The following is a 57,194-nucleotide window of genomic DNA, read 5'->3' on the forward strand; positions in this document are numbered from 1 at the left end:
GTTGGCTCAACCGGTTCCGGCGACTGGCTCGCGACTACGAGCGCCTGCCCGAAACCTTGGCAGGTCTGCACTTCGTCGTCTTCGCTATGTTGATGCTCGTTCATGCTGCGCCGATTATCCAAAGTTCCTAACACGCTCTAAGCGTTGCTGCCCATCAGGCCGTTCGAAGGCAAGGTTTCGTCGAGCAGTTTCTTCGCGCTTTCGATGCCGGCCACCGGCAGGCCCGCCGGATTCAGCAGGCCGATCTGCACGAGTACCGACGCCTGGTCCCAGTAGATGTGCTCGTTATAGAGCTTGTCGCCGCGAAAGCATACGACGGCCAGCATCGGCACCTCGAAGTATTTGCCTGTGGGTGCGACGCCTGGCAGTATCCAGTCGATCTCGCGCGAATGTGTGCAGCTAAAGATGAATTCGTCGACGATGCGATCGGCGCCGATGGTCCGCGATATCGGGATCAGCTTTGTGTCGTCCGGGTTCGAGTTGACGAAGTGGTTCGTATAGAAGCGCTTCAGGTTGTCATGGCCGACGCCGCCCGTCATCGTTGGAACGTGGTTGACGTACGGATCGGCGACCATCGTCGGCATGACGGCGTCGACGTCGCGTGTGGCGAACTCGAAGTAGCAGTGCTGTTCCCACAACGCGTTCAGGTCGTACACCGGCCCAAGCACCTTGCGCAGCAGCGCGAGCGTGCGCGAATACGCCATCATGGTTGCGGGCTTGTCGTAGTGCGCGCGCCCCGGTGTCGCGAACGCGTGATCGCAGCCGGCATAGACATACTGCTCGATATGCGGCTGTTTGCTCAACGCAGCGCTGACGCGGGCACGTATATCCGGCGGGCACATTGCGTCGAGTTCGGGGAAGTGGAACACCATCGGACAGCGGATGGCCGCCACTTCGTCGAGATACTGCTCAAGTCCGACGCCGTAATAGCTCACCGCGCAATCCACATCTGTACGCGTGGCGGCCAGCAGCGCCAGCCTGCCGCCAAGGCAGTAGCCGATCGTGCCCACCTTGCCCGCCTGCTCGGGCAGGCCGCGCAACGCAGTGACAGTCGCCGCGATGTCCTTGCAGGCAAGATCGATATCGAAACGCGCCAGATACTGCATCGCTTCCTTGACGTCGGCCTCGCCATAACCGAGTACGACGCCTGGTTTCATGCGCCAGAAAAGATCCGGCACCATCACGACGTAGCCTTCCTCGGCGTAACGGTCAGCCATCGACTTCAGATAGCTGTTGATGCCGAAAATTTCCTGCAGCAATACAAGACCAGGACCCGATCCCTGCGCGGGACGGGCGATATACGCGCTAAAACGGCCGCCATCGTGGGCGGTGATTTCGATGAATGAACCTGCCATGTCGGAGCACTCCAGCAGAAACGATCGTGTCGGGATGAATTACATCGCGCGCAATGCGAACCGTTTGAGCTTGCCCGTTTCAGTGCGCGGCAAGGCGTCGATGAACGTGATCACGCGCGGGTATTTGTATGGCGCAATCGTATTTTTCACGAAATCCTGCAGTTGCGCGACCAGTTTGTCGCTGGGCGCATAGTTCGGGCGCAGCACGACAAATGCCTTCACGATCTGGCCGCGAGTTTCGTCGGCTGCGCCCACGACGCCGCATTCGGCTACCGCTTCATGCTGCATCAGCGCGCTTTCGACCTCCGGACCGGAGATGTTGTAGCCCGCGGATACGATCATGTCGTCGGCGCGCGCCTGGTAAAAAATGTAGCCGTCATCGTCCTGATACACCGAATCGCCGGGCAGATTCCAGCCGTCGCGCACGAATTTCAGCTGACGCTCGTCCGCAAGATAGCGGCAGCCGGTCGGGCCGCGCACCGCGAGCTTGCCGATCGTGCCGCGCGGCACGGGCTGCATCGCGTCGTCGACAACCTGCACGACGTAGCCCGGCACCGCACGGCCGATCGCATTCGGGCGTGCATCGTCCTCCGAAGCGGAGACGAAAATATGGATTAGCTCCGTGCCGCCGATGCCATCGATCATCTCAATGCCGCTTGCACCGCGCCATAGCGCGCGCGTCGAATCGGGCAGCGCCTCGCCAGCGGACACGCTTTTGTGCAGGCTCGATGTATCGAAGCGCGGCAATAGCGGCGCCATCTGGCGATAGAACGTGGGCGCGGTGAACATGATCGTCGCGCGAAAGCGTTCGACGGTTTGCAGCAACGTTTCCGGCGTGAGCCGTTCGATCAGCACCGTCGATGCGCCCGCGCGCAGCGGAAAGCACAGCATGCCGCCAAGGCCGAACGTGAACGCGAGCGGCGGCGTGCCGCAAAACACGTCGACCGGCGAAGGCTTGAGTATGTGGCGCGGAAACAGATCGCACATCGCGAGCACGTCGCGATGAAAATGCATGCAACCTTTTGGCGCACCTGTCGTGCCGCTCGTGAACGCGATCAGGCACACGTCGTCGCCGGCCGTATCGCACGCGGTGAACGTTTCAGGTTTGCCGGCGGCGAGCGTTTCGAGCGAATCCGCCGAATCGTCGTGAAAGACCCGGGTTTGCGTGAGGTCCTGACAATGGTATTCATCGCTACTGTCGGCGCAGCGCTTCAGTTCGTCGAAAAGACGCGTGTCGCACAACGCGGCGCCGATCTTCGCCTTGTCAATGATCTGCTTGAGTTCCTTGGCGCGCAGCAGCGGCATGGTCGGTACCACGACGAGACCAGCCTTGAGCGCGGCGAGAAACGCGACCGCCATCTGCAACGTATTCGGGCCGCGCAGCAGCAGACGATTGCCCGGCCGCAGGCCCATGTCTTCGACGAGCACGCGGGCGCTGCGATTCACGAGCGCAAGCAGTTCGCCGTAGGTGGTGGCTTGAGGGCGGCCGTCCACTTCCGACCAGATCGCGGGACGTTCCCGATATCCGGCCTCCACGCCGCGATCCAGCAGTTCGGTCGCACAGTTAAAGCGCGCGGGATACGCCACGTCCGGGTTGTCCAGCAGAAACACCGGCCATTGATCCTGCGGCGGCAGATTGTCCCGCGCAAAGGTATCGACGTGTGCTGACGGTTCCATCAGGGTCTCCCGGAACGAGTGAGATGTTTAGCGAACTTCGTGAGGAATCACGGCGGTCGCTTCGATTTCGACCTTTGCTTCGTCTTCGATGAGCGCAACCACCTGAACCGCGCTCATCGCGATGTCGTAATCGCCGATCAGTTCACGAAACGCGCCACCGATTTCCTTGAGCGAAGCGAGGTACTCGTGTTTGTCGGTGACGTACCACGTCAGACGCACCAGATGCTCCGGCTTGCCGTTTGCTTCGCGCAGCACCGCGACCACGTTGCGCAGCGCCTGGATCGCCTGCGCGGCGAATTCGGTGCTCTGGAATTTCGCGGATTCATCCCAGCCGATCTGTCCGGCGATGAAAACCTGCGTGCCGCTCGCGGCGACGCCATTTGCGTAACCGCGCGGCTTGACCCAACCGGCGGGCAGCAGAGATTTTTTCATGAGCGAAGCTCCTGCGTGGATGGGCAATGCGGGGCGAACGCGGCCAGGGCGGCGGCGATGTCGCCAGGAATATCGATTGACGCGCCCGATTCGAGCGACGTCGTGACCAGCACCTGGTGCGCGCGAAAGCGCACCTCGTCGCCGCACCGGCCGACGATATCGATCCGGATGGAACGCCGGCCTCTAGCTGCCAGCGAAAGCGACAGCGTGACGGTTTCGCCCATCCGGCTTGGACGCGAAAACTCGCAGTCCAGCTTGACAATGGGCAGACCTACGCGCCGCGTTTCGATCATGTGCGCGTAGTCGACGGCAAGGCGCTCGGTGAACCAGTCCTCGACCAGCGCGTTGGTCATCACCAGATACTGCGGAAAATAGACGATGCCAGCCGGGTCGCAATGCGCGAAGCGGATGCGCACAGGCAATTCGAACGTCGCGCTCATGGCTTCGGTTTCCTGCTTGCGCTTTCCAGAGCGTGCGCCTTGAGCACATCGCGCCCGACAATCAGTTGCTGCACTTCGGTCGCACCTTCGTAGATACGTAGCGCACGAATCTCGCGATACAGCATTTCGACGGCCGTGCCGCTTTGCACGCCCATACCGCCCCACAACTGGACGGCCGCATCGATCACCTGCTGCGCGCCTTCGCTGGCATGCCACTTCGCCATCGCGGCTTCGCGCGTGACGCTTTCACCCTGATCGCGCAGCCACGCGGCGCGATAGACAAGCAGGGCGCTGCTGTCGATGGTCAAGGCCATCTGCGCGAGCTTCGCCTGTGTCAGCTGGAAGTCGCCAAGCGTCTGGCCGAACATCTTGCGCGATGCCGCGCGTTCAAGACCCGCTTCCATCGCGTGACGCGCGAAGCCAAGCGATGCCGCCGCAACCGACGTACGAAAGATATCGAGCGTGCGCATTGCGATCTTGAAGCCTTCGCCGGGTGCGCCGAGCATCTGGCCGCGCGGCACGCGCGCGCCTGTAAAGCGAAGACGTGCAAGAGGATGCGGCGCGATCACGTCGATGCGTTCCGCGATTTCCAGGCCCGGCGTATCCGCATCGACGACAAACGCGCTGATGCCGCGCGCGCCGGGCGCTTCGCCGGTTCGCGCGAAGACAACGTAGAAGTCAGCGATACCGCCGTTGGAAATCCACGTCTTTTCGCCGTCGAGCACATAGGCATCGCCGTCGATGCGCGCCGGGAGCGCCATTGCGGCGACGTCCGACCCGGCCTCGGGTTCGGAGAGCGCGAATGCGGCAATCGCTGTACCGTTAGCCACGCGAAGCAGATAGCGCTGCTTCTGCTCATGCGTACCCGCCAGCGAAATCGCGCCGGAGCCGAGACCCTGCATGGCAAGCGCGAAATCGGCGAGGCCGGAATGTTTAGCGAGCGTTTCGCGCAGCAGGCACACGGCACGCGTATCGATCGTGTCGCCATGACCGCCGTAAGCGACGCCGCCGACGCCGTATTTCAGCCAGCCCGCTTCGCCCAGCGCGCGGACGAGATGGCGACAGGTCGCGTCGACGTCATCGTACTTTTGGTCACGAAGATGCGCGCTGGCCCACGCCTCGATGCCCACTGAGAGCTCGCGATGACGGTCTTCAAAGAACGGCCACGCGAGCGCGCCGTGCATGTCTGGTTTAGCGAAGGCGTTCAACTCAGTCTCCCTCGAACACGGGGCGCGACTTCGCCGCAAACGCGCGATACGCGCGGTCGAAATCGCGTGTGCTCATGCAGATCGCCTGCGCCTGCGCTTCGGATTCAATGGCTTCGTCGATGCTCATGCTCCATTCCTGATGCAGCATCTTCTTCGTGATGCCATGCGCGAACGTTGGACCGGCGACGAGTTCGGCCGCGAGTTTCGCGGCTTCGTCGAGGAGCGCAGCCGGCTCGCACAGGCGGTTGTAGAAGCCCCACGCGAAGCCTTCCTCGCCGCTGGCGGAGCGGCCCGTGAGCAGCAGTTCGGTTGCGCGCCCCTGACCGATGATGCGCGGCAGGATCGAACACGCACCCATATCGCAGCCCGCAAGACCGACGCGCGAAAACAGGAACGCGAGTTTGCTGCGCGCCGTGCCCAGCCTGAGATCGGATGCCATCGCGAGAATCGCGCCTGCGCCGGCGCACACGCCGTCGACAGCCGCGACGACCGGTTGCGGACAATGCCGGATCGCCTTGACGAGGTCGCCCGTCATGCGCGTGAACATCAGCAGTTCCGGCATGGGCAGGTCGATCAGCGGACCGATGATTTCGTGCACGTCGCCGCCCGAGCAGAAGTTTTCGCCCGCACCGTGAATCACGACGGCCTTCACGTCCGTTGCATACACCAGTTGACGAAAAAGGTCGCGCAGTTCCGCGTACGATTCGAACGTCAGCGGATTCTTGCGCTCGGGACGGTTCAACGTGACCGTCGCGACGCCCGCGTTGACCGACCATCCGAAATACCGTGCTTCGTAGTTCGCGAGCGTCACGCGATTACCCGCGAGAAGCGCATCGGCGTTGTGTTGTGTCATGAACGTCTCCCTTCAATCCTGTTCGTATCAGTTGCCGAGGGTATCGAGGTTGTCGAGCAGATGCTTCTTGAGCTTGCCGAGCCGGCCATGTACCCGCGATTTCTCTTCGAGATCCAGGCCGCCGAACATTTCGACGACCCACTGTTCGTGCGCGATCGCCATCCTGTCGAACGATTTGCGGCCACTAGCCGTGAGCTTCACGCTGATCGAACGGCGGTCGTTCGGATCGACGCCGCGCACGACGAGGCCTTCTTTTTCGAGCTGATCTGTGATGCCCGTTACGTTGCCGCCCGTCACCATCATGCGGCGCGACAGCTCGGTCATCTTCAGTCCATCGGGATGACGTTCGAGTTGGGCCATCAGATCGAAACGCGGCAACGTCGTGTCGAATTCGACGCGCAGGCGCTTGCGCAATTCCGCCTGCACGAGATTGGTCGTGGTCAGCATGCGCAGCCACAGGCGTAGACCCATGTGACTGTCCGCGCCTGTACTCATCTCGAGATCGACCACGTTATCGGCCGGTTTGGCGACGCCTTTACGCGTCGTCCTTGCTTCAGAGGTGGGGTTTTTCTTTATTTTCGCGGTGGGGCTCATTCTATTTCTCCGCCTGAAACCGAGATCGACTGGCCGGTGATCGCGTCCGAGCCGGCGCCGCACAGCCAGAGCACGCTGTTCGCGACTTCCTCCGGCGCGACGAATCGGCGTTGGGGGTTCTGACGCAGCAGCGCTTCGCGCGCCTGCTGCTCGCTGCGCGATGTCGTCGCGGTGATCTGGTTTAGCGACGCGCGCAGCAGTTCTGTTTCGGTGTAACCGGGACATACCGCGTTCACGGTGATGCCTTGAGTCGCCACCTCGCGCGCGAGCGAGCGGGTCAGTCCGATCACGCCGTGTTTCGCGGCGCAATAGGCCGCGACGTACGCGTAGCCCGTTTGCCCCGCCGTGCTCGCCACGTTGACGATGCGGCCCGCGTTGCGTTCGAGCATCGCGGGCAACACCGCGCGCGTGCACAGAAAAACGCCGGTGAGATTCACGTCGAGCATGCGTTGCCAGAGGGCCATGTCGGTTCGCGCGAACGGTGCTGCCTGCGCCTGACCCGCGTTGTTGATGAGCACGTCGACCGCACCCATGCACGTGGTCGCTTCAGCAAATGCTGTGATGACCGCAGCTTCCTGCGTGACGTCGACGCTAACGACGCTCACTTCGCCGGCACCGCTCAACGCTTCGCGTTGTGCTTCGAGCTTTGCCGTATCGCGGCCCATCAGCGTGACGCGTGCGCCCGCGCGCACGAGCGCCGCGGCGGTTGCCGCGCCAATGCCGCTGCCGCCGCCCGTGACGACGGCGTGCCGTCCTTCAACTCCCCGCCATGCGTGGCTCACGATGTGCCCTCCGCGCGCTGCGCGCGTTCCTGCGGCGAGAGCCGCGCGTTCTCCGCGGCCTTAGCGCGTTCGCGCTCAAGATTGCGTTCAAGCTGCGATTTCGCGGCGGTGTACTGCTTCGGCCATGCGATGTCGAAATAGCCGATCCGTGCAGCCTCGTTGAGCGTCCACGAAGGATTCGCCAGATGCGGACGGGCGACCGCACACAGATCGGCACGCCCCGCCGCGATGATGCTGTTGACGTGATCCGCTTCCGAAATCGCACCGACAGCGATCGTGGCGATGCCCGCTTCGTTGCGGATGCGATCGGCGAACGGCGTCTGAAACATGCGGCCGTATACGGGTTTTTCTTCCTTGCTGACCTGTCCCGACGACACGTCGATCATGTCCACGCCCGCCGCCTTGAACGCGCGGGCGATGGCGACGGCGTCATCCGGTGTCGTGCCGCCGTCTACCCAGTCGTGCGCGGAAATGCGGACCGAAACCGGTTTGTCGGCAGGCCAGACCTTGCGGATCGCGGCGAACACCTGCAACGGATAACGCAGACGGTCTTCGAGCGAACCCCCGTATTCATCGGTTCGATGGTTGGTGAGCGGCGAAAGGAAGCTCGACAGGAAATAGCCATGCGCGCAATGCAGTTCGAGCCAGTCGAAGGAAGCTTCAGCGGCCATTTCCGTCGCGCGCACGAACTGCGCTTCGATCGTGCGCAGATCGTCGTGCGTCGCTTCACGCGACCACTGGCTCACCCCGTGCAGATACTGTTGCGGCGACGCGGAAACCAGCGGCCAGTTGTGATCGGGCAAAGGTTGATCGATGCCTTCCCATGCGACGCGCGTCGATGCCTTGGCGCCCGCGTGCCCCAGCTGCAAACCGATTTTTGCATCCGACTGTGCGTGCACGAAGTCGACAATCCGCCGCCAGGCATGGAGATGTTCAGATGCGTACATGCCGGGACATCCGGGCGTGATGCGCGCTTCCGCGGAGACACATGTCATCTCCGTCATGACGAGCGCGGCGCCGCCCATCGCGCGTGCGCCGAGATGCATCAGGTGATAGTCGCCCGCGATGCCATCGACCGCCGAATACTGTGCCATCGGCGAAACGACGACGCGATTTTTCAACGTCACGCCACGCAACGTGAAAGGCGTGAACATCGGCGGGACCGGACGGTTGCTTTCAGCGCGCGTCATGCCGGCTTCGCTTGCGAGCCAGTCTTCGAACTGCGAGACGTAACGTGCATCGCGCGCGCGAAGATTTTCGTGAGAGATACGCTGCGAGCGTGTGAGCAGCGAATAGGCGAACTGCTCCGGATCGAACGACGTATAGCGGTCGACGTTCTCGAACCATTCTGTCGAATTACGCGCGGCGTTCTGGATGCGCAGAACGTCGACGCTGCGGACTTCGGTGTAGTGCCTGAGCGCATCGCTGAGGCTCTCGGGATGGGCGCTGATGCTGGTGGCCAGTTCGATCGCGTCTTCCAGTGCGAGCTTCGTGCCGGAGCCGATTGAGAAGTGCGCGGTGTGCGCTGCATCGCCCATGAGGACGACCGGCGTTGTGCCGCCGTTGGCGCGCGGCTTCCAGTGCACCCATTCCCTGTTGATGACGCGCGGAAAGCGGATCCATTGCGACGAGCCGCGCAGATGGCTCGCGTTCGAAAGCAGCGGATTGCCGTCGAGGTATTGCGCAAAGAGGCGCTCGCAGAAGGCAATGCCTTCTTCCTTGCTCATTTCATCGAGACCCGCGGCGCGCCACACATGCTCAGGCGTTTCGACGATGAACGTCGACGTGTTGTCGTCGAAACGGTATGCGTGTGCCTGGAACCAGCCCCATTCGGTTTCTTCGAAGGCGAACGTGAACGCGTCGAAGAGTTTCTTCGTGCCGAGCCAGACGAAGCGGCAGTTGCGCATGTCGATGTCGGGCTGAAACGTGGAGACGTATTTCTGGCGGATCGCGCTGTTGGCGCCGTCGCACGCGATGATCAGGTCGGCTTCATAGACGTCGTCATCGGTGACCTGGGTTTCGAAGACGAGCTTGACGCCCAGTTCCTCGCAGCGCGCCTGCAGGATATTGAGCAGACGTTTGCGACCGATGCCGCAAAAGCCGTGGCCCGACGAGCGGACCTGTTTGCCGCGAAAGTTGATTTCGATGTCGTCCCAGTGGTTGAACGCATCGAGGATGCTGTCGGCACTGGGCGCGTCGGCCGCGCGCAGGTTGCCGAGTGTCTGGTCGGAAAACACGACGCCCCAGCCGAAGGTGTCATACGGCCGGTTGCGTTCGACAACCGTTACCTCGTGCTGCGGGTTCCGGCCCTTCATCAACAGCCCGAAATACAGGCCAGCCGGGCCTCCCCCAATACAGACGATACGCATGCCGTGCTCCAGACGTGGATTTCTGGATTTAATTTAGTCCTTGATAGTTTAGATGTCAAGTAAATAGCAATGCGGATGATGTGCCTTGCCACGCACCCGATCTGGTCGCGTCGGGTAAGCCCGGACGGGTCCGCACCCGTATTCCGCGCTAGACTGATCCTGGTTAGTTTTTCGTGATATGGCAGTTGCCTGGGAGACATCGCCATGAACCGGCCACTGGTTCGGTTTTCGCTTCGTACGCTGGATGCTGCGCGGGTCTGGAAATGGCTCAAGTGGTCTCTGGTTGCAGTCTTTCTGCTCGCACTGGTAGTCGTCGCAAGGTTTTGCCAGATCGAAATCGAAACCTCCCGGTTGCAGGCGCGCTATTTGTCAGAACTGACGCGCGACGTCGGTTTCACGCCAGGCGACGGCGTGAGCCCCAGTATCCGCTTTCCCACTCACGGTCCCTACGATGAGCGTCTCGGTTACGCGCTGTTGCCGTCGTTCCAGCAGCGTCTGACTGAGCGCGACTTTGCCGTTGCATCACAGGCGCGCGATTCCGCGCAGATGCTCTCGCTCGCGGACGATGGCCTGTTCCTGCCCTACCACGAGAAAGACCAGGCGGGCCTGCAATTGTTTGACGGCACCGGCGCGCTGCTGTTTGACAGACGTTATCCGGGCCGCGTCTACGACAGCTTCGAGGCGATTCCGCCGCTCGTCGTCAACGCGCTGCTGTTCATCGAAGACCGTTACCTGCTCGACGCGGATCAGCCGGACCGCAACCCCGCGATCGACTGGGGGCGCTTCAGCCGCGCGCTGGTTGACCAGGGCATACGCGTGTTCAACCGGCAGCAATCGACGCCGGGCGGCAGCACACTCGCCACGCAGATCGAGAAGTTCCGCCACTCGCCTGGCGGGCGCACGACGACGCCGCCAGAGAAGCTGCGGCAGATCGCATCGGCTTCGGTGCGTGCCTATCTGGACGGGCCGCAGACCATGCCCGCGCGGCGTCAGATCGTCAAGGTCTATCTGAATTCGGTGCCACTTGCGGCGCAGCCTGGTCTCGGCGAGATCAACGGCATTGGCGACGGCCTTGCCGCGTGGTACGGGCGTGACTTCGACGAAGTCAACCGCATCCTCGATGCGCCCACATCCGATGACAACCTCGCCGCCCAGGCGGTGGCGTTCAGGCAGGTTCTGTCACTGATGATCGCGCAACGCGCGCCGTCATACTTTCTGCATCATGGCTATGGCGATCTCGAACGCCGGACCGACAGCTATCTGCGACTGCTGGCGACAGGTGGCGTCATTTCGCCTTCGCTGCGCGATGCGGCGCTCGCCGCGCATCTCGAACTGAGCTCACCGCCACGCAGACATTCGACCGAATCGTTCGTCAGCCGCAAGGCGGTCACCTCGATGCGCGCCCATCTGCTGGCGGCGCTCGGCATACCTGGGTTCTATGAACTCGACAGGCTCGATCTGCAGGTGACCGGTACGCTCAACAACGCGGTTCAGCAGGCGGTGAGCGACCGGCTCGCAAGCGCGGCAACCCACGACGGCGCGCGGGCCGCGGGACTGTACGGCTTCGAAATGCTGCGCCCTCAGGACGATCCATCGAAGATCGCCTACAGTTTCACGCTGTTCGAACGGCGCAACGGCGCGAACCTCCTGAGGGTGCAAACCGACAGCGTCAATGAACCGTTCGACATCAACCAGGGCGCGCGCCTGAATCTCGGGTCGACGGCCAAGCTGCGTGCGCTCATCACGTACCTGCAGATCGTCTCCGACCTGCACACGCGTTATGCGTCGCTGAGCACGGCGGAGCTTAAACGCGTCAAACCCGATCCGATGGATGCGCTGACACGCTGGGCACTCGACTACCTCACACATACGTCGGACCGCTCCCTGCAGAATATGCTCAATGCCGCGGTGGAAAGAAAATACTCAGCCAGCCCGGGCGAGACGTTCTATACGGGCGGCGGCGCGCAGGCGTTCAGTAATTTCGAATCGGGCGATAACGGCCGCATTCTGACCGTGCACGCAGCATTCCAGCACTCGGTGAATCTCGTGTTCGTGCGTCTGATGCGTGACATCGTGCACTACGAGATGATCCAGACCTCGGGGTCGTCTTCCCACTGGCTCGCCGATCCCGCGACACGCAAGCTGTATCTCACACGTTTTGCCGATCAGGAAAGCCGCGTGTACATGAAGCGCTTCTACACGAAGTACCATGGCAAGACGCCCGACGAAGCGCTGGCGATTCTGCTGCAAGGCGTGCGCAAGTCGCCGCCGAAGATCGCGACGGTGCTGCGCAGCGTCGCGCCCGACAGCTCGCAGGCATGGTTCGACGCGCGGATGCGCGCGGCCTTGAAAGGCACGTCCGCGGCGTCGCTTGCGGAGGACGATCTTGCGAAGCTCTACATGAAGTACGCGATTGACCGCTTCAATCTGAATGATCGCGGTTATATCGCGAGCGTGCATCCGCTGGAGTTGTGGACCGTCAACTATCTGCGTGAACATCCGGACGCAACGCTCGACCAGTTGCAGAACGCGAGCCGCGACGTGCGTCCTGGCACCTATTCCTGGCTCTTCAAGACGCGCTACCACGCGACGCAGGACCGCCGGATCAAACGCATGGTGGAACTGCGTGCGTACGACGCGATCGGCAAATCGTGGCAGGCGCTAGGGTATCCGTTCGCGAACCTGACACCGTCGTATGCGGCGGCCATCGGTGCATCGGGTGACCGGCCGGCCGCACTCGCGCAACTGATCGGCGTGATCGCCAACGGCGGCGACAAGGTGCCGACCGAAAGCATCGCGCAACTCGACTTCGCGAAGGATACGCCGTATGAGACGCATTTCACGCGAGCGTCAGTGGCCCCGCAGGCCATGGTGTCGCCGCAGATTGTCAACGTGGTGCGTGAGTTGTTGAATGACGTGGTGCAGGGCGGCACCGCAAAGCGCCTTGCCCAGGGCATGACGTTCCCTGATGGCAGGACGCTCGCGGTGTACGGCAAAACCGGGACAGGCGACCAGCGCTTCGATGTGTTTGCGCCCGGTGCCCGGCTGATCGAGTCGCGCAAGGTCAACCGGACCGCAATTTTTGTATTCGCGTTCGGCAACCGTTTCTTTGGTGCGTTGACCGCTTACGTTCACGAGCCGTATGCGGCCCGCTACGATTTTACGAGCGCGATGGCGGTGCAGTTTCTGAAGTCGCTCGCACCGGCGTTGCAGCCGTTGCTCGATAGCAATAGCCGCTGAGCGATCGCATCTTGAGCGGCATGCTGGAAATAACCGCGGCGTAGCCGATATTCACCGCAGCCGGCTCACAGGCCGCAATGTCTCTGCCACGTAGCCGTCATCAGGTAGTTGCCCACCTGCATCACGCCGCGTCTTCGAGAAAGTCCGTGATCGCATCACGACTCGGCGTGAGACCTCTCAACTGAAGAACGGCACCGGCATTGCCGCGATGATACGTTCCATGCAAACACACGTGCAGGATGATCTCACCTCGCCGCATGCGCGCCGGCTTTCCGCTGGTGAAGACAAAATCGACAGGCTGCTCGAAATCGCTCTCCGCCAGACTATCCACGTAATGCGCGTACCAGTCGCCGACCTCGCGCGCACTGCACGCAAGCGCCTGGAGCTCCGGCATTCTCTCCGATCGCGGCGCCTGAAACGTGTGCGGCAGTCCCCGCAGGTGATGCTGAAAGATTGTGTCGACCACATGTATGTGGTCGAGGATGCGGAGCATGATCGACACATCCTCACTGGTCAGCCGGTTGAAATTCTGGCTGACTACATCGTGGAGGCCGCGATCGGCCCATCGTTTGATGGCAACAAGTTTCGAGTAAGGCTGACAGATCATGAGACATCTCCTTTCATCGTCGAGGTTGCGATACGTGTTCGATCCAGGTTGGCTGCTTCGTTGCGATTCGATTTACCAGATGCATAATACGAGTAACAACTCATATTTATCTACTCGCATCTGGAGCGCGGAAAATGGCGCGAAAACCGCTCACGAAACCCAGGAAACACGCCTCTCAAGGGAGATCGCGTGCGACGGTCGATGCGCTGATTCAAGCGACCGCTCGCATTCTGGTCAGGGACGGCTTCGATAAAGCCAGCACCAACCGTATCGCGGAAAAAGCGGGGGTGAGCGTCGGCTCGCTCTATCAGTATTTCCCCAGCAAAGAGGCGCTCGTTGCCGCCGTCATGAAGCGCCATGGTGAGGAACTCATGCAGGTCGTCCGTGATGCGCTGGCAGAGGCTGCGGCACTGCCGATGGAGCAGGCGGTGCGCGCGCTTGTCGTCGCGGCGATGGAGGCGCATCGCATCGATCCCAGGCTACATCGCGTGCTTGCGGAGCAGATTCCGCGTATGGGAAGACTTGAAAACACGGAAGTCCTGAACGGAGAAATTCATGCCCTGTTCAGGGCCTGGCTCGATGCCCATTGCGATGAATTCCGCCCGCTCGACCTGGGGCTTGCGGCGTTTGTGTGCGTGACATCGATAGAAGCACTGACGCATACAGCGGTCGTGCACCATTCCGAAAGCCTCTCTGAAGAAGCGTTTGGAGCGCTCGTCGACGAGGCTACCCGGCTCGTAGTCCGGTATCTGCAGTAGTCGCCGCGGTTGACGAGTGAGCACGCCATTCGCGCGACCGCTACCTCAAGGTCCTGGGGCCTTGCCGGTGCGGTCGTTGTCGTCTTCACGCCCCTCTGCGTGCGTGGCTTGTGTTCCGGTTTGTTCATCGACGCGGAGCAATGCGGGAGCAAAGAAGCAGCCCATGACCGCGGACAGGATAATGAAAATCGAGGCCGCATCGACCAGCAGGCCGAGATGGATGAAAATAAAGAAGCAGAATAAAACATTCAGCAGATGCAGGGAGACGCCGAGAAGGGCGGAACCCTTGGGCACGGCTCTCAGGAATAGCGCAAGCCGCGAATGGGTGCGGGGCACATACCAGATGATCAGCAATCCGAACGCCATGATGAAGGCGCTTTCCGCCCATTTCAGCCAGGTGGGGCGGCGCAGAAAACGTCCGTCGACAATCGTCTCGATGACCTGCGCCTGAATTTCGATGCCTGGCACCAGTTCCCCCAGCGCGGTCGTGCGCATGTCTGTCAGGCCGCTGCCGGTCAGTCCGACCAGCACCAGTTTGTTCCGGATCCGTTGCGGATCGACGGTTCCTTTCAGGATGTCGCGTGCCGACACGTAGCGGTTCAGCGTCGACCGGATGGACGCGAAATGCAACCAGATGTCACCTCCGGGCTGCGTGGGCACCTGCACATCCGCGACACCCACCGCCTGCACGCCCGATCCGTCGGCAAAGACGTCGATCGCCGATGAATCCGTGGCGAGGCGGAGCATTTCCATCGGCAGACTGGGGACCAGTTTCTCGCCCAGACCCATGATGAGAGGGATATGCCGGACCACACCCTGTTCGAGTGTCACGCTTAGCAGCGCCTGCCCGTGGGCCGCCGCCTGCAATTCTGGCAGGCTGGCGAGCACGTAGTCGTACCGTTGCACGCGGTCCAGCGGGTCGGCGCCATGCACGAGAATCGGAGCGCTTCGCAGATCGGTGCTGGTGGTGAAGGCGGCATGATCGAGCGCCGCGGCACCCAGTATGGTCGGCGCCGCGCGCAACGATCTGGCGAGAATGGCTTCGTGACTGGGAAGGGCCCGCAGGCCGGCGGCGAGCGCCGCAGCCGTTTTCGGCAGATTGCCGGCGACCTTGTCGGGAGACGTCTGATCCGGCTCCGGCATGTAAATGTCGAGACCGATAGCCAGCGGTTTCAAGGCCGCAATGGCATCGACCAGGTCGGCCAGCCGATTGCGCGGCCAGGGCCATTGACCGACGGTTGCCAGGGTTTCCTCATCGATCTCGACAATGGTCACGGGCTGGGTAGCCGGAATCCGCGGGAAGTGACGTTGATACTGGTCGAACAGAAGTTGCCGGGCCGTTCTAAAGGAGTCAGGGACCGCCTCGTCAAGCGCGCCCACGAAAGCCGGACGTGCTATGTCACTGGGCCACTCGCTGGACAGGTTGAGCAGGCTCAGGCTGAACAACACCACCAGTGCCACCGGACGCCCCTGGGCCGCCTTCAGCAGACTCCTGATCCGGACAAGCCAAGGGTCGTAATAACGTTTCATCGAAGGAAAGGCCATTCAGCCTCGATGACTCGTACAGGTCACTGGATTGTGATGACTGCGCGTCGGTTCATGCGATTGGGAACGCCATCTGCCGTGGGGACCAGTGGCTCGCGTTTGCCCCGGCCAGCAGTCTCTATCTGTCGGGCAGGAATGCCCTGCTTGATCAGGAAGGTTGCAACAGTCTCCGCCCGTCGCATGGACAGTCTGTCGTCGAACTCCTGAGAGCCCGCCAGATCGGTGTGACCGACCACCACGACCTGGGGCGCAGGCCAGTTAGTCAGGATGGCTTTTAACTTTTTGACGGTGGCGGATGACTCAGGCGCCAGTTCAGTGGCGGAGTCAAAGAGAAAAAAAATCGTAAATGTCGTGGGGCGAGGCGGTCGGGCCGCGAGCAGTTCGCCATATCGTGCCTGCACGCTGGATTGACTATCCATCGTTTTTTCGATGGCGCCGCCGCTGGTGACGTCGACCTCGGCGTAGGCCCTGTCTATCGTTTGCTCTCCGGTGGCGCTATGGACAATGACCTTTCCGACTTTGCCCTGCGGATCAGGCAACAGGATAATTCTGTCCGGGGGCGTGCTACAGCCGGCGAGAAAAGCCAGCATGACGCATGCCGCGCCACATGCCAGCCCGTGGCTTCGGATCGCGGCCCTCAACGTGCACGCTCCCCGTTACCGCCGACTTCGATGATAAATTCAGTGCCCCGCACGCCCAGCGTGCTGGTCGGCGTGCTGAAACGCACGGCATCGGGGTTGGCCTTCGCCAGCTTGCCGGAAATCACTGCGAGGGAGCCGCGTTTGACGGTGGCGTCGAGCACCCCGTCATGAGTTGTGGTATCGAACGCGAACTTGTTGAGATCGAGGGTGGTATTGGCGCCGGCCGAGAGTTGGGTGCTGTCACGCAGCGTGATGCCGACGGAGGATGCCGGGCCGGTCACGATGCGATCGCTGCCGTAGATCTCGCCGCCGATGGCCGCGCCCGAACTGCTCCCAGCCCGCTCGATCTGCACCGTGCCCTTGAGGGTCTTGACGACGCCGGCAGCGTCGGCGGCAAGTGCATTGGCGACAGCCATGCACCCACAGGCAAGAATCAAGGCATATTTGATGGCTTGAAGACGCATCGGTGGCACCTGATTGCGTAAGCGCTGCTTGCCGCGGGGCGGCCCGACTGCCCAATGTCGACCTGGTGTGGTGACCGGTCACGCCCCGACTGCTCGTAGAGCCGGAGCTTGTGAAGGACGTGCGGAATTACCGCTCCTGGAAGTCAGGTGGAGACGTTTTCGCTCGATCAAACAGACTACGACCCCGACCCGAATGACTCTGTGCGCTCCCGCGCATATCGCTGACTGATTCTGTTTGCCTAAACACGCTGCGGGAGGGCCGCGGCAAAAAAGTCAGTCGCGCGACGCACGCGTGCCGGTACAAACCGACGTTTAGGCCAGATGAGGCTGACGTCTCTGACGTCGCTTATAAATTCGTCGAGAATCGTGATCACGTCCGGATGTCGGAGCTCATCGGCAAGAGAGACCCCGGCAAACAGGCCGATTCCGACGCCGGCCAGAACACCGGCCCGGATCGTTTCGACACTGTTGGACGAAAGATTGCCGCGAACGGACACGCTGAATCGGCCTTCCGGTCCGACAAACGGCCAGTCCGCTGACTCCGTCAGGCCGCCATATAAAAGGCAATTGTGATCGACGAGCTCGGCGGGGGTCTTTGGAATTCCGTGTTGCTCGAAGTAGCGACGGGATCCGACGCATACGAGGGGGGTGCCGGCCACGCGCCTGACGACCGCGTCAGGATCGTTGACCGCGCCTACCCGGATCGCCAGATCAATCCGGTCTTCCACCATATCCCGCACGAAGTCCGAAAGAACCAGATCTACCTGAAGGCCGGGATTGAGTGACAACAGCTCGGGTACGAGCGGAAGAATATGAAGGCGGCCGAAAGTAGAGGCTGCGGCGATCCTGATCAGACCGGAGGCATCAAGCGTGCTGCTTGTCAGTTCGCTGTCGGCTTCATCCATCTCGTCGACAAGCGGTTTTGTCCGGTCGTAGTATCGCTGCCCCTGATCCGTCAGGGTCACGCTGCGCGTGCTTCGGTTGAATAGCATCACGCCGAGGCGCCTCTCCAGCGCGCCGACGGCCTTGCTGATGGCGGACTGCGAGTCGCCGGTTCGACGCGCCGCGGCGGAAAAACCGCCCGCTTCAACGACGGCGATGAAGGCGTTCAGTTCGTGAAACCGGTCCATTGCATTCCTCTCGTTCGACCCATTCTTTTGAAGCATGGATCTTATGAAAATTCCGCTGATTATCATTCGTGGAAGCGGCAATTATGATCCTTCTGTCATTCACGAACAGACAGAAGGTTTCAATGTCCACTCTCGCAGGAAAGATTGCCGTCATTAGCGGCGGAACGACCGGTATCGGTCTGGCGATCGCCCAGCGGTTTGTCGCCGAAGGCGCTCACGTTTTTATCTTCGGCCGTCGGCAGGCACAACTCGACGAGGCCGCCAGACTGATCGGACGCAACGTCACCGCTATCCAGGCCGACGCCGCGAACCTCGATGACCTCGATCGCGTCGCCGCGGCAGTAAGGGACGAAAAGGGTGTCGTCGACATCATCGTGTCGAACGCGGGTTTTACGGAGCAGGCTTCTGTCGACACCCTCACGCCCGCGCATTTCGACAAGGCGTTCAACCTCATGGCCCGCGGCCCCGTCTTCCTGGTGCAGAAGCTGCTGCCAGTGATGACAGGTGGCGGGTCGATCATTCTGGTCTCGTCGGCGATGCATCAGATGGGTATTCCTGGCCACACCGCTTACGCGGCGACGAAGGCGGCATTGCGTTCCTATGCCCGCACCTGGGCTGCGGAATTCAAGGATCGCGGCATTCGCGTCAACATACTCAGCCCCGGCGTTACCGATACCCCCATTCTCGATTCGCAGTCGGAGACACGCGAGGATCTCGTGAAGATGTACCAGGGCATGGTCCCGATCGGACGACTCGCCCAAGCTGGGGAGATTGCCAGCGCGGCGCTGTTCCTCGCGTCCGATCAGAGTTCTTACGTGACGGGTTCGGATCTGATGGCCGATGGTGGCATCGGCCAGGTCTGAGACGAGACACGCGCCGTCAGGGCGTTTCGATACACAAAGGAGAGCTCAATGAGCTACGCAATCATCGGGGCTGGCAAGATCGGGACGGCCATCGCCAGGGCGTTCGCCCGTCAGGGGATCGAAGTCGCCGTGGCAGGCAGGCGACCGCTGGATGCGCTCGTGGCGCAGATCGGCCCGTCGCTCGTCCCCCGGCCGATTGAGGACGCGATCAAGGCCGACGTCGTCATCCTGGCTGTCCCCTTCGCCGCCCACCGGGACATCGGGCGGGCCGCCGAAAGCTGGCAGGGGAAGATCGTGATCGACGCAACCAACGCGTTTGGCGTTCCCCCGGAAGAACTGGGCGGGCTGCCCTCGACCGCCGTTGTTGCGAAGGCGCTGCCTGGGGCGAAGCTGGTGAAGGCCTTTAACCACCTGCCAGCGGACGTCCTGGCCCAGGGGGCGGGGACGCCACAGGGAGGCCGCCGCGTCGTATTCATTTCCAGCGACGACGACGCGGCTAGCGCCTCGGTGGCGGCTCTCGTCGACCGGCTCGGCTTCGCCCCGATCGAGCTGGGGAAGCTCGGCGAGGGCGGCCTGCTCGTCCAGGCAAGGGGCCGCACGTGGGGCCAGCTTGTTTTCCAGGATCTGGCCAGGTTCGGCTGATCAAAGTGGCCGGGGACGCATTCGACCGGACCGTCACGACCAGCCTGAAGGGCACGTTCTTCACGTCGTGCTCTTCGGGGCCTCGATCATCTTCCAGCCGTTGCCGGCGGGGTCGCGGAAACCGGCATCGACGCTGCCGAAGCGGTCTACCGGCTCCTGCGTGAATTCCACGCCACGGGCTTTCAGCTGCGCGTAGCTGGCGCGGCAGTCGGCCACCGAGAGGACCAGGGGCGGCATGGCGCCTTTGGCGACCATGGCGCGCAGGGTTTGCGCGGTGGCGTCGTCGTGGATGGGCGGACCGGGTGTGAACAGGCCAAGCTGGAACGAAGGCTGTTCCGGATGCTGGACCGTGAGCCAGCGGTAGGAACCGTTGCGCACGTCCGTATGGATGCGGAATCCGAGTTTGTCGACGTAGAACGTGAGCGCTTCGTCCTGGCTGTCGACGTACAGGCCCACCACATTGATACCCTGGTTCATGACACCTCCTTGATTGATTTACGGAATGTATCTTTAGCCACGCGGCGGCGCTTCTCCAAAACTGCGATGGTGAGATCGGGGCGCTGTGCGGCCTTCAGGACGCAGGCGGGCACACGGTCGAGCTGAGGCATGTTGGCCTGGGCCTCGAGGCGCATGGCGCTGGGGCTTCGCCCGGTGATGTCGTGGAATATGCGGCCGAAGGTGCCCAGGCTCTCCCAGCCGGTGGCGAAGGCAATTTCCGTGATGCTGAACCCGGTGTCGCGCAGCAGGGTGGTGGCCTGCTCGATGCGCCGTGTGAGCAGATACCGGTGCGGTGGGACGCCGAAGGCTCGCTTGAAGGAGCGCGCGAAATGGGCTTCGGAAACGCCACTGACCTCGGCCAGGCGCTTGACGGGCCAGGCTTCGTGCGAGGCGGCGTCCATGCGGTCCCTGGCGCGTAGCAGTCGGCGCAGCAGGGCCGGGTCTTGCAATGCGTCGGCGTCGACCGGTCGAGAGGAAGAGGCAGGGGGCAGGGTGTTGTGGTCTTCACGAAGGAGCATGAGTTTCGGGGAGGCTGTGGGAATTCGCAGTGGGCTTTTTAGATCACTGCACGAATGCCGCAAGTCTACTTGCCGCCTGACTGGAGCGCGATGTCGCCCGTTTCCGGCAGACGCCCGATCCGCTACATATCCTCAACGTAAAACTGGCCGTCACCAGATTTATTCCCAGTGACTACAAGTTTGCTACCGGACGGCTTTCACGAGTATCGTGCCCGCTGTAAAACGCAAAGGGCAAGGACTTATGCTGACCAGAATCGCATCGACCTTAAGCGACAGCTTCGCCCGCTGGATACGAGAGCCGATGTTCTCCGCGCCTTGTCCGGCAGCGGCCTCGATTGTTCCGCATACGCCATGCGCATTGGCTAATAAAAGCATCCGTGCCCTGCTCGCCGCCGTCGTGCTGATCGCGGCAACTGCACCGGAATGTCAGGCGCAGTACACCACTGACTGGCTGGCGAACACGTTTGGGACGAATACGACTTACGTCGGTAACGGTGCGCGTTCCATGTGGGTAGCGCCCGAGGGCGTGATCTATACAGCATCGATGTGGGATGAAAACGAGGGCGGCGTTGCTATCTACCGGAACGGCCAGAGCGCAGGTTCCATCGGGCTGCACAATGATTTCCAGGGCAGCGCCATCACGGGCAATGCAACGTCGATCTTCGCCGCCTTGCAGTTCAGCAGAACGGACGGCGGCGGACGGGTGGGGCGGTACAACCGGACCACGCAAACACGCGACCTCGTCATTCCCGTTAGCGCAACCACGACCGAGGCGCGTGCCGATGTCATCACGGGACTCGCGACATCGGGCTCGCTCCTTTACGCGAGCGACTTTCCTGGCAATCGCGTCCGGGTCTTTAGCACGGATGGCGTCTGGCAGCGGGATATCAATGTTTCAGGTCCCGGTGCGCTCGCGGTGGACGGCGCAGGCAACATCTGGGTTGCGCAGGAAAGTACGGGCAGGATCGTCGAATTCAGTCTCGCGGGCGCACCTTTGAATACGATCCAGATGTCCGCTGCGTCCCGGCCGTCCGCGCTGTATTTCGACCCGACGACCCGGCAGCTCATGGCGGGCGACGAGGGGCCCGACATGAACATCAAGATATTCAGTATCGTCGGCAGGCCCGTTCAGGTCGGCACATTCGGCATTCAGGGCGGGTATCTCGACACCACGGCTGGCATCAAAGGTCAGGTCGGCGACAAGCGGTTCACCCGCGTTACCGGCATCGGCAAAGACGCCGCTGGCAACCTGTATGTCCTCAACAACCCATGGGGTGGAACCTGGGACCTCGGCCGCAATGGCACCACCGACATTCACGCCTACGACAGCTCGGGTAACCTGCGATGGAAGCTTCAGGCGCTGAACTTCGAAGGCAACGGCGCGCCCGACCCTGCTACAGACGGCGCGTACTTCTATGGCGGTTTCAACGTCTACACCGGCACCGCCGGCGGAACATTCGTAGCGAACACCGTCGATCCGGTCGACTATCCGTCGGATCCACGCATCGCCCTCAACGACGGTCAGCGCGGCCAGCATTTCGGGCAAATCGCCACCGTCGGTGCAAACCGGATTCTTGTAGCATCCGGCCAGAATCCCGGGATTTTCTACTTCTTTCATTTCAACGCGGCCAATGGCTACATCGCAATACCGGACGCCTCGCTACCGGGTACGGCGTTCAATACGACTGCGCCCGTCACGGGCGGATTTTCGCTCGACAGCAATGGAAACATCTGGGCCGGCCTCGACAGGACGAACCATATCTACTACTACCCGCTGACTGGATTCGATGCCGACGGCAAGCCGGCCTGGGGTGCGGCAGTGACGTACTCCACGCCGATGTCCATCAGACCGATGACGCGAATCATCTACCTCGCGGATAGCGACACGATGATCCTGGCGCAAGGCATTGTCGGGAGCACGGACTGGACGTCGATCGGCACGAGGATCGAGGTGTATCACGGCTGGCGCGCGGGAAACCAGAGATCGCCGAACCCGGTGATCAACATCGCCAACCCCAATCCCAAGTCGATCACGGCGGCCGGCAACTATCTGTTTGTCGGATACGTACACACCGTACCCAACATCGACGCGTTCAATCTCAACACAGGCAACCTGGACATGACATTGACCAACACCAGCCCCACCAGCGTGGATGTCGGCAATGACGTGGATTCGATGTATGGCCTCAGGTCATACCTGCGATCGACCGGCGAGTACGTCCTCACGAAGGATAACTACAACGAGTCCAGCATTATTGTTTATCGCTGGACGCCTGGCTGAGCCGGAGCGACAGATTGCTCTGTCGCTCACCCTCACTTCACCGCGCCCAGCGCCAGGCCCTTGACCAGATACCGCTGCAACCACGCAAACACTACCGAAACGGGCAACGTAGCGCACAACGTCGCGGCCATCACAAGATGCCATTCGACGACATACTTGCCCGCCACCATATCCGTCACCTGCACGGTCAACGTCTTGTTCTCCGGCGAACGAATGAGCGTATAGACCACGGCAAACTCATTCCACGCGTTGATGAACGTGAAGATCGCGGTCACGACGATCGCGGGCACCGCCAGCGGCAGGAACACCTTGAAAACCGCCTTCGTCCGGCTGCAGCCCTCGAGCCACGCCGACTCTTCGAGATCGCGCGGCACGGTCTGGAAATACGACGACAGCATCCACACCGCAAACGCGATGTTGAACGCCGCGTAGGAAACGATCACGCCGATCTTCGAATCGACCAGATTGCCGTCGCCATAAGGAATCATCGCGGCAAGCCGGAACAGACCCACTACCAGCAGAATCGGCGAAAGCATCTGCGTGACGAGCAGGAACTGACGATACACGCCGCGTCCCTTGAACGGAAAGCGCGCTAGCGCGTAGGCCGCCGGCAGGCTGACAGCCAGCGCCAGCGCCGTCGAAAGCAGGCTGATCACCGTGCTGTTGCGCAGCGCAACGCCGAAGTTCGCCGCCGTCCACATATCGACGAAGTTTTGCCACTGCCAGTGCACCGGCAGCCAGCGCGCCGGATAAACGAACACTTCGTTAGCAGGCTTGAGCGCGGTGAACAGCATCACCGCGAACGGAAACAGGATCACGATAACCAGCGGCGCAAGCGCGAGCCAGCACCAGAGGGTGCGTTTCATCTTGAGGCTCATGCGAGGTCTCCTGACGATTTCGGCTGAAGGCGCAGATACACCATCGAGAAAATCAGTAGCATGACCAGCATGATGAGCGACACGGCGGCCGCCTGGCCGGGCCGGCCAAGCCTGAAACCAAGTTCATACAGATAGGTCACGAGAATGTGCGTGCCGTTGTCGGGGCCGCCCTGCGTCATCACCCAGATGATCGGGAACGAGTTGAACACGTAAATCACGTTCAGCAGGATCGCCATGTTCACGAACGGACGCAGCAGCGGCAGCGTCAGCTTGCGGAACATCTGCCACGCGCTCGCGCCATCCATGCGCGCGGCTTCGTAAATATCGCCCGGTACCGAAGACAGACCGCCAAGCAGAATCGTCACGGTGAAGGGAATGGATACGAGAATCCCGACCCCGATTTCCACGGCGAACGCGAGCCCCGGCGTGGCGAGCCAGTGAATCGGGCCTGAAATCAGGCCTAAACGCTGCAGCGTCACGTTGACCATGCCGTAGTCGTCGTTGAACGACCAGCGCCAGACAACGGCCGTCATCGTCAGCGAAACGGACCACGGCAACATCACGATCGTGCGCGCAATGCCACGACCGTGGAAATCCTGGTTGAGCACCAGCGCAACCGGCACCGATGCGAGGATCGTGCCGCCTACAACGCACACGGTCCACACAAGCGTGCGGCGCACTACACCGAGAAACACGGGATCGGTAAAGATCGCGTTGAAATTTTCAAGTCCGATGAAGTCGCGGATCGCACCAAAGCGCGATACCTCATGCACGGACTGCCACACGATGCTGAAAACTGGATAGCTGATGATGAAGAGCGCGAGGATCAGACTCGGCGCAATCAGCAACCAGGGCGCCGGAAGGCGGGAAGAAGCGGGACGGCTCATGCGTGCTCGATCAAAAGAGGCGCCGGCCATGATGCAATATCACGCCGGCGCGCCAGAATGGGCCGATCAAGGCGGGGCTCGAACTGCTTCGACTGCTATACGCTACGTTCGCTCAAGCCCGGAAAACAGCAAACGGGCCGCATTCAAAACATGAATCGCTTCGATGCGGCCCGCCGGATCAATGACCCAGCGCCTTGTTCGCCTGCGTGGCCGCGTTGTTCAACGCGTCCGCCGGCTTGGCCTTGCCGAGGTAAATTGCCTGCATCGCGTCGGTCACGGCCTTCGCGGTGTCTTCCCAGCCCGTTACCGTCGGTGCGAACTTCGCGGTCGGCAGCAGCGCGACGAATGCCTTCGTGTCCGGATCGTTGAACACCGGATCGGTCGCTTCAGCCTTCGTCGTCGGCAGGAAACCTTCGGTGCTCGTGAACTCGACACGCGGTTGCTTCGTGAACAGGAAGTCGAGGAACTTCCACGCGTCCTTCTTCACCTTCGAGTTCTTGAACATCACGATCGAATCGGTGACGGCGTACGTGGCAGCCTTCGTGCCCATCGGAATCGGATCGATACCGTACTTGAGCGTCGGCGCTTCCTTCTTGATCTGCTTGGCGAGGAACGGTGCGGAAATCACCATCGCGACGCGGCCCTGCTTGAACAGGTTCTGCACGTCCTCGCGGCTGTAGCCCGTCACGCCCGGTTGCGTCAGGCCTTCGTCGATCATCTGCTTGTACATCGTCGCGGCCTTCACGCCAGCGGGCGAATTGAACGCTGCCTTGCCGTCCTTGCCCAGCACGTCGCCGCCTTCGGTCCACAACGCGTAGTAGAAGTACACGTCCGTTTCGATTTCCTTGCCTTGCAGACCGAAGCCGGCCACGCCCCTGGCCTTCAGCTTCTTCGACGCATCGATGACGTCGTTCCACGTCTTCGGGCCGTTCGGATAGCCGACCGAGGCAAGCAGATCCTTGTTGTAGTACAGCGCGCGGGCGGATGCGGCGATCGGCAGGCCGTAGGTCTTGCCGCCGATCTCGCTCGGTGCGAGGAACGGGCCGATGAAGCGCGACTTGAACGACGCGTCCATGTAGCCGTCGAGCGGCTCAGCCACGTCGTCCTTCACGAAATCCAGCAGCCAGCGCGTGCCGACGATGGCCAGATCGGCGTTGGCGTTGCCCGAGATGTCCGTCTGCAGCTTTTGTTGCAACGTGTCCCAGTTCACGTCTTCGATCTTGATCGTGGTGCCGGGATTGGCCTTTTCGAACTCCTTGGCCATTTTCTCGAAGTACGGCGCGGTCGAATCGCTGTAGTGGGCAACGGTCACCCGGACCGTATCGGCCTGTGCCGACATTGCGATACCGGCGAGGGTAAGCGCAACGGCCAGCTTGCCGAGCGTAAGTGAAGCACGTGCATGCAACGACATTTTCGTCTCTCCTGGGGTGGTCTGCCGCCGTAGCCGGCTGCTGGGTTTGGATTGTTTGAAAAAATCCTACAGGACGAAAAAATAGTTGTCACGTAGGGTTCGCCATATTTTTTATCCAGGCACTTTGTGCTTAATATGCTGTAAAGAAGGCATATTTGTGCGGTGCAGGAATGCGCCGGGCAAAAGCCGGATGCGCAGGAAAGCCCGCCAGGCGCCGTGTTTGTAGGAAATTTACAGCCGTCGTAAGGTAAAAACAACGAGTGGCCGCGGCCTTCGCAAAAGATGCGGCAGGCACGAATCAGGGAGCAGTTTTACGGGCAGTCAAGGCGTCGCCGGATGAGAAACGGCGCGCAAAGGCAACATCGGCGAGGACGGACATGAAGCGCGTGGTCTTGGTGACGGGTGCCTGCGGCGGAATCGGCAGGGTGTTGTGCAAACGCTTCGTGGAACAGGGCGATACGGTGCTGGCGCTCGATATCGACGCGACCGCGCTTGCCGCGCTGGCCGCTGAGCTCGGTGCCGCGCATGTCACGCCAGTGGCGGTCGACATCGGCGACGCCGCGGCGGTGAACGACGCGGTGGCGAAGGCCGTGGCGGAGCGCGGGCCGGTCGACGTGGTGGTCGCCAACGCGGGCGCGGCCGAAGGCCTGACGCTCGCGAAAACCGACGCCGCCAGCTGGCAGCGCGACGTCCATCTGAATCTGAACGGCACGTATCACACGGTCGAAGCGGTGCGCACGGCGATGATCGAGCGCGAGCGCGGTGTGCTCGTGCTGATCGGCTCGGTGAACGGCATGGCATCGCTTGGGCACCCCGCGTATAGCGCGGCCAAGGCGGGTCTCATCAGTTATACGAAGGCGCTTGCGCTGGAACTGGGGCGCTACGGCATCCGCGCGAACATCGTCTGCCCGGGCACGGTCAAGACGCAGGCGTGGCAGGCGCGCGTCGACAAGAACCCGCAGGTTTTCGAGGCGCTCAAGAAATGGTATCCGCTGCGCGACTTCGCGACGCCCGACGATATCGCCGACGCGGTGCTGTTCCTGGCGTCGCCGGCAGCGCGGGTGATCACCGGCGTGGCGTTGCCGGTGGACGGCGGCCTGATGGCGGGCAACCGCATGATGGCGGAGGAACTGACGCTGGAGCAGTTCTAGGCCAAAGCCCGGTTCCAAAGATTAAAGCAGTTAAAGCAGTTAAAGCAGTTCGAACGATGAACGTCGCGCATCACACGCGGCGCTCTGGATCCTGACGAGGACAGCATGGCAGCAGTGCAACTGAGCGGCATTTTCAAGCGCTACGGCGATACGCAGGTCGTGCATGGCATCGACCTTCATATCGAAGACGGCGAGTTCGTCGTGCTGGTCGGCCCTTCGGGCTGCGGCAAGAGCACGCTGATGCGCATGGTGGCCGGTCTCGAGGAGATCAGCGGCGGCGATCTGATGATCGGCGGCACGCGGGCGAATGCGCTTGCGCCGCAGGAACGCAATATTTCGATGGTGTTCCAGAGCTACGCGCTTTATCCGCATCTGTCGGTGTACGAAAACATCGCGTTCGGGCCGCGCATCCGCAAGGAATCGGAGAAGAATTTCAAACCGCGTATCGAGTCGGCCGCGAAGATGCTGAATCTCGGCAGCTATCTGGACCGTCTGCCGCGCGCGCTGTCGGGCGGCCAGCGTCAGCGTGTGGCGATGGGCCGCGCGGTGGTGCGCGAGCCGTCGCTGTTTCTGTTCGACGAACCGCTGTCGAACCTCGACGCCAAACTGCGTGTGCAGATGCGCACGGAAATCAAGGCGCTGCATCAACGCCTGAAGAACACGATCATCTACGTCACGCACGACCAGATCGAAGCGATGACGATGGCCGACCGTATCGTCGTGATGAACGCGGGCCGCATCGAGCAGGTGGGCCGTCCGCTTGAACTTTACGATCGTCCGGCGAACCTGTTTGTCGCGAGCTTCCTCGGCTCGCCTTCGATGAATTTCGCGGAAGGCTCGATCGTGCAGGGCGACCTGGGCTTCGCGCTCGCGCTTTCCGACGGTCACGTGATTCCGCTGCCGGAGGCGGCGAAAGCGTATGCGGCGCCGGGCGCGCGCGTGACGCTCGGCATCCGGCCGGAGCACATCGAAACGGATACCGCGGCGCACACGGGCGTGGCGATGGAAGTGGAAGTCGTCGAGCCGACGGGTGCGGAAACCCATCTGTACGGGCAAATTGGCGGCAGCACGTGGTGTGTCACGACGCGTCAGCGCTCGACGATCGAGCCTGGCCAGCGTGTCGGGCTTGGGCTGCCGTCCCGACATCTGCATCTGTTCGACACGCAAAGTGGTGCCAGGCTTGGCTGAATCCGCGTGTTGCCGGAGCCGTCGGAGCAATGACGGAACGCGGAGTTTTTAACCCAACAGGAACACACGGGTGTCCGCTCCGAACCTGATTCCCCATATTCGCAACGCGCTTGCGTCGCTGCGGCCGGCCGAACGCAAGGTCGCCGACATGGTGCTCGGCGACGTCGACTTCGCGATGCGCGCCAGCATCACCGAACTCGCGCAGCGCGCCGACGTCTCGGAGCCTTCGGTTACGCGCTTTTGCCGCGCGATCGGCGCACACGGGCTGCGCGACTTCAAGATGCTGCTTGCGCAGAGCGTCGCGGGCGGGCTGCCGTATGCATCGACGGCCGTCGCGCGTGACGACGACCTGCAGACGCTCTTCGACAAGGTTAGCGAAGCAGCAGTACAAGGCATCACGCATGCGCGCGGCGCACTGGAGCCCTCGGCGGTCGAAGCGGCGATTTCGGCGATCGCCACGGCCCGGCGCGTGTATTTCTTCGGCGTCGGTTCGGGCTCCGGGCTCGCGGTGCAGGACGCGGCGCTACGTTTTCTGCGACTCGACATCGCGGCGAGCGCTTTCACCGACGGTCATCTGCAACGGCTTTACGCGGGTCTGATGGAACCCGGCGACATCGCGTTCGCGATCTCGCATTCGGGACGCAGCGTCGAAGTCAACGAAAGCATCCAGATCGCGAAGGAGCGCGGCGCCACGACGATCGGCCTGACGAACGTCGGCTCGCGTCTCGCGTGGCTCGTGGACATTCCGTTGCTCCTGCGCGTGCCAACCGCGATCGATCCCAATACGCCAGGCGTGTCGCGCATCGTGCATCTGTGCATCATGGATGCGCTTGCCATCGGCGTTGCACTAAGACTTGGACCGAAGACGCTTGAGAAGATGCGGCATGCCAAAGCCAGGCTGTCGCAGGAAGCCGGGCCGCCTTCCACTGACGCGCCTTGACGCATCGTTCGGCTGTGGCTTTCGGTCCGGATGCGCTTCGCGATCACGCGAAAGACCGGGCGGAATGCGACGTCAGGTGATCTGCACCGACGGCACGCTCTTCATGCAGCGCAGCGCGAACATCGACCGGCTGTGGCGAATGCCGGCGATGCTGTAGAGCTTCTCGCGCAGAAAGCGCTCATATCCCGCCGTACCGTCGACGGCGACTTTCACCAGGTAGTCGTATTCGCCCGAGACCAGATACGCCTCCAATACTTCCGGCAGCATCGCCAGTTCGGCACCGAAGCGGGCAAGGGCGTTGTCGTCGTGACGGTCCAGCGTGACTTCGAGCAACACGACATCGGCGAAGCCGAGCTTCGCGCTATCCAGCAGCGCCACATAGCCGCGAATGTAGCCGTCGGATTCCAGTTGCCGCGTGCGGTTCCAGCAGGCGGTTGTGGACATGCCGACCAGTTCCGCCAGCTCCGCGTTCGAGAGCCGGGCGTTCCTTTGCAGTTCGCGCAGGATCTTGCGGTCCTGGCTGTCCAGTGGACGGTTTCGCGTGCTCATGATGGATCGGCGGAAGATTATTCAGGTGCCAATCATTCTAGCGGAAGAACGTTTCGGCTTGACGGCAAAATGGCGGGCAATCAGGAAGCCTTTACAGGGGCGCGCCGGGTATATTTTCTACATTGCTTTCAAGCCCGGACAGCCGCGCGGACCAACATACCTGCGCCGGCCGCCCGCCGTAGCCACCCGCTACGGGATCGGATGTCGTGTCGCCTTACCGTGGGCGACGCAGGAGCGCGCTTCGACGTTACCGCGTCGGACGTGGCGCCCAGCGGGTACGAAGGCATGTTCTCTTTTTCCTCTGCTGTTTCCTTCCCGCTTTCCTTTCTTCCCACGCTTTTAACCAGCACCCGCCCGCCAGGTCCACACGCCTTCACGCGAACGTCGCAATTCGACGATCGACAGCGGCGCGATCCCGATCCGTCCGAACGACTCAGCCGGCGCGCCGAGCACATGAATGAGCGCCGCGCGGATCACGACCGCATGCGTAAGCGCGACGACCTGCATGCCGCCGTCCGAAGAACGTGAAGCTGAGGACGAAGGATGGGGCACCTGGGGCCGCAGTCCAGCTCTTCACCTGTCGTGTTGAAAAGGAGCTGTGTCACATAAAGCTGATACAACGCCGGGAACCCGGATGCCCGACGTTTTGAGTTTCTGGCTGCGAGTCGTCCTATCCGCTTCGAAAGGGTGACCGCTTGCGCTTGCGGGCCGCGCCTGAGTACTCCTCAACCTTGAAGCCTCGTCGCTGCGATAGCAGTTCCTCACCATCAATGCGCTGCGCGAGCTCCTCGACATCTGCCGGAGATACACCGCAGGCAGTGAAGTGCTCTTTCCAGCTGTCCACTACCTGGATAACCCTCGATACCTCGATTGCCGCTTCGGCAGTCGACAGGCCGAACGATGCGCACTGCGACATTGCATTGGATAGTGTTGAATCCCGGCCTTCGTCGCCGATCCCGAATTCCTGACGGCCCTGACCTGAATTCGTTGGGACAACATCATAGGCAGGTGCAAGGCCAAGCCAGTTCACCCGCGTTGCCGCCCGCTTTTCGTCAGACTTGGGCGTGACCAGTAGTGAGTGTTTTTTTTCGTGGTAGTCGGTGTTATCGACGAGGATATTGAAAACCATTCGACGAAATAGCTCCGCCATCTCCCGCCTGTTTTCGTCATCCGTGGTTCGACCCAGCCGGCGCAGCAGTTGCGCAAGACCGGGATAACTCAAGTCGGGTTGTTCCGTCTCTGGCGTTGCTGCTCGCAAGGCTGTGCCGGCCGATATGCAGTGCATGCGCCTGACACCCTTCCGGTCGAATCGCCGAACCGCAATAGCGTTCTCACCGGATAGCGGCACCAGCCGCGTTTCTGCAACGGTGATACCCGCCTTCGCACAAAGAGTCATCGTAGCGTGTTCGACAAGAGGCACATCGATCGGCTCATTGTTAAAAAACTTGATGACCCACTGTTCTCCATCGATTTCTATCAGCGCCTTCGGCTTTGCGCCGCCGAAGCTGCCTCCGGACGCGACCATCGTTCTCTCTATCGACGTGATGGGCTCTTTTGCATTTATTTTGGAGACGATTTCGCTTAGCGCCTGCGCGTTCTGGAGCCGGGGCAAAGGCCCCACCGTGCGAGGCAGATAGTTTTTTTCCGATGTCGATACGCCCATGGCGCCAAAACGTTCATCGCCGGCAAAGTACAGGTACTCCATCAGAGACAAACGTCGAGGCCTGTCGATGTACTGAATAACTCGCTCGCCCCATCGGTCAGGCCGCGCGTCATCGACGGCACCGACTGCGACCCCCCTGGCACGAGGGAGATGTTCAATATCGACCAAAGGCAGGTCCTCGCTCAGCGGGAATCCGGATTTCAGCCAGGAACTCGCGTATCTGAGCGAAACCCCCTTGTCGACCAGTTTGAGTTCGCCGACCATGCGAGGCGAGTCGGGGTCCTCCAGTAACCAGAGGAAGAGTTCGTCAAATCGCGTGCCGGCACTTTTTGGCACTCAGCCACCTCGCTTTTCCTTGCGTTTTTGCCGCGACTCCGCGGATGCCTGCGCGCGGGATTTTCCGAGCGCAACCGCTTCTCTCACATCCAGCTCCAACGCTCCCCGGTCTTTTTCCGGAGCCGCCAGTTCAGCGAGCGCACCGTCTCGACCGATGAGCCAGAGGGCCGTGGCGTAAATGCCTATTCCCACGCCAGGCTCTCCTGCCTCGAGGCGCATCAGGGTCGGAACAGAGACACCGAGTCTTGACGCCCACGAAACGAGTGATTCCTTCCTGCGCAGGCGCGCTACGGCCAGGTCCGCCCCCAATCGCTCAAGGGCCGCTATGGTGGCCGGAGGCATTTGCAGCACGGCTACAGAGGTCTTTGGCATAACAAAGATCATAGTGAAACAGGCAATTTCATGCAAATCTTTATTAATAATATCTTTGGATATTGCCACGAGGCGAGCGGGTGGAGGCTCTGGCGCAATACTTTTCAACCTGGAAACGTGACGGGTTTCCTGTCTTAAAATTAACAAAGATATTCATGAAAATCGCAATTCCATAAACATCTTTTTAAGATTTTCATCGATGTGTTCCTGATCGGTATGGCTGTGCCGCGGTCGCCGGATAGTCAAAGTTCGGCCATCGGGGTGACTTGTTGAAGTTCATCCGGCAACTCGCGCTTATCCGCGCGCGAGACGCGCCGACACTTCCTGCAAATCGAGATCCTGTTCGAGCGCGCACAGCAGCTCGTCGTGGATCAATCCTTCGCGACGCATCCGCAGCAGTTCGACGCGGCCGGCCGCGATCGCCGTCAGCACGACGTCGTAATGCGCGGCCCGCAGGTCGGCGGGGAATTCAGTCTGGTCCTGATACGAGTTCGTGAGACGCGCGCGGTAGCTGTACTGTTCGAGCAGGCGCGGGTGAATCACGGTGCCATCCGCATCGTGAACCAGCGGCTGGATCGCGGTGAACTGCGCGGCTTCGACGTGCGCCCACGCCTGCGGCTCCGTCAGATGACGGGGGTTCCGTTCGGCCCGCTGCTCGGGGCCAAGCCAGCGGATCAGCGGTCCGATCGTCGTGCCCTGCACGAGCACCGTCACGAGGATCACGGCGAACGACGCGACGAGAATCAGGTCGCGCCCCGGCATTTCATCCGGCAGCGACAACGCGACGGCCAGCGTCACCACGCCGCGCATGCCGGCCCAGCTCTTGATCGTGGCGGCGCGCCAGTCGGTCGCATGGGCGCCCTTGCGCATGCGCCGGTGCAGCACGCCGTGCAGCCCGTCGACGGCGAACACCCACACGAAGCGCGACACCACGACGGTACCGACCACGGCTGCGGTCGCCGGCGCCAGCGTTGCCAGCGCATCGCCGACGCCGCCAAGCCGCACGATCACGCCGCGCAGCGAGATGCCGATCAGGATGAAGACCAGCGCCTCGAGCAGAAAGATCATCACCTGCCAGAACGCCGTGCCGCGAATGCGTGCGTTGGCGGAGAGGATTTCGTGCTGATGCCAGCCAAGCGCCATGCCGCAGGTGACCGTCGCGATGACACCGGAGACTTCGAGCATTTCGCCCGCGATATAGCTGATCCATCCGGCGAGCACCGAGCCCGTGATGACGAGATACAGCTCGCCGGAGTCGTTCAGAAAGCGCAGCAGCCTGACGAAGAGCCACCCGGTGGCCAGACCGACCGCGATGCCGCCGAGCCCGAGAAGCGCGAAGCTCGCGATGGCGTGCGGCGCGCTGAACACGCCGGTCAACGCGGCCGCGACGGCGAAGCGGAACAGCACGAGGCCGGCCGCGTCGTTTAACAGGCTTTCGCCTTCCAGCAGCACCATCAGGCGGCGCGGCAGCGCGACGCGTTCGAGCACGGCCTTCGCCGCGACGGCGTCAGGCGGCGAGACGATCGCGCCCAGCGCGAAGCAGGCGGCGAGCGGCAGCGCGGGCACCGCGAGATGCACGATCAGGCCGACGACGAGCGTCGTGAACGCGACCGCGCCGATCGCCAGCAGCAGGATGCCGACGAGATCGCGCCGGAACTCGTCCCACACGGAGAACCATGCGCCGTCCATCAGGAGCGGCGGCAGGAACACGATCAGCACGAGCGCCGGATCGAGATTGACGGGCGGCAGGCCCGGCACGAACGCCATGCCCATGCCGCCGATCAGCAACGCGGCGGCGGGTGGCAGACGCAGGCGTTTGGCGAGCAGTTCGAGCCCGATGATCGCGATGAGCGAAAGCAGTACCAGTTTGAATGCGGCAACAGAAGACATGAGATGACCTGGATGTCGATGGCGAAGTCGCGTGGAAGGCGGCACGGCGTGCCCGCGTATTAAGCCACAGCGCTTCGACGAACAGGGTGCTCGCGCGCGTCGTCGCGTTTCAGGATCGCAGCGCGAAGTGCCGCATGGACGCAGCGGCGCTCAGGACTGCGCCGCGGACTCCCGCGTGACGCGCGAACGCGCGGCGGCCGCTGCCGCTGCCGCGGAGCGACGCCGGGCGCCGAGCTTCTTCAGCCAGATCATCAGGCCTGTTGCGCTCAGCACGGCCACCGCGATGCCGATGAAGCTCATCATGATCCGTCCGCCGATGCCGAGGATGCGGCCCGAATGCAGCGGGAATTGCGCCTGCATGAAGATATCGCCGGCTGAGCCCTTGCCCGGAATCGATCCGCCCGCGAGCTTGCCGGTGTTCGCGTTGTAGTACAGCCATGCGTTGCCGAGACCGGCGTCGCCGTGATCGTGGCCCGGCGCGAAGAAGCCCACGCCGTATGCGTTGAATGACGGCACGTAATACAGCGCGCCCGGCGGCCCGGCGAGGCCCCGCTCGCGGCCGGCGGCTTCGGCCATCTGCACGATGCGTTCGGGTGTGAGCGGCGCCTGGCCCGGTGTGCCCTTGCGCATCAATGCGGGGTTGTTGAAGGGCGTTGGTTCGAGCGTCGATACGGTCGAAAGAACCGGCCGCACGACCGGGTCGGACAGATTCATCGATATCGAAGTCAGCGCGACGATCGCGAGCACGCCCCAGATCCAGACGCCGCCCGAGCGATGCAGATCGAACGTGAGCGCATAGCCGCCGCGTCCGACGCGAAACGCGAACGACTTGCGCCACGCCTTCACGCTCGGGAACGACAGCACGAGCGCGATCACGCTGTCGAACAGCCACACGATGCCGACGATGCCCATCAGCCAGGTGCCCGTATCGAAGCTGCCCATGAACGGCAGATGCAGGGTGTAGTGCAGCTTGTAGATGAACGGAATCAGGTTGATCCGCGCGATGGAGACCGCGCCCCATTCGCGACGCCCCTGAATCTCGCCGGTGGCGGGATCGACGGCCAGCTGGTTGAAGCCGAGCGCATACGGCTGGCCGGTCTTCGGATCGGTGCGCGGCAGCACCATCATCTGTAGCGTCTTGCCGGGTTCGACGCCGAGCGGCAGATACGTCACGTCAAAGCGCGGATCGGCCGCCTCGATGCGTTTTGCGAGTTCCAGCGAAGGCAGCGCCGGCCCCTGCGTGCGTGCGTTGAAGAACATCGGGTTCAGTGCCGCGTCGAGTTCATGATCCCATGCGATCAGCGCGCCGGTCAGCCCGGCGACGAACAGGAACAGCGCCGTCGCGACGCCCATCCAGCGATGCAGGCGGACGAGCAGCGGCCTCATGTCGTGCGGGAGGTTGCGCGGACGCGCACGGGCTGGACGGTAAAAGGGCGCGCGACGGAAAACACGGGAAATCGGCTCTGTTCGTAAATAAGAATGATTCGCATTTTAGAGACTGATGGCCTCGGTTGCAAGTTGTCCGTAAGCGGCTGCTTACCCCGTCGGCGCGGAAGGCATTCCGCTTTGCCTGGCCAGTCGGCTAGCCAGCCGCGCCGCAAGGTAGTTTACAAATCCCCTGGTTTGCCGGCAGAATCCCTGTTTTTGTAAATGCGAACTATTCGTATTCGCGCGGGAAAATTGAGCCACGGGGAAATAATGAAAAATGCGGTGCGCAGGACGGGCGGATTCAGGAAAGCGGTGACGGTTAAACCGTTGCACGTTGCAGCGGTGCTGATGTTCGCGGCGAGTCATGCCGCGCTGGCGCAGCAGGACGCCGGAGCGGGAAGTCCGGCGCCCGCTTCGGGCGAACAGGTTCTCCCCGCCGTGAAGGTCAGTTCCCAGAGCGCACGCGACGACACCGGCCAGCATCTCGAGCGTGACGTCAGCAGCGGCGCGCTGGGTTCGCGTTCGCAACTCGACACGCCGTATTCGACGACGGTCGTCACCGGCCAGGAACTGGTGGACCGTCAGGCCAACAAGCTCGGCGACGTCTTCGCGCAGGATGCATCGGTTTCGGACAACAGCAATCCGTACAACGCGTGGGCCTCGTACGTGACGGTGCGCGGCATGCAGCTCGACTGGCAGAACGGCTTCAAGATCGACGGTCAGCCGTTCAACGCCTATGGCATCACGTTGCCCTACGAACAGCTGGAAAGCGTCGAACTATTGAAAGGCCTGTCGGGCTTCATGTACGGGTTTGGCTCGCCGGGCGGCGTCGTCAACTACGTGACAAAAAAGCCGCCGGTTTCCGGCACGCCGATCCGCAGCGTCGACGTCGGATACCGCTCGACCGCGATCTGGTCGGAGCATCTCGATCTGGGCGGGCGCGTCGGTCCGGATAATATGTTCGGCTACCGCTTCAACGCGACGCATGAAGAAGGCAAGACCTACAACGACGGCAACGTGCGGCGTGACGCGTTCTCGCTTGCCGCGGACGCGCGCCTGACCCGCGACCTGACGGCGACGTTCGGCGCGCTGTATCAGGAACGCCACGCGTCGGGCATCACGACAGCGCTCTCCACGGCGCTGTATGACGGCACATCGCTGCCGGGACGCATCAGCGGCGGCAGCAGCAACCTGGTCACGCCCGACCAGCATCTGAACACGAACCTGCAGCTCTACACCGGCGGCCTGCACTACAACCTGAACCAGGACTGGACCGTCAGCGCCACGTACAGCTTCAGCAAGAGTACGCGCGACCGTAATGAGAGCACGTTCTATCTGCTCGATCCGTCCGGCGATTACTCCGATACACGCTTCCAGGGCAAGGAAGGCCACATGCTCAGCGCGTGGCAGGTGATGGCGGAAGGTAACGTCAGGACCGGTCCGCTCCAGCATCAGCTCGTGTTCGGCGGCGCGTACCAGAAGCAGACGAACGACTACGGCGCCAACAGCTTCTACGGCCCGATCGGTGTCGGCAATATCTACGAGCCGAACACGAACCGATACGACAGCAGCGGCTTTTATACCTATCGCGACAGCGACATCACGCAGAAGGCGCTCTTCGCCAGCGACACAATCCAGCTGACACAACGCTGGTCGGTGCTCGGCGGCGTGCGCTATACGAACTACGAGCAGCACGGCTACACCGTCAGTGGCGCGACCGCATCGACGTATTCGCAGAACGGCGTGCTGACGCCGTCCGTCGCGGTGATGTTCAGGCTCGCGCCGACCACCACGCTGTATGCGAGCTACGTCGAGTCGCTCGAACCTGGCACGGTGGTGAACGAGGCCTACGCAAACGGCGGCGAACTGCTCAAGCCGCTGCGCAGCAAGCAGTACGAGGTCGGTGTGAAGAGCGATCATGACCGCTGGAGCGCGACTGCCGCACTGTTTCGCATCGAACGCGGCGCGCAGTACGCGAACAGCGCCAACGTCTACGTGCAGGATGGCGAGTCGATCTTTCAGGGTATCGAAGCCGGAACCGACGTGCGCCTGGGCAACAACTGGACTGTCGGTGGCGACCTGATGTGGATCGCGACGCACTACGAGAAGGGGTCGACTAACGACGGCAACCGCGTCGCCGGCGCACCCGGTTTTGTCGCGGCTGCGCACGTGTACTACGCAGTGCCGTACGTGCCGGGTCTGAAGATCGGCGCGGATGCCAAGTTCACCGGCAATACGCCCGTGCGGCCGTCGGGCGATCTGAACGCGCCAGGCTACATGCTGGTGAATCTGGGCGCGACGTATTCGACATGTATCGCCGGACACGGCGTGTCGGTGCGCGCGGCGATCGACAACCTGACCAACCGGCGTTACTGGGAATACCAGTACGCGGACTACATCACGCCGGGCGAGCCGCGCACGCTGTCGCTGAACGCGCGTTTCGACTTCTGACGTAACAGCGGGTCGCAAGGCTGTTGTCACAAAGGTCGCCGGCAACGACGACACGCCCGTCACCGGACCTTCGTGACCAGTCGTGATGCCACGAAGCGACGCGTTGCCCGCCGCAACGGGGAAGCGCTACAGGCCGGCCGCCTGGCGCAAACCCGCCGCGGCCTCGACATTGGCGACCATCGCGATGAGCCGTGGCGCGACGTCGTCGAGCAGCGCGCGCGCCTGTGGCGTGTGATCCATCACGCCACAGTTGAACACGAACGTTTCCGAGTCGACCGGCGCACACAGCGGCACCGCGATGCCGTATACGTTCTTCTGCATGTCGCCGTGCGATACGCACACACCGAGTTCGGCATAGTCGCGCATCGCCTGATCCAGTTGCGGCCGGTACCGCTGCCATTGATCCGGCACGCCGACGCGTAGCTGGTTCAGCGCCACTTCGCGTTCTTCGGGGCCGACGCCCGCCAGCCATGCCCGTCCCATTGCCATGCGCAGAACCGGATGGGCCGCGCCGACGTCGGGCCGCGCGTCGGAGCGTTTGTCCGCCGAGCAGCTTTCGATGTAGACCATGTTCGCCTGGTCGCGCATGCCGAGCGAAACGGCGCCGCGTATCTGCATCGCGAGTTCGCGCATGAACGGCCGCGCGATCTGGCGGATGCGCATGCCGGCCAGCAGCGGATAGCCCATCGACAGCACGCCGCCACCGAGCCGGTACTTGCGCGCCTCGACGTCGTGACGCAGATAGCCGAGCTCCGTCAACGTGAAGGCCAGCCGCGAAACCGTGGCTTTGGACAGCCCCGTGCGTTCGACAAAATCACGATTGCCCAGCATCTTTTCGCCGGGAAGAAAGCAGCGCAGTATTTCGAGCCCGCGCGCCAGCGTGACGGCGAACTGGCGGTCATCGTCGTCAGGCAGCGCGAACATGGCGGGACTCCTTATGAATGCGGTTCATGGTTAAGTGTTTCATGATTATTTGCCGGCCAGTGCGACGTCCTGCTGTGCCTCGAGTTCGCGTTCGAGCCTCTCGACCATATGAATCAGCTTCGGTGCGATTTCGTCGACGAGCGTATGCCGGCCGAGCTGGATCCGCGGCACGCCGCAATTGAAAACGAAAATCTCCGAGTCGATCGGCGTGCGCATCGGCACGGCCACCGCGTGGATGTCGCGCTTGATTTCGCCTTCGCTGATCGCGAAGCCGCGCTTCGTAAACGCGCGCAACGCGGGCGCGAGCGATGCGTGCCACGTCTCCCATTGCACCGGATCGCGGGTGCGCACGAGTTCGAGCACCGCATCGCGCTGGGCAGGCGTGGCGCGTCCCAGCCACGCGCGCCCCATCGCCGATGCCAGCACCGGCAGTGTCGCACCCGTATCCGGCCGGAACGCAGGCGATTCGTGCCGACGCGACGTTTCGACATACACCATCTGCGTGCGGTCGCGCATGCCGAGCGAAACGGACCCGCGTACCGCGTCGGCGAGTTCCTTCATCAGGGGTCGCGCCAGCTCCCGGATGCGCATGCCCTGCAGGAACGGATAACCCACTGACACCGCCGCCGACCCCAGCCGGTATTTGCGCACGCTGTTGTCGTAGCGCAGGAATCCGATCATCGCGAGCGTGTACGTGAGGCGCGAAACGGTCGCTTTCGACAGGCCGGTCCGTTCGGCGAATTCCTTGTTGCCGAGAACCGGTTCGCCGAGCTTGAAGCAGTTCAGCAGTTCGAGGCCATGCGCGAGCGTCGTCGCGAACTGTGGATTGCGGGACGGATGTTGGGTCATAAGCATGAACGTGAGCGGAAAAATGCGCGTGGTTTAGCGCTTCGCCTATTCAAGCACAGCGCGGCGTGCGGCGCATCGGTGTTTAACATAGCGAAACCCTAATATCGGCATCCTGCCAGGTTGTTAGGCTTGAACTACATCTTCAGTTTCCGTTCCGGAGTGGTTTCAATGCCCTTGTCTTCCAGCGAGCACGCCGCGCTCGACGCCCTGTTCAAACCCGCATCCATCGCCGTGGTCGGCGCGTCGTCGAACCCTGCGAAGATCGGCGGGCTGCCCGTCGAATATCTACTGAGCCAGCGTTATCCCGGTGCGATCTATCCGGTCAATCCGAAGCAGGATCGCATCCAGGGTCTGCAGGCGTGGCCTTCCCTGCGCGACGTCGGCGCGCCGATCGATATGGCGATCTGCGCCGTGCCCGCCTCCGGTGTCATGTCGGCCGTCGAGGATGCCGCCGCCGCGGGCGTGCGCTCCATCGTGATGTTTTCCTCAGGCTTTGCCGAAACCGGCGACGCAGGCCGGCGCGCGCAGAACAACCTGCGCGCGCTTGTCGAGGAAAGCGGAATACGGCTGCTCGGGCCGAACTGTCTCGGCTTCGTGAACAACCATCAGCGCGTCTATGCGACCTTCACGCCGGCGCTGAAAATCGCCGCGCCGCTTTGCGGCAACATCGGACTCATCAGCCAGAGCGGCGCGTTCGGCATCTTCGCGTTGATGCTGGCGCAGCGGCGCGGCCTCGGCGTCAGTCATTTCGTGTCGACGGGCAACGAGGCCGACATCGAACTCGCCGATGCGCTCGCGTGGCAGGCGCTCGACCCGGCGACGTCCGTGATCCTCTGCTATCTCGAAGGCGCGCGCGATGGCGACAAGCTTTGCGCGGCGCTCGAGCTCGCGCGCGCGCAGCGCAAGCCGGTGGTGATGTGCAAGGTCGGGCGCACGACGCAGGGCGCGGCAGCGGCGGCGTCGCACACTGCGTCGCTCGCCGGTTGCGACGAAATCTACGATGCCGTGCTGCGTCAGTACGGCGTCTACCGCGCGAACGATATCCACGAACTGTTCGATATCGGCTATGCGTGTTCGGTCGCGCCGATGCCCGCGTCGGACGCGCTCGGCATCGTGTCGATCTCGGGCGGCGCGGGCGTATTGATGGTCGACGAAGCGCACCGGCTCGGCCTGTCGGTGCCCGCGCTGCCGCAGGCGGCGCAGCAGGTGATTCTCGAGCGTGTGCCGTTTGCGTCCGCCGTCAATCCCGTCGACATCACGGGCCAGGTGCTCAACGACACCGCGCTGCTGGGCGACGCCGTTGACACGATGCTCGCGCACGGCGGCTACGACGCGCTGGTGTCGTTTCAGGCCGTCACCGGGATGTCGGCGCAGCACCGGCCGCTCGTCACCGATCTCTGGGCGCGCGTGCGCGCGGCGCATCCCGACCTGACGGTCGCGGTCGTGTCGATTTTCGACGAAGAGAACCGCAATTTCCTCGAAGCGCAGCGCTGCCTCACGTTCGAGGAACCCGCCGCCGCCGTGCGCGCGATTGCGGCATTGCACGGCTTTCGACGGCATTTCGAGCGCGCCGCCGCGCCCATTACGCTGCCCGAGCCGGTGGTCCTGCAAAGCGAGCGTCTCGACGAAGCCGCCGCGCTGCAACTGCTCGCCTCGGCGGACATTCCGGTCGTGCAAAGCCGCGCGGTGTCGACGGCCGGCGAAGCGGCCGCGGCCGCCGCGGCGATGGGCTTTCCGGTCGCGCTGAAAGTGCTGTCCGCCGACATCGCGCACAAGTCCGACGTGGGCGGCGTCGCGCTTCACCTCGCCGATGCGGAAGCGGTGCGTGACGCGTTTGCACGCGTCACGCAGAGTGCCGCGCGTGCCGTGCCCGGCGCGCGGATCGACGGCGCGCTCGTGGCGCCGATGATCGCGAACGGCGTCGAATGCATCCTGGGCGTGACGCGCGATCCGGTGTTCGGCCCGGTCGTGATGTTCGGCCTCGGCGGGATTCTCGTCGAAGTGCTGAAGGACGTGACGTTCCGGCGCGCGCCGTTCGATCTCGCGGAAGCACACCGGATGATCCGCGAGATTCGCGGCTGGCCGGTGCTCGGCGGCGTGCGCGGTCAACCTGCCGTCGATGTCGACGCCATCGCCGAAGCACTTGCCGCGCTGTCGCGTTTCGCGGCGGCGAACGCGGACACGATCGAGTCGATCGACATCAATCCGTTTATTGCCCGGCCGCACGGACAGCTCGCCTGCGCCGTCGATGCGCTGATAGTCGCGCGCGCCCCGCACGCGCACGCATGAAACGCACCGCATCGGGAGACAGCCTTATGAACGCGAACCAGACGCCGCTAGAAACGCTTCGCTTGCGCGTACGCGCGTTCATCGACGAAGACGTGATCCCGTGCGAGGACAACGCACTGGCGCACGACTTCGCCGCCCAGGACGCGGTCATTCACCGCCTGCGCGAGAAAGCGCGCGACGCCGGCGTGCTCGGCCCTGGCATCGCACGCGAACTCGGCGGCCTCGGGCTGTCGTTTCGCGAGCGCGCCGTGATTCTCGAAGAGGCGGGACGCAGCCTGCTCGGTCCACATGCGCTGCACGCCGGACCGCCCGACGAAACCAACATCCTGATGCTCGCGAGCCTGTGTACCGATGCGCAGCGCGAGCGCTACCTGAAGCCGCTGGCGGCGGGCGCCGCGAGATCGTGTTTCGCGATGACCGAGCCGCCGCCGGGCGCGGGTTCCGATCCGTCGATGCTGCTCACGCGCGCAACCCGGCGCGACGGCCGGTGGGTGATCGACGGGCGCAAGTGGTTCATCAGCGGCGCGCTCGGCGCGGATTTCGCGATCGTGATGGCGCAGACCGACAGCGGACCGACGATGTTCATCGTCGATACCGATACGCCGGGCTACCGGATGGTGCGCGTGATCGACGCGCTCGACGGCTTCATCAGCTCGCATTGCGAACTCGCCTTCGAGGGCTGCATGGTCGGCGACGACGCGGTGCTCGGCCAGGTCGGCGAAGGCTTCGGCCACGCGCAGCTGCGGCTCGAGCCGGCGCGTCTCACGCATTGCATGCGGTTCATCGGCGCGGCGCAACGCGCGCTCGATATCGCCGCGCGCTACGTCGTGGGACGCGACTCGTTCGGCAAGCCGCTCGCGCAACACCAGGCCGTGCAGACGCTGATCGCCGATTCGCAGATCGACCTGTATGCCGCCCGCCTGATGACGTACGACGTCGCGACGCGCATGGACGCCGGACAGTCCGTGAAGCAGGCATCGTCGATGGCGAAGGTCTTTGTCTCCGAGGCCGTCGGCCGGGTGGTCGACCGCGCGGTGCAGCTGACCGGCGCGTTCGGCATTTCGGGCGACACCGTGTTGTCCGCGCTCTATCGCGAGGTGCGCCCGTTTCGCATCTTCGATGGCGCATCGGAAGTGCATCGCGCCGCGATCGCGCAGCGCGCGCTCAGGCAGTACGCGACGCCCGCGCGTTAGAGACGCATTCGGGTTTCGAAATGGCCGTGACTGTTTCATCGCTCCGCACTGGTTTTACCTACATAAACAAAATCTGACATTGGAGACTTGTCCATGAAAATCCGGCACCTCGGCTGGCTGCTCGGCGCATTCGCGTTCAGCGCACACGCACAGAGCAGCGTTACGCTCTACGGGCTGATCGACATCGGCCTTACGTACGTCAACAACACCCAGACATCGCGAACGGCGTCGGGACTGCACGGCGCGTCCCAGTTCGCGATGTCCGACGGGAGCGCGAACGGCGTCGCGGGTAGCCGCTGGGGCCTGCGCGGCGTCGAGGATCTGGGCGGCGGCCTGCAAACCGTGTTCGTGCTGGAAAGCGGCTACACGCTGAACAACGGCGCGCTCGCCCAGGGCGGCGCGGAGTTCGGCCGCCAGGCGTATATCGGTTTGCAGGGCGGATTCGGCAGCGTCACGGTCGGCCGGCAATACGACACGTACACCGACTTCGTGCAGCCGCTGACGGCGACAGGCCAATGGGCCGGCTATATGGGCGCGCAGCCGGACGACGTCGACAGCCTGTCGAACACGAGCCGGATCAACAATGCGATCAAGTACCGCACGCCCGATTACCGCGGTTTCGCGGCGGCTGGTCTCTACAGCCTTGGCGGCGTCGCCGGAAGCGTGACGCAGAACCAGCTCTGGTCGCTCGGTGCGCATTACGGCGTGGGCTCGCTGCTGGTCGCGGCCGGTTACCTGAACGCGCGCGACCCGAACGTGTCGCTGTATGGCACGACGCCGAACAAGGGCACGACGACGGCCAACAACATCGGTTCGTTCGGCTCGCCCGCGACGCCCGAATCGTATCCGGTCGATGCGGGCTACGCGTCCGCGAAGACGACCCAGATCGCAGGCGCCGCGCTCCAGTATGCGTTCAGCCCGGTCACGCTCGGCTTCGTCGTGACGAACACGCGTTTCGAGGGGCTCGGTTCGTCGTCCGGTCCGAACCCGCTGGGATACACGGGTACCGCTGCGTTCACGAGCTTCGAGCTGAGCGCGCGCTCGCAGATCACGCCAGCGTGGCTCGTCGGCAGCGCGATCCACTACACGGACCGCAACTCCGTGAACGGCGACGGCGGCGCGAAATATCTTCAGCTCGATCTGGGCACGATCTACAACCTGTCGAAGCGCACGAGCGTCTATCTGCTGACCGTGCTGCAGCGCGCGAGCGGCCGCGATTCGCTCGGCCAGCCGGCGGTGGCTTCGATCAGCGGCTTCAGCCCGTCCACGACGGATCATCAGATCGGTGTGCGCCTCGCGTTGCAGGAGCGGTTCTAACGAGCGCATCTGGCATGCTGCGGTCAAGGAGGAAACATGTTCCCCATAGCAACCCGATGGCGCGGGTGGGTGGTCGTCGTGATGATGTTCCTGTTCATGCTGATCAATTTCGCCGACAAGGCGGTTGTCGGGCTGGCCGCCGTGCCGATGATGCACGATCTCGGGTTGTCGCCGCAGCAGCTCGGATTGGTCGGCAGCAGCTTCTTTCTGCTGTTCTCGATTTCGGGCGTGCTGTTCGGCTTCGCGGCGAACCGCATCAAGACGAAATGGCTGCTGGCGGTGCTGTCGATCACCTGGGCCGTCGTGCAGTTTCCGCTGGCGGGCACGGCGTCGTTTCCGCTGCTGATCGCATGCCGCGTGGTGCTCGGCGCGGGCGAGGGACCGGCGTATCCGCTCGCGCTCCACGCGACGTATAAGTGGTTCGACAACAGCAGACGCAACCTGCCGGGCGCCATTCTGCTTCAGGGTGCCAATACCGGCATGCTGGTGGCGGGTCCGGTCCTCACTTACCTGATCATTCACTACGACTGGCACAGCGCGTTCCTCGCGCTCGGACTGGCGGGCTGCGTTTGGACCGTCGTGTGGCTGCTGCTCGGCGAGGAAGGCACGGTCGACGATCACGCGGGCGCTTCGCCCGTGAACGGCGGGGTGCGGGCGTCCGTGCCTGTGCGCGTGCGTTATCGCGATCTGATATGCGACCGGACGCTGCTCGGATGCGTGGTGCTCACCTTCGTCGGATACGCCGTGCTGTCGGTGGGCTTCACGTGGTTTCCCGTCTATCTGCGTCTTGCGCTCGGCTATCCGGCGGCGGATGTGGGCTGGCTGTTCTCGCTGATCGTCTGCGCGGGCATTCCGGCGACGCTCGCCATCTCAGCCGCTTCGCAATGGATGGCGGCGCGCGGTATGAGTTCGCGGGTCTCGCGCGGCGCCATGGCGAGCGTGCCGATCGCGCTGGCGGGGCTCGCGCTGTTCGGCACGACGATGGAGATCGGCGCGGGCGCAAAGGTCGCGTGCCTCGCGGCGAGCAACGTGCTGAGCCAGCTGATTTTCTTCTTCGCGCCGCTGATGATCGCTGAAGTGACCCCCACGTCGCAGCGCGCGGCATGGCTGGGCATCAATGCATCGCTTGGCACACTCGCGGGACTGATCGCGCCGGCGCTGATGGGCCATTTTGTCGGCGATGCGGGCGGTGTCGCCGAAGGCTTCAGACACGGTTTCACCGTGCTGGGCTGCGTGCTGGTGCCGTCTGGCCTGCTGGGGGTGTGGCTGATGAATCCGGAACGGTCCGTGCACCGGTTGCAGCGGCTGTGCCCCGTGAACACAAACGATGTGCCGATGAGCGCGGCAGGCACGCCATCGCGTGGTGGAGAAGCGGCGTGATGACGGTGTAACGACTGCGTAATCGGGATGTTGCGTGAAAAGCGGCCTGTCCGGGTGTACCGGACAGGCCGCTTCGCCTGTCAGCCAGCCGTGCTTTCGTCGACTCGCTGGACAGCCGGAATGACGTAGTCGCGCTTCAGGATCTCGTCGCGCGGATGGTACAGGCGCAGGATCAGATAGAAGCGTCCTGAGGGCGCCGGAAGCCAGTTCGAGATGCCCTGTCGCGGTTCCGTGTGCTGGATGTGGATATCGAGCGATCCGTCCTTGCCGCGGCGCAGGTCGCGCGAACGGTCGCCGATGGCGTAGCGCCGGATCGGGTTGTCCGCGAAGAAGAAGTCGCTTCCGTAGATCGACACGGACCAGAACGCGTCGACGGGCGGCAGCTGTCCTGCCGGGAAATGCAGCACGTATTGCCGCGCGCCATCGAGTTGCTCGCCGTTCGCGTCGAAGTCGCCGAGCGCGTAGAGCGCTTCGTCGCTGGCGAGTGCGCCGAGGCCTTTCATCGCCGTGCACGCGCGCGCGAGGTAATCGGTGCCGAGGCGCCCGCCCGCGTAGTTGATCGACCACGGCAGCGCGCGACGGCTGCGCGTATGGCCTTCGATGAGCTGCGCGCCCGCCTTCGCAGCACGTTGCAGGCCCGCGAGCCGCGCTTCGCTGGCCGGTCCCGCATCGAAACGCTGGCGGCCTCCGAGACCGATGCGCGCGAATTGCGCGACGAGGCCCGCGTCGGCCGCGGGCGGCGGATTGTCCTGCATCGCGCGCGCGAGATTGTCGAAGAACGCGATGTCCGGGGACGTCGACGGCCGATAGTCGACGACCGACTGCGGCAGGCGGCTCCTGCCGGTCGCCGTCAGCGTGAACTGCGCCTGGAAGGCGCGCGCTTCATGCATGTCGTCGGGGCCGTCGATCAGCACGCGTCCCAGCACCCATACCAGATTCGTCGGACAGCGGATTTCCTCGGTGCCGTCGGGCAACGTACCGGACCAGCCGGGACCCACCAGCGCGAAGCGCGATGCGCCCGGACCCACGACGCGCGGGCTGAGATTGCGAAAGTTGTCGCTGTACGCGTCGACCAGTTCGATGACGAAATAACGGCCGGTCGGCGCGGGCGTCGCCAGCACGACCGGGCCGTCGGCCAGGTTCAGCCAGGCCATCGAATACAGCAGGTCGTTGGCGGGCGTGACGACGTCGCGGTCCTCATGCGTCCACGGCCGCGGACAGTGCGAAAACTGGTTGACCGGCGCGCGTCCGTATCCGGTGGGCGCATCGACGGCCGTCATCAGCGCGCACGTCCTGACGATCTCGACGAGCGGATAGCCGTAGACGTAAGCCTGAACGCCGGCAACGTAGGCCCATTCTTCCTGTGCAGTGCTACTGGTCATGCTGGAACGTCCTCCTGGGTGAATGCGGTGTCTACGTGTCTGCGCGGGCGGTGGGCAACGTACGGCGCCAGGGCCGTTTCACCAGCGATGGTCATCGCACACTGCGTCCACCCGCAGGGTGGTGTCAGGCCAGTATAGGCAGGGGTCCCGTCCAAAGTGTTTAACATAGCGAAACCCTGATTCCGTTATGCACTGGCTGGCGTAGGCTTGACCCCGTCTCTTTCGTCCTGTTTACGGAGCGGTATTCATGTCCCTTTCCACAAGCGAACGCGCCACGACGCGCGCGCATGCAGTTGCAACCCCGAACCCGGCGGATGATCTCGCCACGCTCGCCCGCGATGCCGTGATCTACACGCTGCCGCTCTACGAAATGGCGCGTTCGCGCGCGACGACGTGTCCGCGCCGCAACGACAGCGGTCAGTTCGCCGGCGAGAGCCCGGATTCGACGCTCTGCTGGATCAACCGTCTGATGCTCGATCGCCAGCTACTCGGTCCTCAGCACCGCAAGGTCGTGACGCCCAATAACGACACGCTGTACATCAGCGCGTGGCTCGACGTCGGCGAAGCGCCGCTGCTGCTGACGGTGCCCGACACGGCCGGCCGCTACTACGTGCTTGGCCTGCTGGACTTCTATACGAATCCGTTCAACTCGATCGGCACGCGCACGACGGGCAACGGCGCGGGAAAATTCCTGCTGTATCACCGCGATACGCCGCTGCCCGCCGATCTCGATCTGACGGATATCACGCCCGTCGCCTGCCCGACGCGCGACGTCTGGATGATCGGGCGCGTGCTGGTGGATGGTCCGCAGGATCTGCCGGCCGTGCACGCGCTGCAGGATCGCTTTCTTCTGACGACGATCGATGGAGGCCCCGCGCAACGACGCTTCGACGTCGGCATGGAGCGAAGCGAAACGGTGGGCGACGCGCGCCGCTATGCCGAAGTCGTCAACGCCGCGCTGTTGCGCAATCCGCCTCCGGCTGCCGAGCGTGCGTATTCCGGCCGGTTCGCCGCTGTCGGCATCGGCGCCGGTTTCGATGCGCCGACGGCCGCTGCGTCTGACGCGGAACCGTTCGCCGTGCTCGGTGCCGCGCTCGAAGGCGTGATCGCGGAGCTGGACGTGCCGCATCCGTCGGCGCTCGGCGGCGGCTGGTTCCTGACGGTCGATGTGCGCGATTCGTTCGGCGACGATTACTTCGCACGCGCGCATGTCTGCTGGAACTACATCGGCGCACTGGGCATCGAGGAGGCGATGTATTTCTCCGCGGATTGCGACAGCGAAGGACGGCCGCTCGACGGACACCACGCGTACGAACTGACGTTCGCGCCGGGCGGTCTGCCGCAGGCGCAGGCGTTCTGGTCGCTGACGATGTACGACAAGGCGTCGTGCATGCTGGTGGACAACGTCATCGACCGTTACTCGATCGGCGATCGCTCCGCGCACCTGCGTCATGACGAAGCGGGGCTGACGCTGCGACTGTCGGCGCAGGCGCCGCGGGACGCCGCGCTTCAATGCAACTGGCTGCCCGCACCGGCAGCGCCGTTCTACGTGACGTTGCGCGTGTATATCCCGGGGGCGGCGCACCTGGAGCAGCGCTTTTCGTGGCCCCCGATCCGGCGCATCGAATCATGAGAAGCCGGCGCGCGCATTGACCGCACCAATCCGGCATTCGAGACCGGACCGGCGCTTACTGTACGAATCAAGGAGGAGACATGTTGAAAGAATCGACCCGCCGATGGCGTGCGTGGATTGTGGTGGCGCTGGTGTTCCTGTTCATGCTGATCAATTTCGCCGACAAGGCCGTGATCGGCCTCGCGGCCGTGCCGATGATGCACGACCTCGGGTTGACACCCGGGCAGCTGGGTCTCGTCGGCAGTAGCTTTTTTGTGCTGTTCTCGATTTCGGGAATCGTCTTCGGTTTTATCGCGAACCGGGTCAAGACGAAATGGCTGCTGGCGATACTGTCGATCGTGTGGGCGGCCGTGCAGTTTCCGCTCGTCGGCGCGGTGTCGTTTCCGCTGCTGATCGCATGCCGCGTGCTGCTCGGCGCGGGCGAAGGGCCGGCCTACGCGCTCGCGGTCCACGCCACATACAAATGGTTCGACAACAGCAGACGCAATATCCCGACCGCGATCGTGCAGCAGGGCGCGAACATGGGCATGCTCGTGGCGGGACCGTGTCTGACGTGGCTGATGATTCACTATGACTGGCACGCGGCGTTTCTTGCGCTTGGCGTCGTCGGCGCGATCTGGACCATGCTCTGGCTGCTGTTGGGCGCGGAAGGCAGCGTCGACGAATCTTCGAAGCAGGATGCGACCGACGCGCCGCATTCCGTTTCGGTTTCCGCTCGCGCCGAGGTGTGTGCGCCCGCTCGTGTGCCGTACCGCGCGCTGATGTCCGATCCGACGCTCGTCGGCATTTTTCTGCTTTCGTTCGCGGGATTTCTCGCGCTTTCGCTGTGCTTCACGTGGTTCCCCGCTTATCTGCGGCTGGGCCTCGGCTATTCCGCGACTGACGCCGGCTGGCTCTTTTCGGTCATCGTCGGCGCGGCGATTCCTGCTTCGCTGGTGATGTCGTGGTTCTCGCAGTATCTGTTCGACAAAGGTGTTTCATCGCGCGCATCACGCGGCTTTATCACGAGCGGTGCGATCGCATTGACCGGGCTTACATTCATCTGCATGACCACCGGTATCGGCGCGCCTTTGAAAATCGTCTGCCTGACATTGGGTGCGTGCTTTGGCCAGCTGATCTTTCTGTTCGGCCCGTTGATGATCGGTGAAGTCACGCCGCCTGCGCAGCGGGGTGCGTGGCTTGCCATCAACAATTCGATCGCGACGCTCGCCGGATTTGTCGCGCCCGCACTGATGGGGCGCTTCGTCGGCGCCGCGCACAGCCAGGCGGTGGGCTTCGAACACGGATTTCTGTTTCTTGGCTCGGTGCTCGTCGCAGCGGGTGTGGCCGCGCTCTGGCTGATCCATCCCGAACGCTCGATGCGCCGGTTGCGCGGCATCGCCGCGTCGCGCAATAGCCGAGAACGTGGCGATATCACTCAGCCTGCGTGCTTGCCGGACGAAGCGACCGGTGCGGGCTGATCGATAGCGGACCGGGCGATGTTGTCGTGTTCCCGCATGTGACGGATCATGACGATCTTCGCTGCCACGCTGGCGAGGATCGCCAGCGCACCCATTGTGTCGAGCAGGGCTGAAATCATCACACGTCTCCTGGTTCACAACTTCGATGTCAGGAAGCGATGCGTGATTCGCCCTCCTGACAACGATAAAACGGCACGCCACGGCGATTATTTGAATGCGGGCGCATAGGCGCGCACGAAAAACGCCAGCGTGATGCAGACGGTCAGCAGCAGGGTGGCGGAGCGGATCAGGGCGGCCGGCGCGCGGCGGCCGATCTGCGCGCCGCCGTAACCGCCCACGATCGCGGCGACGAGCATCAGCAGCGTCTGCGGCCAGTGTACGGCGTGCGCGATGATGAAGGTCAGCACGGCCATCGCGTTCGCCGAACTGACGAGCAGCGTGCGCGGCGCGTTCAGGCGCTTGAGGTCGCCACTGTCGAGTAGCCCCCAGATCGCCAGCATCATGATGCCGACGGCCCCGCCGAAATATCCGCCGTAGACGCCAAGCGCGAACTGCACCGCCATCACCACCGAAGGCCGGATGTGGCAGCGCCGGCGAAGCCGTTCACCGAGCCCGCGTCCGAACGCGAGCGCGAGGCTTGCGACCAGAAGCAGCCAGGGCAACACGAAGTTGAACGCTTTCGGCGACGTCCACAACAGCAGCAGCGCACCGATGACGCCGCCCGCCAGCGTGATCGCCAGCAACGGACGCAGCGACACCGTGCCGATCGGGCCGAGCCCGTCGCGATATGCCCAGGCGCTCGCGACGCCGCCAGGGAACAACGCGACCGTACTCGATGCGTTCGCCTGAACCGGTGGCACGCCTGCCAGAATCAATGCGGGCAGGCTGACGAACGAGCCACCTCCAGCGAGCGCATTCATCGCACCCGCCAGCAATCCCGCACCTGAAAGTAACAAAAGCTGGTTCATTCGACGAATCGTAGCGACGGCTCCACATATCCGCAATCTGGCTTTTCCAATGTTAGACTTCGGCGAAACCGAAGGGAGGCACGCGTGCGATTCGATCTGACCGATCTGCGTCTTTTTCTCAGCGTGATCGAGCACGGTAGCCTGACTCAGGGCGCGCGGGCGATGAATCTCGCGCTGGCGTCCGCGAGCGAGCGCATTTCAGGGATGGAATCCGCGCTCGGCGCGCCGCTCCTCGAGCGCACGCGCCGGGGCGTACGGACGACCGCGGCTGGCGATGCGCTGGTGCGGCATGCACGTCTGATCCTCGAGCAGGTTCAGCAGATGCGCGGCGAACTGCACACGTATACCACCGGCCTGAAAGGGCGCATCCGGCTGTTGTCGAACACCGCCGCGCTCGCTGCGTTCCTGCCGCAGCAGTTGTGCAGCTTCCTCGCGAGTTACCCCGATCTTTCTGTCGACCTGGAGGAGCGTCCGAGCAGCGAGATCGCGCTCGCGATCGCGGAAGGGCGTGCCGAAGTGGGGATCGTCGCGGATATCGCCGAGATGACGACGCTGCAAATCCATCTGCTCGCGCGCGATCAACTGGTGGTCGTCGCGAGCACGAGGCATCGTATCGCCGGGCAGGCGAGCGTGGCGTTCGCGGATATCGTCGGCGAGGCATTCGTCGGTTTGTCGGATGCGGCGCTGGAAACGTATCTGGGCCAGCGTGCGTCCCGTCTTGGGCGGCAGATGAATTACCGTCTCAAGCTGAGAAGCGTGGAAAACGTGGGGATGCTCGTCGAAGCGGGCATCGGGATCGCGATTCTTTCAGAGGCATCGGCCGCGGCGCTGCGCCGGCCAGGTCTTGAGATCCTGCCGCTTTCGGAGCCGTGGGGGTCGCGGCAACTCCGTCTCTGCGCCCGCGATTTCGCGACGTTGACTCCGCACGCAAGACTGCTTGCGGAGCATCTCAAGGCGAGCAACGCGTTGCCGGAGGTTGCGTCTTCATAGCGGGTGATTGCGCGCTACGCGTTGCGTTTGCTCAGGCGTTCGAGCATCGCGATCGCGGCGGCCGGATTGTGCGCCTTGAACCCGCTGATCACATAGAGGTAGACATCGCGAGGCGTGTCCGCCGCGCTCGCGTCGCCGGACATATCGAGCCCGTCTGGCGTGCCGCCTGATGCCCATGTGCGCGCACGTGCTGTCCACTGATCCAGCGCGCTGCTGGAATAACCTTTCGGTTGCGCTTCGGTCGTGCCCATGATCCGCGCGTAGACGAACGGCGCGCTCGGGTCTGCGATCTGTGGATACTTCGAATCGCCTGCCATGACAATCGCTACCTCGTATCGGCGCGCGAGCGCGACGAACGCTGCGTTGCGAAAGCTCTCGTGCCGCACTTCGACTGCATGGCGGATCGTGCGTGCGTCGATGCGCTTTGGCAGGAGCTTGAGAAAGCCTTCAAAATCGTCGGGATCGAATTGTTTGGTCGTGGCAAATTGCCAGTTGACCGGTCCGAGCTTGTTCTTCAGTTCCAGCACGCCGCTGGCGAAGAACCGCTCGATGGAATCGCCGGCTTCCGACAGCACTCTGCGGTTCGTGGCGAATCGCGGCGCTTTCAGCGAAAAGACGAAGTCGTCCGGTGTTTCGTCGTGCCACTTCGCGAACGTGGCCGGCTTTTGCGAACCGTAAAACGTGCCGTTGACTTCGATGGTCGTCAGCTGGCGGCTCGCGTATTCGAGTTCGCGTTTCTGCGCGAGCCCTTCGGGATAAAACACGCCGCGCCACGGCTCGAACGTCCAGCCGCCAATGCCGACACGGATTCGCGCAGTGCTGTCCGCTGTTTTTGGCGTTGCTTTTGTCGCTGGCTTTGTGGCCGTCGTTCGTGTCGCCATTGAATGACTCCTTCCTGGGCAATCGATGCGCTCAAGTGTAGTAAATCAGCGAGGCGCGTGCCGGGTGCCGCGATTTCCTTGCAGGCCGACAACGTCGACACGAACATGCTGATCGACTGTCTCAGTGGCGTCGGTGCAGCGAAAAAAGAACTGGCGCGATATGAGTGGTTTTTCCCGCGGACGAACCCGGCGTGCGCGCGCCCTACAAAGTCTGAAGAAAAAGAAAACAAACGCTTATGCCATGCCGAACCGGGATGCGCTCGTTACGACGCAGTCGTTTCGGCGGCGGGCGCAGGCGTGGCGCTCGATCCATCGGTTCGTGCGGCGCCTGCTTCGCTGTCGTCTTCCTGCGAGCGCGCTTTTTCGCGCGGAAAATGCACGCTCAGTACGGTCGAGCCCTGGGCCGACTGAACGTTCAGCGTTCCGCCAAGCCGTCGCGTGCGGGCCCGCATGCTGCGCATGCCCGTGCCCGGATGGTCCGCCAGTGCGTGGGGATCGAAGCCCACACCATTGTCCTTCACCACCAGCCGCACGCCGGCATCGTCGCCATGCAGATCGATGTCGACGCGGCTTGCCTGACTATGCTTGAGCACATTCGTCAGCGCCTCCTGAAGCGTGCGCATCACGTCGAGACTGTGCGAAGCCGGCAGATAACACTGTTCGAGCCCGCTGACGCTCCAGTTGCATTCGATCCGATGGCATTCGAAGAGGCGCGTCAGCCGGTGCCGTAGCGGCCCGATCTGCGCGTCCAGCGCGTACTCTCCGGATTGATGGCTCGACGCCGTATCGATGATGATGCGCAGGTCGTCGCGCAACTCCTTGAGGATCGACAGAAACTGTTCCGGCGCGATGTCCTGCGGCGCGCGCTCGAGCGTTGCAATGCTGCTCACCAGCGTGCCGCCCAGACCGTCGTGAAGATCGTGCGCGAGATTGAGCCGCTCGCCGAGGCGCGCATTTGTCACTTCGAGCGTGTGCTGGCGCTGTAACGTCGATTCGAGTTCGGCGCACGCGGCCTTGATACGAACCGTGAGCCTGTCGTTGAACTGCTCGATACCGCGCAGATTCGCGACGAACCGCCAGGCCAGCACCAGCGCCATGCCGATCGACAGCAGCTGCGATGTGAGCGCGGTGTAGTAGCGGTTGTCGCTCAGGATGCCCAGGAACGTCAGCAGATCGTGCGTACCGGCCGCGATAAAGATCGCGATACAGAACGACAGGATGCGATGGTCGGTGCGGCGGCTTCGCCACGTGAAGAACAGATACGCGAAGCAGGTTGCGAAGTAGGAACAGGCCTGCATGATGGTCAGCGCCGCACGCATGCCGTTCATGTGGCTGTGCGGCGTCATCAGCATGGCAATGGTGCTGCACGCGACCAGTATCCAGAGCACGGCTTCGATGCGCGGCAGGCGCCGCTCGCAGAACCGCATGACGAACATCGTGAACGACGTGCTGTAGACGACCAGTGCAATCGAATTCGCGGCTTCCCATCCGTCGGTCGTCACGAACGGCCAGGGGGTCGTCGCCACCTGATTGAGCGCGACCCACCCCCACGCGAGCGACATCAGCGTGAACCAGCCGTATGGCGCTTCCTGTCTGCGCATCAGCCACAGCGACAGAAAGAAGCAGCCCAGCGTCGCGGTGACCGCAAGGCTGAAGAGCTGAAGATCGTGACGCAGCCGGTAGTCGCTTTCATAGCGCGCGGCGATCGTCGCCGGGTCGCCAATTGAAACAGGCCCGAGGCCCGGTTGATACGCAGCCTGACCCGCGACGCGAATCAGCAGCGTATTCGCCCCTTCGCGCAGCAGCGGCGGTGGCAGCAACTGGTGGCGCGGGGTGTTCCAGGCGCGCGTCAGCGGTTCGACGAGATGCGGGTCGCGCATCAGCAGCGTGCCGTTCAGCCAGACCGCGCCCGCCATGTTCAGATAGTCGAGCATCAGCGCGACGGGCCGCGTGGTGTCTGCCTGCTGCCATGTGAGCCGGTACCAGACGTCGCCGTCGAAGCCGGACCAGCGCCGCGACCAGTCGTCGGGTAACGAAACGGCAACCCATCCGGCGGCTGGCGGCGTATCGGCCGGCTGCGCGGCGCGTGCCGCCTCGATGTGCGTGAACGTTACAACAGAGGGCGATGTCTGCGCGTTTGCCGCGTTTGCATGAAGCAGGGCGAACGCCATGATGAACGTTGCCGCGAGCGGCCAGAGTGAATCATGCCGTGCGATCAGGGCAGCAAGCCATGCGTGCGCGCTTCGAAGACCGCCTGCGTGCGCGAATTCACCGCCAGTTTCTTGTAGATGTTCTTGATGTGACATTCGACCGTCAACCTCGACAGGGACAGCAAACCGGCGATTTCCCGATTGGTCAGCCCCTTGCCCACCAGCGACAGGATTTCGATTTCCCGTGCGCTAAGCGGCGAGGCGGTGACGGTGCGCGGCGCAGTGACGACCTCCGGCGTGGACGAAGGCGTTGCGGTGCCGACCAGGTCGAGAATGCGTCTGGCGACGAAGGGATCGATCGGTGCGCCGCCGCGCAACGCGCTGCGAACCGAGAGCGATATTTCGATGTCGTCGCGTTCCTTGAGCAGATAACCGGTGGCGCCCGCCTGCAGTGCGGTCACGATGATGTGCTCGGTGCTCCACGCGGAGATTACCAGAATCGGCATGGCCGGATCGCGCTCGTGCAGCGAGCGGATCAGGTCGATGCCGTTGCCGTCCGGCAGCCCGACGTCGATCAGCGCCATCGCGAACGGCTGGTCCGCGAGCAGCGCCTGCGCCGCGCCGATGCTGCCGGCAAACATGAGTGCTTCGTCCGTATAGCCGAGGGTCGCGAGGATGCCGCGCATCCGCTCCTGCATCAACGGTTCGTCTTCGACGACCAGCAGCGGGCTTGGGAGGATCGATTCGCTGACATCGGGAAAAGCGTGGCTCATGGGCAAAAGTCGTGGTTTCGATCGTGTGTGGTGGGGGTTTGCGCGACTGCGGGCGGGATCGCGGCCCACGCAGCAACATACCCGAAACAGGCCGGATCGGCCCGGGGATGCCCGGTTCGGGTTGTGTGCGGATGCGCATGTCGAGACTATCGGGCGTTGGCACTGCGTTGCGAATACCTGGTTCCTGGTATTGTTATGAATATATCCATGCGGTCAAATCGGGGCGTCGTCGATGATGCAGGCGAACGGATGAGTCAGCGCCTCACGCGACAGGAGTGAACAGGGTAGTTGCGTGGCGCGGATTCCGAAGCGCCGCGTGTGTGTTGGAGCCGACGCGTCCGCGCCCGGCTCTTTTTTTTGCGCGCGTGTCGGTCAAAGCCGCCGGTAGTCGAACGTCGTGCTGCACAACGCGCCATCCGGCATCAGCGCCCAGTGCGGCATGGCAATACGACGCCCGCGCGTAAACCCGAAAAACGTCAGCATTCGCACAAAAATGGGTGCGCGATGTCGCGATCCGGTCCACAATCGGCGTCTGATATACTAAATTCAGTATTTCTTCGCGATCTTCGCACATGGCCGGACGCATCCCTACTGGGTCGCGCGGCCGTGCAAAGTCCAACTGGAGGCGACGCATCTTGTCAGAACTTCACACCGAAGTAGCGGCAACGCCGGTGACATTGTCGTTGCGGCCGATCGGCGCGAGCGTGAGCCTGCGTGACCGCGCGTACGCGATGCTGCGTCAGGCGATCGCCGATGCGGACATCTATCAGACGCGCGAAGACGTGCGTCTCGACGACCGTGTGTTGAGCGAGTCGCTGGGGGTGAGCCGCACGCCGGTTCGCGAAGCGATGACGCGGCTCGAACAGGAAGGGTTTCTGCGCACCGTGCCGCGCCGCGGCATCTATATAGTGCGCAAGAGCAAGCGCGAGATCGTCGAGATGATCCAGATGTGGGCGGCACTCGA

Annotated in this window: 50 protein-coding genes and 1 pseudogene (1 of these 51 running past the window's edge); 18 read left to right on the top strand and 33 right to left on the bottom strand. The window is 63.1% G+C overall.

All coding sequences use genetic code 11. The features are described from left to right. A pseudogene (locus tag LPA37_RS11485) lies at positions 1 to 131 on the top strand (IS5/IS1182 family transposase); the annotation flags it as partial. Between the two features lie 6 nt (positions 132 to 137). Here the strand turns inward: LPA37_RS11485 and LPA37_RS11490 are convergent. The 9 genes from LPA37_RS11490 to LPA37_RS11530 are packed head-to-tail and all read right to left on the bottom strand — an operon-like array spanning position 138 to position 9,710. Beyond that, positions 138 to 1,355, bottom strand: coding sequence for a dienelactone hydrolase family protein (locus LPA37_RS11490; RefSeq protein WP_229012601.1), 1,218 nt, complete (start codon positions 1,353 to 1,355; stop codon positions 138 to 140). A gap of 39 nt (positions 1,356 to 1,394) precedes the next feature. After that, positions 1,395 to 3,032, bottom strand: coding sequence for an AMP-binding protein (locus LPA37_RS11495; protein ID WP_229012602.1), 1,638 nt, complete (start codon positions 3,030 to 3,032; stop codon positions 1,395 to 1,397). 27 nt (positions 3,033 to 3,059) lie between these two features. Further along, a complete protein-coding gene (locus tag LPA37_RS11500) occupies positions 3,060 to 3,464 on the bottom strand; it encodes a RidA family protein (protein ID WP_228983598.1) in 405 nt (134 codons plus the stop codon). Then, positions 3,461 to 3,880, bottom strand: coding sequence for an acyl-CoA thioesterase (locus LPA37_RS11505; protein WP_407672513.1), 420 nt, complete (start codon positions 3,878 to 3,880; stop codon positions 3,461 to 3,463). The genes LPA37_RS11500 and LPA37_RS11505 overlap by 4 nt, the downstream gene beginning before the upstream one ends. A gap of 20 nt (positions 3,881 to 3,900) precedes the next feature. Then, a complete protein-coding gene (locus LPA37_RS11510) occupies positions 3,901 to 5,088 on the bottom strand; it encodes an acyl-CoA dehydrogenase family protein (RefSeq protein WP_229012657.1) in 1,188 nt (395 codons plus the stop codon). Between the two features lie 25 nt (positions 5,089 to 5,113). Then, the gene (locus LPA37_RS11515) at positions 5,114 to 5,965 is read right to left on the bottom strand and encodes an enoyl-CoA hydratase family protein (RefSeq protein WP_229012603.1); all 852 of its coding nucleotides are present in this window, start codon (positions 5,963 to 5,965) and stop codon (positions 5,114 to 5,116) included. Positions 5,966 to 5,992: 27 nt separating this feature from the next. Further along, complete coding sequence (locus LPA37_RS11520) at positions 5,993 to 6,559, bottom strand: MarR family winged helix-turn-helix transcriptional regulator (protein ID WP_229012604.1); 567 nt, start codon at positions 6,557 to 6,559, stop codon at positions 5,993 to 5,995. Next, positions 6,556 to 7,341 carry an SDR family NAD(P)-dependent oxidoreductase gene (locus LPA37_RS11525; protein WP_229012605.1) on the bottom strand — a complete coding sequence of 262 codons (786 nt, stop codon included), beginning with the start codon at positions 7,339 to 7,341 and terminating at the stop codon, positions 6,556 to 6,558. The genes LPA37_RS11520 and LPA37_RS11525 overlap by 4 nt, the downstream gene beginning before the upstream one ends. After that, a complete protein-coding gene (locus LPA37_RS11530) occupies positions 7,338 to 9,710 on the bottom strand; it encodes a bifunctional salicylyl-CoA 5-hydroxylase/oxidoreductase (protein WP_229012606.1) in 2,373 nt (790 codons plus the stop codon). Before LPA37_RS11530 ends, LPA37_RS11525 begins: the two co-directional genes overlap by 4 nt. Before the next feature lie 204 nt (positions 9,711 to 9,914). Here LPA37_RS11530 and LPA37_RS11535 point away from each other — a divergent pair, with 204 nt between their 5' ends. Beyond that, entirely contained in the window at positions 9,915 to 12,950 is a 3,036-nt protein-coding gene (locus tag LPA37_RS11535; RefSeq protein ID WP_229012607.1) for a transglycosylase domain-containing protein, read from the top strand. A 121-nt stretch (positions 12,951 to 13,071) separates the two neighbouring features. On the opposite strand, the gene LPA37_RS11540 is transcribed toward LPA37_RS11535, so the two are convergent. Beyond that, positions 13,072 to 13,557, bottom strand: coding sequence for a DinB family protein (locus LPA37_RS11540; RefSeq protein ID WP_229012608.1), 486 nt, complete (start codon positions 13,555 to 13,557; stop codon positions 13,072 to 13,074). A 134-nt stretch (positions 13,558 to 13,691) separates the two neighbouring features. Here LPA37_RS11540 and LPA37_RS11545 point away from each other — a divergent pair, with 134 nt between their 5' ends. After that, a complete protein-coding gene (locus tag LPA37_RS11545; protein WP_229012609.1) occupies positions 13,692 to 14,315 on the top strand; it encodes a TetR/AcrR family transcriptional regulator in 624 nt (207 codons plus the stop codon). Positions 14,316 to 14,360: 45 nt separating this feature from the next. Here LPA37_RS11545 and LPA37_RS11550 read toward each other — a convergent pair whose 3' ends face one another. From LPA37_RS11550 to LPA37_RS11565, 4 genes are all read right to left on the bottom strand, one after another. Continuing rightward, positions 14,361 to 15,860, bottom strand: a complete 1,500-nt coding sequence (locus LPA37_RS11550) for a CHASE2 domain-containing protein (RefSeq protein WP_229012610.1) — start codon at positions 15,858 to 15,860, stop codon at positions 14,361 to 14,363. Positions 15,861 to 15,883: 23 nt separating this feature from the next. Beyond that, positions 15,884 to 16,450 (bottom strand): OmpA family protein, encoded by a 567-nt coding sequence (locus LPA37_RS11555; RefSeq protein WP_229012611.1) that lies wholly within the window; start codon positions 16,448 to 16,450, stop codon positions 15,884 to 15,886. Positions 16,451 to 16,497: 47 nt separating this feature from the next. Beyond that, the gene (locus tag LPA37_RS11560; protein WP_229012612.1) at positions 16,498 to 16,965 is read right to left on the bottom strand and encodes a FecR family protein; all 468 of its coding nucleotides are present in this window, start codon (positions 16,963 to 16,965) and stop codon (positions 16,498 to 16,500) included. A 239-nt stretch (positions 16,966 to 17,204) separates the two neighbouring features. Continuing rightward, positions 17,205 to 18,095 carry a LysR family transcriptional regulator gene (locus LPA37_RS11565; RefSeq protein ID WP_228979707.1) on the bottom strand — a complete coding sequence of 297 codons (891 nt, stop codon included), beginning with the start codon at positions 18,093 to 18,095 and terminating at the stop codon, positions 17,205 to 17,207. A 122-nt stretch (positions 18,096 to 18,217) separates the two neighbouring features. Here LPA37_RS11565 and LPA37_RS11570 point away from each other — a divergent pair, with 122 nt between their 5' ends. Beyond that, positions 18,218 to 18,958, top strand: a complete 741-nt coding sequence (locus LPA37_RS11570; RefSeq protein WP_228979705.1) for an SDR family NAD(P)-dependent oxidoreductase — start codon at positions 18,218 to 18,220, stop codon at positions 18,956 to 18,958. A 48-nt stretch (positions 18,959 to 19,006) separates the two neighbouring features. Further along, positions 19,007 to 19,600 (top strand): NADPH-dependent F420 reductase, encoded by a 594-nt coding sequence (locus LPA37_RS11575; RefSeq protein WP_229012613.1) that lies wholly within the window; start codon positions 19,007 to 19,009, stop codon positions 19,598 to 19,600. 60 nt (positions 19,601 to 19,660) lie between these two features. On the opposite strand, the gene LPA37_RS11580 is transcribed toward LPA37_RS11575, so the two are convergent. Beyond that, positions 19,661 to 20,077 carry a VOC family protein gene (locus tag LPA37_RS11580; protein WP_228979701.1) on the bottom strand — a complete coding sequence of 139 codons (417 nt, stop codon included), beginning with the start codon at positions 20,075 to 20,077 and terminating at the stop codon, positions 19,661 to 19,663. Then, on the bottom strand, positions 20,074 to 20,616 hold the full coding sequence (locus LPA37_RS11585; protein ID WP_229012614.1) for a helix-turn-helix transcriptional regulator: 543 nt from the start codon (positions 20,614 to 20,616) through the stop codon (positions 20,074 to 20,076). Before LPA37_RS11585 ends, LPA37_RS11580 begins: the two co-directional genes overlap by 4 nt. 301 nt (positions 20,617 to 20,917) lie before the next feature. Here LPA37_RS11585 and LPA37_RS11590 point away from each other — a divergent pair, with 301 nt between their 5' ends. Further along, positions 20,918 to 22,897: an SMP-30/gluconolaconase/LRE-like region family protein gene (locus LPA37_RS11590; RefSeq protein ID WP_407672514.1), complete on the top strand. Its 1,980-nt coding sequence runs from the start codon at positions 20,918 to 20,920 to the stop codon at positions 22,895 to 22,897. A 32-nt stretch (positions 22,898 to 22,929) separates the two neighbouring features. On the opposite strand, the gene LPA37_RS11595 is transcribed toward LPA37_RS11590, so the two are convergent. The 3 genes from LPA37_RS11595 to LPA37_RS11605 form a co-directional block, all read right to left on the bottom strand. After that, positions 22,930 to 23,775, bottom strand: coding sequence for a carbohydrate ABC transporter permease (locus LPA37_RS11595; protein WP_228979684.1), 846 nt, complete (start codon positions 23,773 to 23,775; stop codon positions 22,930 to 22,932). Then, on the bottom strand, positions 23,772 to 24,662 hold the full coding sequence (locus LPA37_RS11600; RefSeq protein ID WP_228979683.1) for a carbohydrate ABC transporter permease: 891 nt from the start codon (positions 24,660 to 24,662) through the stop codon (positions 23,772 to 23,774). Before LPA37_RS11600 ends, LPA37_RS11595 begins: the two co-directional genes overlap by 4 nt. Before the next feature lie 178 nt (positions 24,663 to 24,840). Then, entirely contained in the window at positions 24,841 to 26,073 is a 1,233-nt protein-coding gene (locus LPA37_RS11605; protein WP_228979680.1) for an ABC transporter substrate-binding protein, read from the bottom strand. 377 nt (positions 26,074 to 26,450) lie between these two features. On the opposite strand from LPA37_RS11605, the gene LPA37_RS11610 reads away from it, so the two are divergent. The 3 genes from LPA37_RS11610 to LPA37_RS11620 all read left to right on the top strand — a co-directional run bounded on the left by LPA37_RS11610 (position 26,451) and on the right by LPA37_RS11620 (position 29,352). Further along, the gene (locus LPA37_RS11610; RefSeq protein ID WP_228979679.1) at positions 26,451 to 27,224 is read left to right on the top strand and encodes an SDR family oxidoreductase; all 774 of its coding nucleotides are present in this window, start codon (positions 26,451 to 26,453) and stop codon (positions 27,222 to 27,224) included. Between the two features lie 105 nt (positions 27,225 to 27,329). Continuing rightward, entirely contained in the window at positions 27,330 to 28,412 is a 1,083-nt protein-coding gene (locus LPA37_RS11615) for an ABC transporter ATP-binding protein (RefSeq protein ID WP_229012615.1), read from the top strand. Between the two features lie 70 nt (positions 28,413 to 28,482). Further along, on the top strand, positions 28,483 to 29,352 hold the full coding sequence (locus tag LPA37_RS11620; RefSeq protein WP_228979676.1) for a MurR/RpiR family transcriptional regulator: 870 nt from the start codon (positions 28,483 to 28,485) through the stop codon (positions 29,350 to 29,352). Between the two features lie 72 nt (positions 29,353 to 29,424). Here LPA37_RS11620 and LPA37_RS11625 read toward each other — a convergent pair whose 3' ends face one another. The 6 genes from LPA37_RS11625 to LPA37_RS11650 form a co-directional block, all read right to left on the bottom strand. Next, entirely contained in the window at positions 29,425 to 29,901 is a 477-nt protein-coding gene (locus tag LPA37_RS11625; protein WP_229012616.1) for an Lrp/AsnC family transcriptional regulator, read from the bottom strand. 339 nt (positions 29,902 to 30,240) lie between these two features. Further along, entirely contained in the window at positions 30,241 to 30,408 is a 168-nt protein-coding gene (locus LPA37_RS11630) for a histidine phosphatase family protein (RefSeq protein ID WP_267478165.1), read from the bottom strand. Between the two features lie 163 nt (positions 30,409 to 30,571). Then, positions 30,572 to 31,828, bottom strand: a complete 1,257-nt coding sequence (locus LPA37_RS11635) for a type II toxin-antitoxin system HipA family toxin (RefSeq protein ID WP_229012617.1) — start codon at positions 31,826 to 31,828, stop codon at positions 30,572 to 30,574. Between the two features lie 72 nt (positions 31,829 to 31,900). Then, entirely contained in the window at positions 31,901 to 32,341 is a 441-nt protein-coding gene (locus LPA37_RS11640; protein ID WP_229012618.1) for an XRE family transcriptional regulator, read from the bottom strand. A gap of 225 nt (positions 32,342 to 32,566) precedes the next feature. Further along, positions 32,567 to 34,162, bottom strand: a complete 1,596-nt coding sequence (locus LPA37_RS11645) for a Na+/H+ antiporter (protein ID WP_228979667.1) — start codon at positions 34,160 to 34,162, stop codon at positions 32,567 to 32,569. A 150-nt stretch (positions 34,163 to 34,312) separates the two neighbouring features. Continuing rightward, the gene (locus tag LPA37_RS11650; RefSeq protein ID WP_229012619.1) at positions 34,313 to 35,548 is read right to left on the bottom strand and encodes a PepSY-associated TM helix domain-containing protein; all 1,236 of its coding nucleotides are present in this window, start codon (positions 35,546 to 35,548) and stop codon (positions 34,313 to 34,315) included. Positions 35,549 to 35,860: 312 nt separating this feature from the next. Here LPA37_RS11650 and LPA37_RS11655 point away from each other — a divergent pair, with 312 nt between their 5' ends. Continuing rightward, positions 35,861 to 38,041: a TonB-dependent siderophore receptor gene (locus tag LPA37_RS11655; protein WP_229012620.1), complete on the top strand. Its 2,181-nt coding sequence runs from the start codon at positions 35,861 to 35,863 to the stop codon at positions 38,039 to 38,041. A 126-nt stretch (positions 38,042 to 38,167) separates the two neighbouring features. Here LPA37_RS11655 and LPA37_RS11660 read toward each other — a convergent pair whose 3' ends face one another. Then, the gene (locus tag LPA37_RS11660) at positions 38,168 to 38,965 is read right to left on the bottom strand and encodes an IclR family transcriptional regulator (protein WP_228979658.1); all 798 of its coding nucleotides are present in this window, start codon (positions 38,963 to 38,965) and stop codon (positions 38,168 to 38,170) included. 45 nt (positions 38,966 to 39,010) lie between these two features. Further along, positions 39,011 to 39,814, bottom strand: coding sequence for an IclR family transcriptional regulator (locus LPA37_RS11665; protein ID WP_324251750.1), 804 nt, complete (start codon positions 39,812 to 39,814; stop codon positions 39,011 to 39,013). A gap of 168 nt (positions 39,815 to 39,982) precedes the next feature. On the opposite strand from LPA37_RS11665, the gene LPA37_RS11670 reads away from it, so the two are divergent. From LPA37_RS11670 to LPA37_RS11685, 4 genes are all read left to right on the top strand, one after another. Continuing rightward, positions 39,983 to 42,103 (top strand): acetate--CoA ligase family protein, encoded by a 2,121-nt coding sequence (locus LPA37_RS11670; protein WP_229012621.1) that lies wholly within the window; start codon positions 39,983 to 39,985, stop codon positions 42,101 to 42,103. Positions 42,104 to 42,129: 26 nt separating this feature from the next. Continuing rightward, positions 42,130 to 43,296 (top strand): acyl-CoA dehydrogenase family protein, encoded by a 1,167-nt coding sequence (locus LPA37_RS11675; protein WP_228979651.1) that lies wholly within the window; start codon positions 42,130 to 42,132, stop codon positions 43,294 to 43,296. 93 nt (positions 43,297 to 43,389) lie between these two features. Further along, positions 43,390 to 44,613 (top strand): porin, encoded by a 1,224-nt coding sequence (locus tag LPA37_RS11680; protein WP_228979648.1) that lies wholly within the window; start codon positions 43,390 to 43,392, stop codon positions 44,611 to 44,613. 36 nt (positions 44,614 to 44,649) lie between these two features. Beyond that, on the top strand, positions 44,650 to 45,993 hold the full coding sequence (locus tag LPA37_RS11685) for an MFS transporter (protein WP_229012622.1): 1,344 nt from the start codon (positions 44,650 to 44,652) through the stop codon (positions 45,991 to 45,993). Between the two features lie 80 nt (positions 45,994 to 46,073). Here the strand turns inward: LPA37_RS11685 and LPA37_RS11690 are convergent, their stop codons facing one another. After that, positions 46,074 to 47,375, bottom strand: a complete 1,302-nt coding sequence (locus LPA37_RS11690) for a DUF1254 domain-containing protein (protein ID WP_228979645.1) — start codon at positions 47,373 to 47,375, stop codon at positions 46,074 to 46,076. A 247-nt stretch (positions 47,376 to 47,622) separates the two neighbouring features. Here LPA37_RS11690 and LPA37_RS11695 point away from each other — a divergent pair, with 247 nt between their 5' ends. Both LPA37_RS11695 and LPA37_RS11700 read left to right on the top strand, forming a co-directional pair. After that, on the top strand, positions 47,623 to 49,008 hold the full coding sequence (locus LPA37_RS11695; RefSeq protein WP_229012623.1) for a DUF1254 domain-containing protein: 1,386 nt from the start codon (positions 47,623 to 47,625) through the stop codon (positions 49,006 to 49,008). Positions 49,009 to 49,088: 80 nt separating this feature from the next. Next, positions 49,089 to 50,468 carry an MFS transporter gene (locus tag LPA37_RS11700; protein WP_228979641.1) on the top strand — a complete coding sequence of 460 codons (1,380 nt, stop codon included), beginning with the start codon at positions 49,089 to 49,091 and terminating at the stop codon, positions 50,466 to 50,468. Here the strand turns inward: LPA37_RS11700 and LPA37_RS11705 are convergent. Continuing rightward, positions 50,426 to 50,587 (bottom strand): hypothetical protein, encoded by a 162-nt coding sequence (locus LPA37_RS11705; protein WP_228979639.1) that lies wholly within the window; start codon positions 50,585 to 50,587, stop codon positions 50,426 to 50,428. The genes LPA37_RS11700 and LPA37_RS11705 overlap by 43 nt on opposite strands. An 87-nt stretch (positions 50,588 to 50,674) precedes the next feature. Continuing rightward, on the bottom strand, positions 50,675 to 51,436 hold the full coding sequence (locus LPA37_RS11710) for a sulfite exporter TauE/SafE family protein (protein ID WP_228979635.1): 762 nt from the start codon (positions 51,434 to 51,436) through the stop codon (positions 50,675 to 50,677). Between the two features lie 84 nt (positions 51,437 to 51,520). Here LPA37_RS11710 and LPA37_RS11715 point away from each other — a divergent pair, with 84 nt between their 5' ends. Continuing rightward, entirely contained in the window at positions 51,521 to 52,426 is a 906-nt protein-coding gene (locus LPA37_RS11715; protein ID WP_229012624.1) for a LysR substrate-binding domain-containing protein, read from the top strand. Positions 52,427 to 52,440: 14 nt separating this feature from the next. Here the strand turns inward: LPA37_RS11715 and LPA37_RS11720 are convergent, their stop codons facing one another. From LPA37_RS11720 to LPA37_RS11730, 3 genes are all read right to left on the bottom strand, one after another. Continuing rightward, positions 52,441 to 53,307, bottom strand: a complete 867-nt coding sequence (locus LPA37_RS11720; RefSeq protein ID WP_229012625.1) for a DUF72 domain-containing protein — start codon at positions 53,305 to 53,307, stop codon at positions 52,441 to 52,443. A gap of 263 nt (positions 53,308 to 53,570) precedes the next feature. Beyond that, a complete protein-coding gene (locus LPA37_RS11725; protein WP_229012626.1) occupies positions 53,571 to 55,478 on the bottom strand; it encodes a sensor histidine kinase in 1,908 nt (635 codons plus the stop codon). A 44-nt stretch (positions 55,479 to 55,522) separates the two neighbouring features. Beyond that, the gene (locus tag LPA37_RS11730; protein ID WP_229012627.1) at positions 55,523 to 56,230 is read right to left on the bottom strand and encodes a response regulator; all 708 of its coding nucleotides are present in this window, start codon (positions 56,228 to 56,230) and stop codon (positions 55,523 to 55,525) included. A 632-nt stretch (positions 56,231 to 56,862) separates the two neighbouring features. On the opposite strand from LPA37_RS11730, the gene LPA37_RS11735 reads away from it, so the two are divergent. After that, positions 56,863 to 57,194: the 5' portion of a GntR family transcriptional regulator gene (locus LPA37_RS11735; protein ID WP_228979748.1), read on the top strand. Its footprint extends 388 nt past the window's final position; the window shows 332 of its 720 coding nt (coding positions 1-332); its start codon is at positions 56,863 to 56,865; the stop codon falls past the right edge of the window.

It is taken from the genome of Paraburkholderia gardini (assembly GCF_907164545.1).
GTDB lineage: Bacteria > Pseudomonadota > Gammaproteobacteria > Burkholderiales > Burkholderiaceae > Paraburkholderia > Paraburkholderia gardini.

Excerpts from the sequence above, each read along its gene's own strand:
- LPA37_RS11490 (WP_229012601.1), bottom strand. The coding sequence starts at position 1,355 with ATGGCAGGTTCATTCATCGAAATCACCGCCCACGATGGCGGCCGTTTT.
- LPA37_RS11495 (WP_229012602.1), bottom strand. The coding sequence starts at position 3,032 with ATGGAACCGTCAGCACACGTCGATACCTTTGCGCGGGACAATCTGCCG.
- LPA37_RS11500 (WP_228983598.1), bottom strand. The coding sequence starts at position 3,464 with ATGAAAAAATCTCTGCTGCCCGCCGGTTGGGTCAAGCCGCGCGGTTAC.
- LPA37_RS11510 (WP_229012657.1), bottom strand. The coding sequence starts at position 5,088 with ATGCACGGCGCGCTCGCGTGGCCGTTCTTTGAAGACCGTCATCGCGAG.
- LPA37_RS11515 (WP_229012603.1), bottom strand. The coding sequence starts at position 5,965 with ATGACACAACACAACGCCGATGCGCTTCTCGCGGGTAATCGCGTGACG.
- LPA37_RS11520 (WP_229012604.1), bottom strand. The coding sequence starts at position 6,559 with ATGAGCCCCACCGCGAAAATAAAGAAAAACCCCACCTCTGAAGCAAGG.
- LPA37_RS11530 (WP_229012606.1), bottom strand. The coding sequence starts at position 9,710 with ATGCGTATCGTCTGTATTGGGGGAGGCCCGGCTGGCCTGTATTTCGGG.
- LPA37_RS11535 (WP_229012607.1), top strand. The coding sequence starts at position 9,915 with ATGAACCGGCCACTGGTTCGGTTTTCGCTTCGTACGCTGGATGCTGCG.
- LPA37_RS11540 (WP_229012608.1), bottom strand. The coding sequence starts at position 13,557 with ATGATCTGTCAGCCTTACTCGAAACTTGTTGCCATCAAACGATGGGCC.
- LPA37_RS11545 (WP_229012609.1), top strand. The coding sequence starts at position 13,692 with ATGGCGCGAAAACCGCTCACGAAACCCAGGAAACACGCCTCTCAAGGG.
- LPA37_RS11550 (WP_229012610.1), bottom strand. The coding sequence starts at position 15,860 with ATGGCCTTTCCTTCGATGAAACGTTATTACGACCCTTGGCTTGTCCGG.
- LPA37_RS11555 (WP_229012611.1), bottom strand. The coding sequence starts at position 16,450 with ATGCTGGCTTTTCTCGCCGGCTGTAGCACGCCCCCGGACAGAATTATC.
- LPA37_RS11560 (WP_229012612.1), bottom strand. The coding sequence starts at position 16,965 with ATGCGTCTTCAAGCCATCAAATATGCCTTGATTCTTGCCTGTGGGTGC.
- LPA37_RS11565 (WP_228979707.1), bottom strand. The coding sequence starts at position 18,095 with ATGGACCGGTTTCACGAACTGAACGCCTTCATCGCCGTCGTTGAAGCG.
- LPA37_RS11570 (WP_228979705.1), top strand. The coding sequence starts at position 18,218 with ATGTCCACTCTCGCAGGAAAGATTGCCGTCATTAGCGGCGGAACGACC.
- LPA37_RS11575 (WP_229012613.1), top strand. The coding sequence starts at position 19,007 with ATGAGCTACGCAATCATCGGGGCTGGCAAGATCGGGACGGCCATCGCC.
- LPA37_RS11580 (WP_228979701.1), bottom strand. The coding sequence starts at position 20,077 with ATGAACCAGGGTATCAATGTGGTGGGCCTGTACGTCGACAGCCAGGAC.
- LPA37_RS11585 (WP_229012614.1), bottom strand. The coding sequence starts at position 20,616 with ATGCTCCTTCGTGAAGACCACAACACCCTGCCCCCTGCCTCTTCCTCT.
- LPA37_RS11590 (WP_407672514.1), top strand. The coding sequence starts at position 20,918 with ATGTTCTCCGCGCCTTGTCCGGCAGCGGCCTCGATTGTTCCGCATACG.
- LPA37_RS11595 (WP_228979684.1), bottom strand. The coding sequence starts at position 23,775 with ATGAGCCTCAAGATGAAACGCACCCTCTGGTGCTGGCTCGCGCTTGCG.
- LPA37_RS11600 (WP_228979683.1), bottom strand. The coding sequence starts at position 24,662 with ATGAGCCGTCCCGCTTCTTCCCGCCTTCCGGCGCCCTGGTTGCTGATT.
- LPA37_RS11605 (WP_228979680.1), bottom strand. The coding sequence starts at position 26,073 with ATGTCGTTGCATGCACGTGCTTCACTTACGCTCGGCAAGCTGGCCGTT.
- LPA37_RS11610 (WP_228979679.1), top strand. The coding sequence starts at position 26,451 with ATGAAGCGCGTGGTCTTGGTGACGGGTGCCTGCGGCGGAATCGGCAGG.
- LPA37_RS11615 (WP_229012615.1), top strand. The coding sequence starts at position 27,330 with ATGGCAGCAGTGCAACTGAGCGGCATTTTCAAGCGCTACGGCGATACG.
- LPA37_RS11625 (WP_229012616.1), bottom strand. The coding sequence starts at position 29,901 with ATGAGCACGCGAAACCGTCCACTGGACAGCCAGGACCGCAAGATCCTG.
- LPA37_RS11630 (WP_267478165.1), bottom strand. The coding sequence starts at position 30,408 with ATGCAGGTCGTCGCGCTTACGCATGCGGTCGTGATCCGCGCGGCGCTC.
- LPA37_RS11635 (WP_229012617.1), bottom strand. The coding sequence starts at position 31,828 with ATGGTCGGCGAACTCAAACTGGTCGACAAGGGGGTTTCGCTCAGATAC.
- LPA37_RS11645 (WP_228979667.1), bottom strand. The coding sequence starts at position 34,162 with ATGTCTTCTGTTGCCGCATTCAAACTGGTACTGCTTTCGCTCATCGCG.
- LPA37_RS11650 (WP_229012619.1), bottom strand. The coding sequence starts at position 35,548 with ATGAGGCCGCTGCTCGTCCGCCTGCATCGCTGGATGGGCGTCGCGACG.
- LPA37_RS11655 (WP_229012620.1), top strand. The coding sequence starts at position 35,861 with ATGAAAAATGCGGTGCGCAGGACGGGCGGATTCAGGAAAGCGGTGACG.
- LPA37_RS11660 (WP_228979658.1), bottom strand. The coding sequence starts at position 38,965 with ATGTTCGCGCTGCCTGACGACGATGACCGCCAGTTCGCCGTCACGCTG.
- LPA37_RS11665 (WP_324251750.1), bottom strand. The coding sequence starts at position 39,814 with ATGACCCAACATCCGTCCCGCAATCCACAGTTCGCGACGACGCTCGCG.
- LPA37_RS11670 (WP_229012621.1), top strand. The coding sequence starts at position 39,983 with ATGCCCTTGTCTTCCAGCGAGCACGCCGCGCTCGACGCCCTGTTCAAA.
- LPA37_RS11675 (WP_228979651.1), top strand. The coding sequence starts at position 42,130 with ATGAACGCGAACCAGACGCCGCTAGAAACGCTTCGCTTGCGCGTACGC.
- LPA37_RS11680 (WP_228979648.1), top strand. The coding sequence starts at position 43,390 with ATGAAAATCCGGCACCTCGGCTGGCTGCTCGGCGCATTCGCGTTCAGC.
- LPA37_RS11685 (WP_229012622.1), top strand. The coding sequence starts at position 44,650 with ATGTTCCCCATAGCAACCCGATGGCGCGGGTGGGTGGTCGTCGTGATG.
- LPA37_RS11690 (WP_228979645.1), bottom strand. The coding sequence starts at position 47,375 with ATGACCAGTAGCACTGCACAGGAAGAATGGGCCTACGTTGCCGGCGTT.
- LPA37_RS11695 (WP_229012623.1), top strand. The coding sequence starts at position 47,623 with ATGTCCCTTTCCACAAGCGAACGCGCCACGACGCGCGCGCATGCAGTT.
- LPA37_RS11700 (WP_228979641.1), top strand. The coding sequence starts at position 49,089 with ATGTTGAAAGAATCGACCCGCCGATGGCGTGCGTGGATTGTGGTGGCG.
- LPA37_RS11705 (WP_228979639.1), bottom strand. The coding sequence starts at position 50,587 with ATGATTTCAGCCCTGCTCGACACAATGGGTGCGCTGGCGATCCTCGCC.
- LPA37_RS11710 (WP_228979635.1), bottom strand. The coding sequence starts at position 51,436 with ATGAACCAGCTTTTGTTACTTTCAGGTGCGGGATTGCTGGCGGGTGCG.
- LPA37_RS11720 (WP_229012625.1), bottom strand. The coding sequence starts at position 53,307 with ATGGCGACACGAACGACGGCCACAAAGCCAGCGACAAAAGCAACGCCA.
- LPA37_RS11725 (WP_229012626.1), bottom strand. The coding sequence starts at position 55,478 with ATGGCGTTCGCCCTGCTTCATGCAAACGCGGCAAACGCGCAGACATCG.
- LPA37_RS11730 (WP_229012627.1), bottom strand. The coding sequence starts at position 56,230 with ATGAGCCACGCTTTTCCCGATGTCAGCGAATCGATCCTCCCAAGCCCG.